Genomic DNA, 57,671 nt, shown 5'->3' on the forward strand with positions numbered 1-57,671 from the left:
AATCTTCGATTTGGTGCGAATTGCTTTCACAGAGTGCAAGCAGAGAGCCCAAAATCTCCGATTTGGTGCGAATCGCTTTCACAGAGTGCGATGGGAGTATTAGAGCGGGTAAGTCATCGGGTAAAGAACCTGTATCTAAAAGTAGATGCAGGTTTGTTTGAATTACAAAATAAGAAAAATTAGTCACAAAACATTAAACTAATTTATCAATATTTCCTGATTGAATGTATTTAATATTTGCTTGAATTTTTTCGTATGGCCAATCCCACCACTTAATTTTTAGCAATTTAAAAATTACATCATCACTAAACCTTTTCTTTATAACTTTTGCAGGTATGCCTCCAACAATAGTATAAGGTGGAACATCATTAGTAACTATTGCTCTGATTCCAACAATTGCACCATCACCAATTTTCACACCTGACATAATTATAGCGTCATAACCTATCCACACATCATTTCCAATTACAATATCTCCCTTATTATCCCAAGCATCTGTTATATGGCTGACGTCTAAACCCCATTCCTCATAAAATATTGGAAATGTATAAGTAGATAGTGATTTCATTGTGTGATTTCCACTGGTCATGAGAAACTTTGCTTTACATGCAATTGAACAAAACTTCCCAATTATTAATTTATCATTGTTTATAGGATACTGATATAGTACATTATTTTTTTCAAAATCTCTTGGGTCATTGTAAAAGTCATTATATATTGTATAATCTCCAACTTTTATATTATCTCTTGTAATTGCATCTTTAAGATATATAGTTTGGTAATCATTACTTCTTGGATATATTTTGTTTGAATTTGGAATAGTCATGTTTAACTCTCTCCTTTGTATTATGTTGTTTTTGTGACTATCCCATTATTACAATACATTTCTTCATAGAATCACTCCTTAAATAATCCTTATTTTTTAATTTATGATTTATTATTCTATTTTCAAGAGCATATTTCTATTTATGTTGTATTTTTTTATGAATGTAACTTTATGTATTAATATAATTATATAAATTCTTCTAGTATAAATAAAGGAATTTTATTATAGCAATAAATAGTCCTACACTCTTTTAATCAAGAGTGTAGGACTATTTATTGCTATAATAATATGAAATATACGCATCAACTCAACTACACATTATGTTCATTTTGTTTAGTAAGACAAATTGGAATTTGAAAAGTTATTTCTTATCCTTTAGCTGTTTTAAAAAATCGAATTCTAAAATTATTCGTTTTTTCAATTACTACACTAAATAAGAATAATGTTTCTTAATTATTATTGCTTTTTTATAACCGGTATCCATATTTCGCTTTTAAAAGTTGGTGAAGTTACATCTTTATTCTCGTTCCATAAGATTTCTGGTCCTTTTGTTTGTTCATAGTTTGAAGATGGAAACCATTCAGAGTAGATGCGTCCCCAAACATTTTGCAGAGTATCTGGAAACGGACCTACAGCTTCAAATACAGCCCATGTTGTAGGAGAAACTTCAAGTTGTGATATATTATCTGGACACTCCTTTGTTGTTGCTACACCTATATAATGGTCAAGTTCTCCTTTTTCCTCCATTCGTCCTTCTGAAAAGTTTACAGACGCACTTATTAGTCCCATTGGCTCTATATTAGATAGTTTTTTGAGTTTATTAATAGTTTCAAATGTTAAACTTTCCCACATTGCAGCAATTTCTGGATTTACTCCATTGAAAATTATAGGTACTCTTTTCTTAATGCCAATTATGCGAAATGCTTCTTTTTCTTCAATTCTATAGTTCATTTCATTTCCTCCTTTAATTGATAATTGAAAAGTCATTCGTGGATAGGCTTTTAATGATTTACTATTGCACCGAGCCTCTGATGGTGTTATCCCATGCAAACTTTGAAATGCTCTTGTAAAAGAATCTGGTGACTTGTATCCATACTTAACAGCTAAATCAATTATCCTTATATTACTATTATTAAGTTCAAAGGCTGCAATAGTAAGACGTCTGTGACGAATGTACTCGGACAGTGAAACACCTGCAAGGAAAGAAAACATTCTTTGAAAATGATATTCTGAGCAAAATGCCAACCTTGCTACTTCTTTAAAATCAATTTCACCATCAAGATTCTCTTCAATATAATTTATTGCATCATTCATTCTTTTCAGCGAATCCATTTTGTGTCCTCCTCTCTCATCAATAGAATATCAGAAATTATATTTGTCTATCCGACTATTCCTGCACAATTATGTAGGATTAATTCATTACCATACATATAACAAATAAAAAACCTATTTAATGCTCATTATCTAACAATCATGATTTAATCCTTATAAAAATCATACCATGATATCTATACATTTCCACAGTTTTATAGAAAACATAAGAATTTTTAACACCGCATTATTTAATTTTCAAAGAGCATCGTTCGTATTTTCAATTTCAATAATTATGTCGCATTGTTATCATAATATGTCTATTTTCTCTTTAACTATAATTCACGCAATAAAAAATCTAAAATCTTTGTATTCATCTCATGATGAAAATCCTCACGATTAAAACCAGATGGATCTTGAGAAGGAAGAAATTCCACCTTAGTCATAGATTTTGGAAACGGACTTAAAAATGAGAAATGTCCAGCATTTTTCACATTTCTGTATATAATCTTCTTGTTATCATGAACTCCATCCAAAATAATTTGAGCATGAAAATTGGGAGTATATTCATCTTTTTCCGCAGTTAACATTAATATAGGAATATTAACTCCGTTCAGCGCTCCTTTCTCCATAAACCAAACTGATGCTGGAGCCAACAAAACCAGTGCTTTAACTCTATTATCATGCATTACACTGATTTGCTGAGGTTGTCCTTCTGGCGACTCATGAGGGAATGAAGTTGGCAAGCCTCCTGCCACTGCTAACGCTGTATACCCACCCATAGAATGTCCTATTATAGAAACAGAATCAGGTTTTAATAACTCTCCAAATTTTTTGCTATCGAAAAACCAATCGATAGCAGTACAAAGATGACGTGGTCTATTAATTAAATTTTTTACAGTTCCCTCCAATGAGTTGTTGTTCCTATTATTAAATGGGTGTTCAGGCATGCCGACTATAAAGCCATTGCAAGCCAAATGATGAGCAAGCGTTCGATACAGCAAATGTCCCCCACCGCTACCGTGAGATATTAATATTAAGGGGAATACACCTTCTTTGGGCTCGGAATTTATTGAGACATTCATGCTGTAGGGCCCCAGTTTTTCTGTTTTTCCAGGAGTGCATGTCGGATACATGATAGCCATCGGAAATGCTACGCCCATGTAATCATCAATAAGTTCAACCTCACAGTAACCAACAAAAGTATCCATTTTTCCCTCCATCAAAGTTTTCATATTTATTTCTTTCCCTTCCAATTCACTTCTACTCTATACCTTTAAATGCATAATTTATTATATTTTTTATAAAAGCCTCGTCTACCACGTCCCCTGTTATTAATAATCTATAAAACAATGGACCAAAAATTAAATCCGTAACTAATTCTATATCCAAATCTTCCTTTAGTTCTCCTCTTGAAATTCCACGCTCTAAAATATGTCGTGAATCAAGTCTGCGAGGCTTAAAATATATTTCGCGATAGGTTTCGGCTAGCTTTTGATCAGATTGACCTTCTGCTATTATCTCATTAATTACCTTCCCCTCTCGACTAATTAAAAATTTTGCTAAATTATTTACTTGAATTATCATATCATTAATAGTTGATCCTGTATCAGGTATTGGAAGTCTCACAACAGCAGCATCAAAAAAAGCATCCATAACAACAGCAGCTTTGTTGGACCACCATTTGTAAATAGTAGCTTTACTAACTCCAGCTCTTTCAGCAATCTTTTCAATTGTAACAGCTCCAAAACCACTTTCAAGCAATAAATCATATGCAGCGGAAAGAATGGCCTGCTTTGTTTTTTCGCTACGTGGACGTCCCAATTTTTTCTCCATCATAATTACCTCCATTGTATTTAATCTATAACAATATAATTAATAAACTATACGTATATTATACTATATATTTTTTCATTTTAAAGACAAAAAACCATTTACAAAACTGAACGTTTAGTATATTATATATTTATAAACTAAACGTTCAGTTTATTAATTCACTTAATTAGTGAAAGCTTGAATTACCGAGATACCTAATTGGTACAAGAACTACCCCCAGTTAAATCAATATCTACTATATTAGTAAAGTGTGTAAATATTATTAAATATATGAGGAGGAAAAATTAATGAAAGTTATAGTTTTTAACGGAAGTCCTAATAAGGAGGGTAATACTTATCATGGAATAAAAATAGTTGTTGAGGAATTAAAAAGAGAAGAAAAGATCTTTGCTAATTTTATTCGATAAAATATATTATTAAAGTCTAAGGGAGTGATTTATAAATGTATCCTTCAAATAATGCTGTTATAAAGACAAATTCATCAATAAATAATCTTGAAGCTAAACCTATATTGACTAATTTATTAATTTTAGTTATGTCCATAGCTTGTGGGCTTACTGTAGCAAATTTATATTATATCCAGCCCCTCTTAGCTGATATTGCCAAAACCTTTCATGTCAACGAATTGAGCATAGGCTTTGCAGCTATGCTTACACAAATAGGCTATGCAATTGGAATGATATTTATATTACCTTTGGGAGATATAAAAGAAAAGAGAAAATTGATTGTAATAATGCTTTTATGTTCAATAATCTCACTTATGAGTATGTTCTTCTCTTCAAATATACATGTTCTTATAATTTCTTCCTTTGCTATTGGATTTACTTCTATTATTCCTCAGCTTATTATCCCTTTAGCAGCACAACTATCAAATCCACAGCAAAGAGGACAAACTATTGGTACAATAATGAGCGGCTTGTTAATTGGAATATTACTTTCTCGTACAATCAGCGGCATCTTAGGCGGCTACTTTGGCTGGAGAACAGTTTATCTTATTGCAGCAATTATAATGTTTGCTCTCATGCTTATTCTTAGGAAGTTGCTGCCCTTATGCGCACCTATATCTGACATTAAATATACCGAGCTGTTAAAATCAATGATATATTTAATAAAAACTGAACCAATTTTAAGAGAAGCCTCTATTAATGGTGCTTTAATGTTTTCAGCTTTTAGTGCCTTTTGGACAGCCCTCATATTTTTACTTGAAAGTTCTCATTACAATATGGGAGCTGAAGCAGCAGGTTTGCTTGGATTAGTTGGTATTAGCGGTGCTCTTGCTGCCCCAGTAGTTGGAAAAGTAGCTGACAAAAGAGGTTCAAGATTTGCTATTGGCATATGTATAATCGTAGTTATAATTGCTTATTTAATCTTCTTTCTATTTGGCTTTAAAATTTGGGGACTTATTTTAGGAATTATTCTTCTAGATTTAGGAGTGCAATCCTGTAATGTTTCTAATCAAGCAAGAGTACATTCCTTAAATGAAAAAACACGTAATAGACTTAATACTATCTATATGGTCAGCTTCTTTCTCGGAGGAGCGCTAGGTTCCTTTTTAGGTTCCTATAGCTATTCTCATTTTGGATGGTATGGAGTTTGCACTTTTGGAATGGCAACTCAAATCCTAGCAATTATTCTACACAAGGTTGGAAAAAAAGCATAAAGTATATTTTTTATGAACTTATAAAAATAAATAGAGATATACCAAAATTAAAATTGTTCACTTAATTATACAACATAATCAATACTGATTCATAGAATATAGTATTGCTATTTAATCAATAAAAAAGTGCTAACCTGACTTAATAATATTACTACATAATAATAAATTATTAGGAGATATACTATGAATAAATATAAAATTATGAGGTATAATCCTGTAGGACCAACTAATATGTATTCATATTTTGTTACAAGTAATCCTCCTACGTCTTTTAATCCTATTAGCACATATCCTACTATTGATAAAACTGCTTTTATCGGTCCTTTTTCCAGCATTATTGGAGATGTCCGAATAAACAAAGAAGTATTCATTGGATGTAATGTTACAATTAGAGCTGATGAGGGCACACCATTTCATATTGGAAATAAAACTAATATACAGGATGGAGTAATTTTACATGGTTTAAAAAATATGAGATTTACTGTGAATGACAAACAATATTCTATCTATATAGGAAATGAAGTTAGTGCTGCTCATGGAGCTTTAATTCATGGACCATGCATTGTTGGAAATAATACTTTTGTCGGATTTAATGCTATTGTTTTCAATTCCATTGTAGAAGACGGTTGTTATATTGATTTAGGAGCTATTGTAACAAATGGAGTACGAATTCCTGCTAAAAGTTATATTCCAGTTGGAGCTGTAATAGATACTCAAGAAAAAGCTAATGCTCTAAAAAATATATCGGAAGCTAATGAGAATTTTAGCGAAAATGTAGTTAAAGCGAATATCGAGCTTTCACAAGCCTATTCTCTAAAATTTGGTGATACCAGATGTAGTTGTGGTCTTTGTTGTGATAGTAGCACTTTTAAGAATTTAGGAAATTAATAATATCACAAAGCCCTAATAATACAGTTATGTACTATTGAGGCTTTGTTTTCATTTGTATCAATATTATAATATATTCAGCTTACTCTAAACCAAGCTTAATAGGTCATTATTGATTTAAAAAATCCAAAGCAAATTGTACATGTAATGCTGTTCCATACTTTAGGTAATCTTCATCAATCTTGAATTTCTCATGGTGTGGAAAGTATTCTCATGTAAATCCCTTCTGAAATTTATTACGTACTCTTCAATAGACTTAGCCTTTTCTAATATATTTGACATTTTAACAAACTCCTTTCTTTTTCATATATTGACACTCTTATATAACTAGAAAACATAGGGCTCTAAGCTTGAAAAATAATACTAGGCAGCCTTCTTTTCCATATTCCCTTTGTTTATCTTTCTCTTAGGTACTAACAACCGCAGCCATTAAAGCACCTATGGCCATTGGCAAACGTGCTCCTATCTTAAGCATCACTTTTTCGCCTACACGAATTGTTGACACTATAGCAACTAAATAACCAATTGTTAACAGTCCACTTTGGAATGAACTTAATCCACGTGCTGTTTGAACATAAGGCGTTAGTATAAATAGACATCCTGCGCACATATTAAGTAAGAAATTTGAAGTTACAGCTGCATTATAGCCTTTGCTGCTGAATAATGATAAATCAACTAATGGAGCAGTATTTCTACGCTCTATAAATAGGAATAAAGCAAATAGAACTACAAAAGCAGCTATTAATGAAAGAATAGTAGGACTTACCCATCCTAACTGCCTACCACGAGTAACAACTACAGTAAATTTCAGTTAAGTTTATTTTTCGACCCTTAAAAGTATTTGCAACTGTAATATTTAAGTCATCATCAATTACCTCTACATAAATCTCCACTCTCTTATCCTCATTTGCCAAAGCTTCTTCTAATGCATTTTCTAGTATTATTCCTATAACTCTAGAAAACTCCAATTCAGATATATGAGATTCTTTTACCTCTCCTATAACTATTAGGCTGACATCTATGTTCTTTTTAATACTTAACATAATATAACATGAGAGCATAGATTTTAGAGGAACATAATTTACATCCTTTAAATTTAAAAATGCATCATAGCTCTTATCCCCTACTACTTCTCTATTTAATTCATCATTTATAATATAAAAAATTATAATAAGGATTTTCTATTGTATCAAAATTATAGTTTATGTATGGTGGAGGCGAAGCACACCCTTTGAAATCCACTACTCTTTCTAAATATAAAAATGCACCAACATTTGCTGGTGCTAATAAAAATTTTAAGACATTTTTAAAACCGGTTATCCTACTTCTAATTCTGTATACGAGGCGTAAATCCAGTTATAATTAATGTTGACCATTCACTACCTTCATTATCAATCCACTGGCATTCCACATCTAAAAATTTAAGCCATGCATTAAGTCCATAACTTTTTTTACTTATGTTAGGAGATTTTCTACCATGCTGTTCTTTTATAACCTCTAGCAATTCAATTTGCTCATCCTTACCTAACTCTTTATTTACTAATTCTAGTATTGCTTCTAAACATTCTGTATACGCTTTTCCATCCCCAAGATAAATTTCATCTGAATAAATTTGTCTTTCCTTATTTAAAACATCAATAATTTCATTAATTTCTTCTTTATTGGATAAGTAATACTTTGCTCTTCTTAAAGCTTCAATGTCTCCATCTAATTTGTTTACCTTCTTCTCTAAACTTTCTTTTATCATAAACATACTCTCTTTTCATATTTTGATTAGTCTTTATTAAATACCTTAATAAAGACTAATTAATTATACCAGTAATAATATATTATTGCTATTTATATTTGTATTTAAATTTCATAAGAATATTTTATTAGTTTAATGTAAAAATTATGATTGTCTAAAAAATAATAAGTGGAGGTTATTATCATGAATACAATACGTGCAAAAGAAATTGCTTCATCAACAATTATGGCTGATGTAACACATAATGGAACACGAATTTACATCGAAAGTGTAAACGACAATGAAGGGACTGCTAAAATACATCCTCTAAACAACCCTAAAAGTGAACAAGAGGTGTCTTTAAGTGACCTAATGGAACATTAAATAACAAGGCAACTATTTTCATAAAAAATGGTTGCCTTTAGACTCTCTTTTTTCACGTATAGCTCAATTCCTAAAATAATTTTTTAACATTGTTGAAATAGAAACAAAAATTTAATATACTATTGTTAATGCATCAACGGTTGGGAGGACAGGCCATGAACAAAGAAGAACAGGTCATAATGGGTTTCAGGGACTTATACAACAAGATGGCTTGGCTTAATAAGCTTAAGATGGAAGACAGTCTTAAAGGTTATAAGTCTTCTGAAGTACATTGCATCGAATACATTGGAAAAAATGTAGATTCCAACGTGACAAAACTTGCGGAGTCCTTTTATATGACTACCGGTGCCATAACTAAATTAACTAAGAAGCTCATAAAAAAAGGCATTATCGAAAGCTACCAGAAGCCGAATAACAAGAAAGAAATCTATTTTCGCTTGACTTCGCAAGGGAAAATAATTTATAAAATCCATGAGGAACTGCACAAAGAGTTTCAAGAGCGGGATAAAGCCGTATTTGAGCAGGTAACCGAGGAACAATTTGACAGTATGCTTAGCTTCGTAGAAAAGTATAGTAGTCATTTGGATGCAGAAATAAAGAAACTGGGTGTAGATATTAAGTCGGAATAAATTTGAATAATGAAAATGAAACCACAGGCAGCCAACTCTATTGAGAACAGGCTGCATTTTTATTGTTATTATTTTGTTGACAAGGAAGCAAAATAATGATACGATGATTTTGCTTCCAAGGAAGCGAAATCATAACTTTTAAGAGGAGAATTTAAATGTTCATATTTAAATCACTCAATGAACAGAACACAGAACAAACCGTAGATAAACACGCTTTAATATTCGGTCTTATCTCCGTGTTTCTTTGCGGAATAGGCTTCAGTATCATAGCACCTGTTGTCCCATTCTTAGTACAGCCTTATACAAGCAATCCGGGAGAACAAGCTATAGTTGTTACGCTGCTGACCTCTGTTTATGCAGTCTGCGTGTTTTTTGCGGCCCCTGGACTTGGTGCTTTGAGCGACAAATATGGCCGTCGTCCAGTACTCTTAGTATGCCTTTTGGGTTCCTCAATCGGGTACTTAGTTTTTGGCATAGGAGGAGCTCTATGGGTACTATTTGCTGGACGCATAATAGATGGTATAACAGGCGGAACTATAAGCACTATCTTCGCATATTTTGCAGACATCATTCCTCCTAAGCAGCGAACCAAATACTTTGGATGGGTGAGTGCGGTTGTAGGTGTAGGCACCATCATTGGTCCAACTCTAGGCGGATTACTTGCCAAGTTTGGTTATTCTGTACCCATGTATTTTGGAGCAATAATAACTTTATTGAATGTTGTTTATGGAATCTTTTTTATGCCTGAGAGCCTTGCCAAGAATAATAGACTGAAAGAGATTACCTTTGTAAGACTGAATCCATTTACACAGCTTGCAAACGTACTTTCCATGAAAAACTTAAAAAGGTTACTTGTCTCAGCGTTCTTACTTTGGATACCAAACGGATCTTTACAGGCAGTTTTTTCACAATTTACAATGGATACTTTCAGTTGGAAACCTGCACTAATCGGACTTATGTTTTCAATTATGGGCTTCCAAGACATCATTTCACAAGGTTTCATAATGCCAAAGCTTTTGATAAAACTTAGTGATGCACAAATAGCAATTCTTGGAATGGTTTCGGAGATTTTAGGCTACAGTCTTATTGCAGCATCAGCTTTGTTCTCATTCTATCCTATTCTTATCGCTGGAATGTTTATATTTGGTTTTGGTGATTCGATTTTTGGGCCTTCATTCAATGGGATGCTCTCCAAGTCTGTCGATTCTAGTGAACAAGGAAGGATTCAAGGAGGTAGCCAATCTATTCAGGCTTTAGCAAGAATGATTGGGCCTATCATTGGAGGTCAAATCTATGTATCACTTGGACATGCTGCACCCGCTTTTATGGGTATGATCCTTATAGCAGCGGCAATACCAGTTTTGTATAAGGGTACGCATGTAAATATGTAAACTACCTACTTTCTTTAGGCAACTATTTTCATAAAAAATGGTTGCCTTGTATATCCTTTGAATCAAGTGCCCTTACTAAGACATCTATTGCTTTTTCGATTAATGATACCATTTCAAATCAAACAGCATATATTGAATTGAAAGCTCAATAGCTACAAAGTTACTAGAAGGTGATAATAAATGAAACCCAATCCACCCAAATTAATAACTAACCTACTATCATTAGTCCACTGCAATGTTCTCTTTAAAATAATCTATAGAAACAATTCACCGCTGCCCAAGCATCCTTTAAAGTTTGACACATCAGGAAAATTTAAAATTGTTCAGTTTGCTGATATTCAGGATGGTCCTGATACAGATCCACGAACTCTTGAGCTCATGAGCAGAATTTTGGACAAAGAAAAACCCAATCTTGTGGTTTTAACAGGAGATAACATCGATGGAAAGTGTAAAACAACAGCAGATGTTAAAAAGGCAATAACTAATATTGCAGGACCTATGGAAGCGAGAAATATTCCGTGGGCTATTGTCTTTGGAAATCACGATGATGAGCATTTAATGATGAGCAAAGAAGAGATGATGAATTTTTACATGACCTTTAATTATAACATCAGTCAAATTGGCTTTAAGACAGGAAGCAGAATAGGAAACTATAATTTACTTATACAAGGGGCATCCTCGCAGGCTCCAGAATTTAATATTTATTTGCTAGATTCAGGAAAATATTGCACCTTAGGCATCTATGACTATATAACCTGTTCGGAAATTTGCTGGTATAAAACTATAGCAAAGAAACTTAAAAAGCAGTATAAAAAAGTAATACCTGCTATAATGTTTTTTCATATACCGCTTCAGGAATTCCATACTGCATATAAAACGGGCTATGTCGATGGCCTACGACTTGAGCATGAAGGTGCCTCTTTAATCAATACCGGCATGTTCCATGCTATTGTCAACACAGGTGATGTCAAGGGCATTTTTGTTGGTCATGATCATAGTAACACCTACACGGCTATCCTTGATGGTGTATTGCTTGGTTATGCAGGAAATACAGGCTATGCAACTTATGGTAATCCTAAACTGCAAAGGGGTGCTCGTGTTTTTGAGATAAATGAAAGCAACCCTTCAGTTATTAATACTCACATGATATTCTCAGGTGACGTTGGTTTGAATTAACTTAACTTGTCCCTGGTTTATGAGGAAGCAGATTCAGTTTTTGAATTGCCCACTCCGCCATTTCTCTTACCTTTGCATTACTATCCTTACAGGCATAAAAAATATATTCCCTATACTGTTCCTTATAGTCATTCACCATTGCGTTGATAGCATTAGTCTTCCATCTCCAAACATTATGTTTTTCTATATACCAAAACTTAGGTTGCATTACATTCTCTAAAAATGTATAGTCCATTTTAAGGATTTTTTCTAGGGATATATGCTTACTTAATTCAGATAAACCAGGGAATTCTTCTGTAGCATTCCAAGCTCCTTTGTTCATAGGGCAAACATTTTGACAAACATCGCACCCAAAGACCCAACCACCCATCTCATCATTAAATTTTTCATGTGGCAAATCCCAACCTTCAAAGGTGGTAAGACAAGAGACACATGAGGAGCGGTTCATAGTATAAGGCTCAGATAAAGAAGATGTTGGACAGGATTTAATACACAGGTTACATTTTTCAGGACATTTCTTCAACTTTGGTATCTCAACAGATTCCAGCTCTTTATCTATGAGCCATGCCTCTAAATGCACCCATGAACCGGAGTCCGTATAGAAGAAATTATTTTTACGTACTATTCCAAGTCCAGCTTTTAATGCGGCCCATCGCAGCGCAGTAATTCCAAATTTTCTTTCGGTAGCGGTTTTAATCCCCAGTTCTTGCATATATGCTTCAAATTTCAAACTGTCTTGAAAATCTTCGGAGTTCTCATCTCTTCTGCTATCTACTAAATAATATTTAGCAATCAAACCTTCCAAGTGGTCAGGAATATGATATTTTCCGTATTGTCTTGCACAGATAACAATTGATTTTGCCCAAGGATATGTATCTTGCAAGTGGGCAAAAGGATAAAATCCTTCATAATATGGCTTAGTAGCTGGAATACGCTCAATTCTTTCATTTAGTTTTTCCTCATAGCCGGACATATCAGATATTTTAATAATGCCGCACTTTTCATATCCCATGCTAAGTGCTGTATTTTTTATTTGTTCTGCCAATAAATTCATTTCTTATACACCCCTTCCATAAACTTATACTATCAAACAACTATATATTTGTAAAATTGATATATTCGAATTGACAATTCATTTTTATCAATATATCATTTTAATATAGAGATTGGAGTGAAACAAATGGATATTAGACACTTTAAAACATTTAAAAGTATTATAGAAGAAGGTAATTTTTCAAATGCCGCAGTGAAACTGGGATACACTCAGTCTACTGTTACATCTCAAATTCAACAATTAGAACAGGAGCTCTCAATCAAACTATTTGAAAAAATCGGCCGTAATATGGTGTTAACGTCCTTAGGAAAAGAATTGATACCTTATGCAAATGAATTACTTGATATGGTAAAAAAAATAGAGAGTATTGGTAAGTATGGTGATAAGATTACTGGAGAATTGAAGATTGCAGTTCCAGAATCCTTGATGTCTTATAAATTACAGAAGGTGCTCGCCTTATTTAAAGAAAAAGCTCCTAATGTAAAACTTTCTATCATTACACTTAATTGTTTTGCTATAAGAAATATCTTATCAATGGGTGAAGTAGACATTGGCTTAATGTACAATGTGGTCACTCAAAATGATAATTTGACTACTATTCAATTGGCAGATTTCAATTTGGCTTTAGTATGTTCACCTTTGTTTCAGCAAGATAAATTAGATCTTTGCAAACCAAACCAAGAAATAAATACAAGTCTTATTATTAATGAAGTTGAATCTATTTATCGAAAAATACTTGAAAGTTACTTTCATGACAACAATATAAAATTAAATAACACAATTGAACTTTGGAGTATTGAAGCCATAAAAAAATGTGTTGCAAGTAATTTAGGAATCTCTTTCTTGCCACGTTTTACAGTAGAAGAAGAACTTGAAAGTGGTAAGTTGAAAGAACTTAAGGTAGGCTGCTCTGATAGCAAGATTACAGCAATATGCGCTTATCATAAGAATAAATGGATTAGTCCTGCAATGTCTTTGTTTATGGAGTTAGTGAGAGATAACTTTAATATTGTTGACAATTTTTAATACATAACATTTGGTTATAAAGCTATTGTTAGTCTCTGTAAATTCAATACAGCATATTATGGTTTTTTATAAACATAGTTTAAGGAGAGGCATTACTTTATCTCTCCTTTCATTCTTATTTTTTACACTTCCAATTCCGCCTCTAATTCATCAACCTTTTTTGAAATATAACTTAACATTTAATCACCTACTTTTTAATAATATGTAAGAAGCAAAATGTTATATTTTATGTAATTAGTATACCCACGGAAAACTTTTTTAGAGAAAAACCACTTTTTCAATGGTAATTAATCTGACTTCATATTGTACTAAATTTGTAATTTAAATCATATCATTATATAAACAAGCCTCTTTAAATGAATGTATTTTAAAATTATAGTGTTTTTCACTTTATAGGTGGTGCATTGAAAATGATAGATAAATTGGCCCTGCAGCTTACTTCCCTAATTTGTACCGAAGCCTACAACAATGCTAAAGACAGAGCAAGGATACAGTATGGCTTAAGTGTAATTTTAAGTGAAGGATTTAAAATTGTTTTTCTAATACTGTTTTTTAATATAATACATAGACAAAATTTTTTCTATTTTTCCTTACTCATACTGATATCAACTAGGGTGTTTGCTGGTGGAGTACACTTAAAGGGAACTTTGAATTGTTTACTTCTAACAACTCTGCTGCTTATCTTCACAAGTGTGCTGGCACCACTTATTCCTAGACTACCGACAGTATATTATTTACTTATTGGCATAGTTAGTTTTGTAATAGTTTTAGTTAGATCTCCGATATGCAGTGTAAGGAGGCCTATAAAAGATAATAAGAAAAAGCTACAGTATAAGATTGTAGCGGCTCTGTCTGTAGCTTTATGGACTATTATTTTATTATTTTTACAAAGCGCTCCATATGTAAACTGCGGCTTCAGCACTATATTAATACAAAGCGTACAGCTTGTGCTGACTAAAAAGCCGAAGCTATAAATTTTTTAATAAACTTATAAAATAAGGAGGTCACATTATGAAAAAATTAATTAAAAATCTAAAGGGAAAAGGCACTTTATGCTCACTTTGTCTAGCTGTAGCTTCAGTTGTATATACCTTTTACGGCTCCTTCCTTTTTCTTGGCGAGCCTGAAGTTCCAGAATGCATGAAAGGCGAATAGTTGCATAATCTATGACAATTTAATGCTGAAAATTGTATAGTTATTTTCAAAGGATAGTTGAATTCTAGCTCCATAGGATTCAACTATTTGTTTTACATTATACAGCCCATATCCGCGATTCTCCCCTTCTTTAGTAGTATATCCTGCATTAAAGATCTTGCCAATATCATTAAATTCTATTCTTTCCCCTGTATTTCCGATTTCTATAATACAATTCTCTTCCAGATAACCTATATTTAAGAACACTTTTTTCAAATCACTTTTTGAATTTAAAACAGCGTCAAAAGCATTATCCAAAAGATTATTTAAAGTCTCTGAAAGCTCATGATCCTTAAAAGGAAGCTTATAGTCTCCTTGAATAATATACTTAAACTCAATATTGTATTTTGCAGCCTCATTTATTTTATTATAGATAATGGCCGCTACCACTGTATTATCTATTTGAAGTAACTTCTCCATACTCTCCAAGGAAGTATTAAGAGAATTCATATATTGTGTCATGGTTTCCTTTAAATTCTTTTCGTCAGATACTAGAACAAGGCTGTAAACAGTATTCAAATGATTTTTAAAATCGTGCTGTCTCCTTCTTACATCCTCTAATAGCTTTGATATTACAGGAGAGTATTTCTGATAATTCTCCAGTGACTTCTTTATTTCAGTATCTTTCATCTCATATTCAAGCAAAAACAAATTTGCTAGGATGAATACTAAGGGAATGACAAGATACAGCGCAATCTCATCCAAAAACTCATGTCTTTTAAAATTCCATGTCCACTTTGCAATAACTATATACATGAGAAGATTCACGGAAAAAAAGTATATTTTAGAACTTTTCTGCCTAAAAAAAATTCTTAGTTTTTCATAAGATACATATTTATAGATACAAAAACTTAAAAGTATACAGATGAGGTTGCCAATAAGCAAATATATGAAATTATCCTTCACCATATAAGCTTGAATAGAGAATCTAAGCATAATTATTATAGCAAGTTGCATTATACCAAAAATAGCCATAAGCAAGCCGAATTCTAATAATAAATGCTTTATATCTTTTTTAAATGTCAACTTGATAGCTAGAAGCAAAAACAGATAATTAACAAAAAACTGCAAAGGTGGATAAATATTATTTGTAATTAGAACTACTACTGAAGTAAAAAGTATAATGAGAGCACTTTTATATAATCTATTTTCATATTTTTTATTAAACATGTTCCACAGCAACATAAAACTTCCTACTTCTAGAAATATTAAGATGAATATCTTATAATCCTTCATTTATCCCCTCCATCTACAGCATTATTAAACCTGCCTATTATACATTTCTTATAGTTGTTTCCGAGTAGTGCAGTTTTGTCAGTATTATAAAAATAAATCTTGTAAGAAGTTTTATTATTAGTTTTTTCAATTTTATTGATATATTTTATATTAACCAAATAGGATCTATGACACTGAAGGATATTCTTATCATTTATCATTGAATTTAATTTCTTAAGGGATAAATAATCTATGGTAAAGGAACCGTTTATAGTATGAATTATTGAAGTTCTAATAAAGACTTCCACGAAAATTATTTCATTAACAAATATTTTCACCTGGATATTCTTTATGGGAACAATTATGAATTTCTCCCCGATTTCTGCAGCAGCAACCTGTTCCCTGCTGTCTGATAGCAAAAGCTTTGTTATTCCTTGGATGTTTTCCTTATTATAAGGCTTTAATATATAATCATAACAGTGAACCTTCTTAAAGGCTGAAAGCATATATTCCTTGTAAATTGTCACAAATATTATCCAGTTTAGTCTATATCTTTCTATTTTTCTTATTTCAAGAGCAAATTTAAGACCTGATTCATTTTTTAAATTAATATCAACATAGAAAAGATCAATCATCTTTTGCTGGGCTATTTTAAAAGCCTCTGTAGCATTGGTGGTTTCATATACTTGATACATGTCGCCTGATTGTTTTATAATCTCTGATAGGGTTTTCAACTGAATACGATCGTCTTCTAAAACTAATATATTGTACATATATTCATCATACCCCTTTGTATTAATTTATTCTTAATTAAATATTCTATATCCGTTTGGAAATACCTTCCCTGGATTGAATAATTTATTTAATTGAGTTAAAAATTTACACAAATTAATAACAAAAATTGGAGCTTTTATGCAATGTTCAATATGTTCTAAAAGAATATGTGCTACAATTAAGCTATAAAGATATATTTTTTTCTAAATTCTATTCAAGAAGTGAGCGGATTGCACCTATCCATATATTTATAAAAGGAGTGTGGTCTTGTGAATCTAAATTTTATTATTACTATTCTATGTATTACAATGCTGGGAATTGTTGCTATGCTGCTTGGTTTTTGCTATAAACAGGAAATAATGAAAGCGTTGTTTCAATCAAAAACAACTTTAAAAAAAGACGAGCTTTCCTCTGAAGTCACATTAAGTATTGACAAAAAAGAATGCAATAAGTAGCTCTGCCAAGCTTCCTATTGCACCTAAACACAATTATTTCTAATGCCATAAGCAAATTGCACAGTTCCGCAATCCGCTCACTTAAACATTATATCACAAATTTTGGAAACAAATCAATAGATAATTGAAAATTATTTCCTCTTTGGGAAAACCGCCCTTACTTGTGGTGCGATTCACCGTAACGTGTATTACAGGGACTTTCCTTAATTAGTCCAAATGTATTTATTGGTTTGATGATTGTTTAATGGATAATTCTTTAAATAGTTGAACCAGTTCTGGATAAAAATCATTAAATGTAGGATATTTCTCTCGATTATTCTCATATTCTTTTAATTTTTCAGAAATTGCGTTAATATAAATAAATTTCCTGCCAGTGTCCATAGTTATATACTCTTCACTTTTTTCAGTCCCGTAGGTGTTACGTAAAACTCTGTAGCTTATTGATCGTACGATATGTTCATTTACGCAATATTCCCAACTTCCATATGCCTGCTTAGCCATAGTATCTTTTATAGGAGAAAACAAGTTACTGTACTTATTAATTTCATCTATATTTTTTTCAGTTAATGGGTTTACATAGGAGTGTCCAAATTCATGCACTACCATCTGAAAAAACTCTGCATCATCACTTGGTACAACCATAAAATCATATAAATCATACTTTCCGTCTTTTGTTGGTATCCTTACACCATAACCTCCTATTGATAAAGGTTGTATAATAAAGTTATAGCTGTTTTGCTTATACCCATAATAGTTTTGAATCTTGTCTATAATACCAGATTTGTCAATCCTATTTTTCACGTCTAAAACGCATTCATTGTAAAATTCATTATGGCTTATATAAAACTCGTCAAATTTAGAATTCTTCCTAAAATCGGCTAATAATTTAAAGAATTTTAGTAACTTTTCCTTTCCCCCTGCTTTGGTGATAATACTTTCATGTAAAGAGATATTATCTAAAAGCTTTAGATTATCATCAACATACAACATAGAATTAGGAGCTGCGTCATAGGTAAAACCCGTTTTCATCATTTCTTTATATAAAATAATTACCTCTTCATCCTTATACTTTGAAAAGTATTTAGAAATATCATCACTATACTTTTGGGTATCTACATATAAATCTTTCTTTAGAATAACCGGATCATCTGCAAGATACTGAACCACACCGAGCAGTTCAATTTTAGGTTCAATACTCACATTGCATGTACCACTTTTCTTAACTGAATTTGCTATCTTTTCACTGACTTCAATTGTTTTTGTACTATTACTATTTTTACATCCAATACAATTCAATAACATCATACATACTATACCCAAAACCACTATCTTCTTTTTCGTAATCATCATTTACCTCTTAATATGAAAGCTTAATTTATAAAATTACCTTTAATTTCCGAATTATATACAATATAATACCATAAAAGTATACATCATACAACGGATAAAACTCGAGTTTGTAACTAGGTAATAACATCATCGCTCCTTTCAGTTAACTCCTAGCATATCCTTGGCAGCATTTCTCCCTCTAACATATTCAATATTCTTTTACCACCAAGGAAAGTCTTCATATATACCATATTATAAGGCTCTTTAACAAAGCTTCCAATTATCTTTGCTTCCTCACATCCCTCTATTTTTATAATTTCTTCAAGTAAACTATCTGCTGCTTCCTTGCTTACTACTAATATTAACCTTCCCTCGCAAGCCATATATAAAGGATCCAATCCGAGAAGTTCATTTGCAGCTTTCACTTCTTTACGTAGAGGTACACATTCTTCATCTACGCACACTCCTAAGCCCGAAAGACTTGCTATCTCATTTAGAGCTGTGGCTAATCCTCCTCTAGTAGGATCTTTCATAATCTTTATAGAAGGATAGAACCTTTTTAGCTTCATCACAATTTTATTAAGAGGAGCACAATCACTTTCAAAATTCCCCTTAATCTTTATATCATATCTATCAAGTGCTATGGCTGTACCATGTTCCCCGATACCACCAGTTACAATAATCCTGTCTCCTTCTTCAATAGATCTTATACTAAAATCATCTTCTATAATTCCTACTCCAGAAGTATTTATAAAGATTCCATCGCCTCTTCCTTTTTCTACAACCTTAGTATCTCCTGTCACAACTTTAACTCCTGTTTGCATACAGGCATTCCCTATAGATACAACTATACGTTTAAGTGATTCCAAAGGGAATCCCTCTTCAATAATAAATGCCGTACTTAAATATAATGGTTTTGCACCTGACACCGCTAAATCATTTACAGTACCATATACCGCAAGTTTTCCAATGTCTCCTCCCTTAAAAAAAAGAGGCTTTACAACAAATGAGTCTGTAGTAAAAGCCATCCTACCCTGTTTCACAGTAAAGGTTGCTGCATCTATTCCATTAATCAATAAATCATTTCTAAAGTGTTTATAGAAAATACTTTCAATTAGCTCATGAGTATGTTTACCTCCATCACCATGTACTAACTTAATAATATCATTCATGCTCAATCCTCCTTTGATATTTATAGAATATAGCACAGGACCCCTCAGAGGATACCATGCAAGGTCCTAGTGGAGATTCAGGGTTACAGGAAGTTCCAAACAATCTACATAAACTAGGTAATTTTCGTCCTAATAGTATCTCACTACAAATACAGTTTTGATCATACATATTCTCTTTTATATCAATATCAAATTTTTTTAAGCTGTCAAAGTCCTCATATTTATCTTTAATGTGAAATGCAGAATTTTCTATATTACCTATGCTTCTCCACTCTGAATTATGTAATGAGAACACTTCCTCCATCAGCTTATTTGCAAATAAGTTTCCCTGTGGAGTCACACATCTTTTATATAAATTTTCAAAGCTTCTTTTTTTACTGTCATGTTGCTGTACTAGGAAATATATAGCTCCCAATATATCTAGTGCCTCAAAACCTGCAACCACCGCTGGAATATTATATTCTTCTGATATAAATCTAAAGTACTCAGCCCCTTTAACAACTGCAACATGTCCTGGACAAATTATTCCACCTATTTCATGATGTTTATTTTTTAGTATTCTATCCATGACTGGCTTCATAGATTTTAAGCTTGTAAGAAAAGAAACATTGCCGATATTATTCTTTTTAGCTGTTTCTATTGCTAGAGCGACTAAAGGTGTTGTGGTTTCGAAGCCCATAGCTAGAAATACTACTTCTGCATTTCTATTTTCTTTTGCGATTTGGAGAACTTCTAATGGTGAGTATACAATTTGAATCTTTTTTCCTTTTTCCCTCTGATTGATTAAATTTTCGCTGCTTCCCTTTACTCTCATCAGATCTCCAAAGGTTGTCAAAATAACATTTTCTTTATTTAAAAGCTCTATTGCTGCATCTATATATGAAGTGGGAGTAACACATACAGGACATCCTGGTCCGGATAATAAATTTATTTTAGGAGAAACCAATTCTCTTATACCTAGTTTTGATATGACCTGAGTATGGGTACCGCATACTTCCATAATGTTTAAATCCTCTACAGATGATGCTTGTATATCTTTAACTAACTTAGCCATTAAACTCTTATCCTTCATAACTATCCTCACTGTTGATTGCTTCTTTAAGTACCTCTTGTAGATAATTAAAATAATTTATATCAATTTTTTGTATACCACATCCTGCATGAACTAAAATATAGTCTCCTACGTTAACTTTTTCTATAAGCTGTATATTTACGCTGCTCTCTAGCCCCATGATATCTACAGCAGCATAGTCTCCATCAATGTTTATAATTTTAGCTGGTATGGCAAGACACATCTGCTCTCTCCTCTTTCTCAATAATAGCATCTGCAATAACTAACTGCCCAAAAGATATTCCACCATCGTTAGTTGGAATTTGCTCGTTATAAAAAATTTGAAACTGTTTTTCTTTTAACCTTTGATATATATTTTTAAGTAAATATTGATTTTCAAATACTCCCCCACTAAGCACTACCTTATTAAGGCTATAACATTTTCCTATTTTACAAACTAAATCCTCAGTAAAAGCTACTATGGTATTGTGAAATTTAGCTGATATTACACTAGCAATTTCACCATCTTTTAAATCCTTTAGTACTCCATCTATGATACTTTTGTAATCTATTTGATACATATTATTTTTCGCATATATATCATATTTATAATGCTCAGTAGTTGAGTTATCAGCGATGTTTTCTAACTCAATAGCAGCTTGAGCATCATAAGTAATGCATTTTCTAATTCCTATTAATGCAGCAACACAATCAAATAAACGTCCCATACTTGAAGACTTATAACAATTTAGGCCTAAACTTAAAGTCTGCTTAACTAGTTCTACTTTTTCCTTTTCTTCCTCATTAATAAAATTTAATTCATCATATCCTATGGAATATAGATAACTTAAGGCACATCTCCATGTTTCTCTAATAGCTTTGTCTCCACCTTGTATTGATACATATTTGAGATGAGCTACTCTTTTAAAGGAGTCTCTTGTGCCGATAAAAAATTCTCCACCCCATACAGCTCCATCTATACCTAGTCCAGTTCCATCATAAATAACTCCTATAACCGGTTCATAAATATCATGTTCGGCCATGCAGCTAACCATATGAGCATGATGATGCTGCACTGAAATTTTTCTTACCTGTTGTTTATTTGCATAATAAGTAGATAAATAGTCGGGATGCTTATCATGTGCAAATACTTCAAGCTGTATATCTAACAAATTAGTAAGATGCTTTATAATATACTGGTAATTTTTAAATACATCTAAATACCTTAAGTCTCCTAAGTATTGGCTCATATATACATAGCCATTTCGTGACACACAAAAGGTATTTTTTTGTTCTGCACCTAAGGCTCCAATATTCCTTTTTATCCGTAAATTTATTCCATAGGGACTATATCCTCTAGCTCTTCGAATTACAGCTTCCTTATCAAAAACTACCTTTACAACAGAATCATCAATTGGTACGTGTATTTCTCTATCGTGTATTAAAAAATAGTCTGCAACCTTCCTTAGGTGATCTATAGCTTCATTATTTTTATACCGAATAGGTTCTCCGCTTATATTTCCGCTGGTCATAACAATAACTTCTATATCCTCTTCAAATAACAAATAATGCAGCGGAGTATATGGAAGCATAATACCAAGTTTATTTTGCTTAGCTGCTATATTTTGCGGCAACTCACATAGTTCTTTTTTATTAACTAGCACAATAGGCCTTTTATTATTTGTTAAAACTTTTTCCTCAGCCTGCGATATTTCACAATACTTCCTTGCAGTCTCCAAATCTTTCATCATCAATGCTAATGGTTTATGAGGTCTTTTCTTTCTTCTTCGAAGCTCTTCTATAGCTTCTTCATCTTTACCGCTACAAACTAAATGGAAGCCTCCTATACCCTTTATGGCAATAATTTTACCCTGCTTTATTAATTTGCTAGTTTCTAAAACAGGATCATCACATTTTATAATCTCTTTTTTATTATTTATTAAAGTAAGAGTTGGTCCACACTTTTCACAGCAATTGGGCTGTGCATGAAAACGCCTACTCATTGGATTCTCATACTCTGCTTTACAACTTGAACACATTTCAAAAGACCTCATTGTGGTAGTCTTCCGGTCATAGGGTAAAGCTTTAATAATAGAATATCTAGGTCCACATTCTGTACAATTAGTAAAGGCATATCTATACCTGTCCGTTTTCTTTTTCATTATATCTTCAATGCACTTAGGGCATGTTCCAACATCTGGTGAAACGAATTTTATCTTGCTTAACTTTTCTGTGCTTTCCTTAATGCTAAAGTCTTCATAAGGTGAACCTTCAAGAGAAATGCATTCCACTTTTTCTATTTTTGCTAAAGATGGCGGCTCCTTAATAAGACTTAGTATAAAGCTTTTAAGGTTATCTTTTATTCCGCTGCAATCTATAACAACTGTGCCACCAGCATTGTTCACCCAACCATTTATCAGATATTCTTTAGCTTTTTTATATACAAAAGGCCGGAATCCTACTCCTTGTACAATGCCATATATTTTTAATAAATACCTTTTTTTATCATTAAATGATTTACTATTTTTCAGATATATCACCTTCAATACTTCGAATAACTTCTACCTAGCTATCTTCTTCTTAGAAGTTTGATATTTTATCTAATAATCTTGTATCAAGCATTTTTAATTTCTCATTTCTTTAAGGTTCCTACTTTAGGAAGATTGCTTAAAACTATTGATACACCTAAATGACAACTTGAAAACTGTTTTGTTAAATCTTTTCCAGCATATAAACCAAAATGAGTTCCGCCAGCCCAAGTTATATTCATACTAACATCATATACCACTCCGTTAACAGCAACATAGGCTAGCATTCCACCTTCTCCATTGTATTTTGCCAGTTCTTCTATAGTAAATTCTCTTTGCTTTTCTAAACTTTCCCGATTACTAGTGCATCTTTCCTTAATATCTTCTAAAGTTTTTATCTCTCTTTGCAATAAATTTAGATAATAATTTCTTTGGTATGGATATAAGCTAAAGATTGTTAATTGTCTGTAGTAATATATTTTAGCTCGAATACAATAGAGCTTTTGTGATAACTCACATTTTTTATTCATTGTTTTACTCCCTATTTTTCAAAATACTCCTTACAATATTTATAGTTTTTTCAGAAATCATATGGATGTTATTTGCTAAAACTTCACTTAAGCCTAAATTAAAATCCACATCACTTATTTCAATTCCAACAATATATCCTTCCACATCTTTATAATTCAGGTTTATTAAATCCAACAACCCAAAATTATGCTGACTATATTCTTTTTTAAAGGATTTATATTCTCTAATAGGGCAAAGGGTTATTTCTCCTGGCTTTTTACCATAATAGGCTCCATCTAAAATAAATATATAATCCCCTTCCTCTATCATAGAAATACAATAATTAAAATCAGTTTCTCCTATTATAACTTCTATGTTGTCTTCTTCTAGTTCATGCTTTATTTTTTCTGCAACAGCAATACCTATACCGTCATCACCCATTAAAATATTGCCTATAGCTATAACTTTAACCTTCATACCAAAATCTCAATTCTTATTGGTTCTTGATTATTCCCTGCTATGTGTGTGGCACAAGATACGCATGGGTCAAAGGACCTAGCTATTCTTCCTACCTCTATTGGTTGATTTGTATCATTTATTTTAGAGCCTATTAATGCTTTTTCCAGAGCTCCAGGTATGCCTTTATTGTCCTTAGGCGATAAATTCCACATTGTAGGCGTAATAACATCATAATATTTTATAACCTTATTCTCTATTTGTACCCAATGACCCAAAGTACCCCTAATGGTGTCAATTAAACCCACTCCCAAGGCTTTATCTGGAATTTTATATGCCTTTTGATTATTTCTTTTTAATTGAATTCTTTCCGTTAGCTTCTCCATTATTTGGACTATTTTCTTTGCTTCTATTACTCTAGCTATATTTCTATCCATGCAGGAGTTTCCTCTGATATACTCTCCTGTAAGCATAAGCCTTGCTAAAGGTCCTACCTCCATAGGCATACCATCATAACGAGGTGCTTTTATAAAAGTATAGGCACCTGCTTTTGCTATATCTACTTCTTCAGCATTACCTTCTCCTGGTATTTCTACATCTTTGTCATTTACATACCATGCATGTTTAATACTTTCTGTAATTTTGCTAGGATCAAGAGGATGTTTTTTCCCAGCTATCATAACTGATGGAGCTACGTAACTTATTTCAGGATCTGAATATCTATCAAAAATTCCATAGCTCATAAAGTTTGGATAAGATATTCCTTTTTCAAAATAATCGGGATAATACTGAGAAATAATGTTTATATCATTTATCATAGAATTATTAATAAACTGCTTAAGTTCCGATATAATTGACTTAATTTTTATTAATTTAGATGAATCAATATTGACAGTAACCCCTCCAGCAAAAATACCATGGCTATGTGGTGCTTTTCCACCTAATACAGCTAATCCTTCATGTGCTAATCTGCTATATTTAATGTTTTCCATATAATTTTCTATAATTTTTTTACTTAATGCCTCAGGAATCCTAAAATCAACATATCCCTGAGGAGATATTGGCTTAATATCAGGCATTTTAACAAAACTAGGTACTGTAAAATAATAAAACTGCCTCATATGATTGTGTAGAAATTCAAAGCCGTGAATTAAATCACGAATATAAGAATCATTTATATCTACCTCTAGTTTTAAAACATCCTCTAGAGCTAGTGATGAAGCCATAGCGTGGGAGGTGGAACATATACCGCATATTCTTTCCGTAAAGTATATAGCATCTAAAGGCGATCTACCTTTAAGCATTTTTTCAAAGCCTCTATATAGCAAACCACTAGTCTCTGCATTTACTATAATATTTTTATCTACTTCTACTTTTATTTCTAAAAAACCACTTATTCTAGTTACAGGATCAATTTTAATAGTTCTACTCATAGCTTCCTCCTAATATCTTACAAAGGGTTCCATGCCATCAGGAAAATATGCCTGTGAACACCCAATGCAATTAGTATTGACCCCTATAGGCCAATTAACGTGGCCGTTCCATTGTCTTCTTGGGCAATCTGTCTTGGTAACAGGACCTCTACAGCCTAGTTTAAACATGCATCCTTCATCCCCAAATTTTTCTGAAAATATTCCTTTATCGAAGAATCCTCTTCTCGTACAATTATCATGAATAGTCACCCCATAAAATAAAAGAGGTCTTCCTTCATTATCTACCTCTGGCATACCATAACCTACTAAATGAGCTATAGTTCCAACTACCCAATCAGGATGACAGGGACAACCTGGCAGTCTTATCACATCTCTATTTATAACTTCCTGCACACTTTTACATCCCGAGGGATTAGGCTTTGCAGCAGAGATTCCACCATGAGAGGCACATGTGCCAACTGCAAGCACATATTTCGCCTTTTCTCCTGCAGTTTTTATTGCCTCCAAAGCTGTGATTGATTTGCCTTTATAATTAGCGATAATGTTATAATAGCCATTTTCCTTAGTTGAAACTGCACCATCAACTAAAAGTATAAATTCAGTATTTAATGTTTCTAGGAATTGTTCAAAAGCAAACTCGCCTTCCGCTCCCATAAGTGTGTTATTGTAAGTTAAATTCACCAATTGAGTTAGTATATAAGTTAGATCTGGGTTTTCACTATTAAGAAAAGATATGATATTTCCAGAACAGCCTGTAACTTCAAGCCACATTGCATTTAGTCTAAGAGCTCTATTGCTATTAATTAGTTCTATTGCCTCTTGAGTAAGTCTCCTTGATGTAGTATTCTTTACTTCTATTAAAGGACATTGTAGTTTTTGCAATACCCCAATCCCTCCGATTTATTACTGATTATTTGATAAATTCCATGGCAACATAATTATCTTCATAATATGCTAGAAAATTTATTTACCTTTAAAAATTATATAAATAGAATTTTTAATATATGCATTAAGATTTATAATTCCTTACTTCATTTATTTCATAGCAAAAGCAAACAATAAAAACGTTTTATTTGAACAAATGATAAAATAAAGACTTCTATATTTTTAATTCTGCTGTTCACGTGTTCACCCATAATCTCCTTTGTCAACTGCTATTATATAATTTATTAAGTTAAAAAAGGCCAGCACAAGCTGACCTTATTAATATTTACTTTAATTATTCAATTTCTGTATTCTTTTTATAGTTAAAATATTTTCTTCCCCAAGCCAAAGCTACATTAACAAGAGCTATCATTACCGGCACCTCAATAAGTGGACCTATAACTACAGTAAAGGCCTCTTTTGATTCGATTCCAAATTATGAATTTTTAGTATACCACTCAGTTCAATTTTGTAGTGAATTTATTTTTTAATTAATCAAATCTGATAATCTTTCACCTTTTACTTCTTCTGGTTTCCATTCAATAACTGCAAAGTTACCCTCAGAAATCTCATTTACTTTATTTATCCAAGTTATCTCATTACTTGCTTTAGCCTTAAGAATTATATTGCTGGTATTCGTTGCGAGCAGACTAGAATTTATAACCCACCATTTACTATTGATTCCTGCCCTATTTAAATCCTCTTCTAATCTCATAGCTTCATATACAGGTGTAGTTTCAGCTAAGGTTACAATAATGGTCTCTGTTTCATTAGAATTCCTAAGTCTAGGTAAAAGCATTTTAACTGATTCAGGTATATCCCCCTGTGAACGCTGTATCTCTTTGTGATAACTTTGAGTAGAGTCAAGAAGTAAAAGTGTATGGCCTGTTGGTGCTGTGTCTATGACAACTACTTCATTTTTTGATCTCTCAACTATTTCCGCAAAAGCTCTAAACACTGCAATTTCTTGAGTACAAGGAGATCTTAAATCTTCTTCTAAATAAGCTATATCTTCCTCACCCATGTTTTCGTCAACTTTACTTAAAACTTCTTTCTTATACTTTTCTAATTCTATTAACTTATTTTTTTATTTCTTTAAATGCTATAAATAATTAAACTTAACTATTCAAATCAATTTCATTATTTTTAATTCTTCTTGCTAAATCTTTCACTTTTTCTTCAATAGCCTTTGCTGTCATTATAAATTCTTCATCGCTTTTGTCTGAAGGATCATCCAATCCCCAATCTTCTACATGTTTTGCAGGTAAAAAGGGACAAACTACATTACAGCCCATCTTTACAACTATATCTATCTTTGGTATATCTTCAAGTAATTTAGACTTTTGAGTTTCATTCATATCCACTTTATATAAATTCTTAATTATTCTTACTGCATCCTGATTTATTTGAGGTCTTAGCTCCGTTCCTGCCGAATAAGATTCAAAAACATCAGATGCAAATAGTTTTCCTAGTGCCTCTGCCATTTGAGACCTACAAGAATTGTGAACACATATAAATGCTACTTTAGGCTTCATGAAATTATCCTCCGTAATATATTTATTTTAAATTAATATCAAGGCAAACTCTGCCTTCTTTTATATCTTCACACCCTAGATTACTGCTTTTATATTTTTTTAATCTCTCGTAATCTTTACTACATTGTTCTAATTTAATAGCCTGTTCCTCTATTATCTCTTTTAAAAAAGGAAATTCCTTAACTGTATCTTCATTTATTTTGTAATATACGTATTTAGCAACCTTATAGTACTCAAGTATACTTGCACTAGTTAACTTATTTAAGTGCCTTGATGCATTTGACTGGTTGATATCAAGCAACAGCTCTATCTCACAAACACATAACCCTCCGTCCTTTAGTATATTTAGGATTCTTATACGTGTTTCATCTGCTAGTGCCTTCATCACTTGTATTAAATCCAAAATGTTCACCCCTTCATATTATCATATTCGATTATAATCATATGATACACAATAATATTATATTCTACAACCTATTTTCTGTAACTTAGCATAAATTTAACATTAGGCTTTGTTTCGGAATGATGTTAAATATCCATGATATGATAATTAAGACGCATTTGTAAAATATTACGGCATAAAAATACTACAAAATTTAAAATCGAAAATTTATATGAATAAATCAAAAAAAATAAAGTAAAACAAACCAAAATTATATAAATATGGATTATAATAAAAATAAACTATATTATATTATCATTTTAGAGGTGTAAGATGAACATTAATTTATCCAAAATTCTTATTGGCAAGAGTTTAAGAACAGATGAACTTAAAGATGAAAAGTTCAATGTATTTTGGGGACTACCAATTTTATCTAGTGATGCTATATCTTCTGTAGCTTATGCTGGTGAAGAAATTTTATGGGTTTTAGTTCCTATAATAGGGCTTCTGTCTTATAAATATATGTTTTATGCAGCTCTATGCATAGTATTTTTAATGTTCTTACTAGTATTTTCTTATAGACAAACTATAGATAGCTATCCAGATGGCGGTGGATCTTATATAGTTGCTAAAGATAATTTAGGGACAATACCAGGATTAGTTGCAGGATCAGCTTTATCAATTGACTATGTGTTAACAGTGGCTGTTAGTACCTGTGCAGGAACAGCAGCTATAACCTCTGCAATACCCTCATTACTTGTGCATAAAGTATTCATAACAGTTGCACTTATTATAATTATGACTTTGGGAAATTTAAGAGGTATTAGAGAGTCTTCAAAGATTTTTGGAATTCCAACATATCTTTTTATGATTTCTGTAATAGGAATGATTGTGTTTGGAATTATAAAGGTTCACATATTGGGGTATACTCCTAAACCTAGTTATACAATACCAAATGTTTCAGGAGATATAACTTTATTTCTATTTTTAAGAGCCTTTGCTTCAGGATGTACAGCATTAACTGGTGTAGAAGCAGTTAGTAATGGTATTCCAAGTTTTAAAGAACCATCGCAGAAAAATGCTAAGATAGTTTTAGAATTATTGGCATTAGTAATATTGATGATATTTGGAGGAATCTCTTATTTAGCAACTTTGTATCATGCAGTACCTAATTTAGAGGTTACTGTGGTTGCGCAGATTGCTTATCAGGTATTTGGAACAAGCATATTCTTCTATGTAATTCAAATAACTACAGCAGTCATACTTATAATGGCAGCTAACACTGCTTTTGCAGGATTACCTTTACTTTTAGCTCTTATGGCTAAAGATAAATTTATGCCAAGACAATTTAATAAAAGAGGAAAAAGATTAGGATTCTCAAATGGAATCATAACATTATCATTATTTGCATGCTTGCTTGTTATTGCCTTTAGAGCAGATACTCACCTGCTTATGCCATTATATGCTGTAGGAGTGTTTATATCTTTCACTTTATCTCAGGCTGGTATGTTTACTAGATGGGTTAAAAGTAAAAAACGCGGATGGAGGCACAAAGCTTTTATAAATGGTCTTGGATGCTTAGTAAGTTTTGTAACTGTAATTATAATAGGAGTTACAAAATTCTTACATGGTGCGTGGATAGTATGTATACTTGTTCCTTTAATAGTTAGAATTATGCTTAAAATAAATAAACACTATAGTATAGTAGCAGAACAATTGAGGCTTAGTATATATGAAAAACCAAAGCATATAGATTTAGCAGAACAAAAAAGATATGTTATAGTTCCAATTGATACTTTAAATAAATCATTCTTAAAGGCATTAAATTATGCGAGAACTATATCTAACAATATAATACTTTTTCATGTATCCGTTGATGATGTGGCTACCGCAAAACTTCTAAAAAAATGGGATGAATATGGTGTAGGTATTCCTATAGTTGTAAAAAAATCACCTTATAGAAATATAGTAACTCCTCTTGTTAAATTTATAGAATCAGAGGAATATGCAGCAGGACCTATGGATACAGTTACTGTTGTAATGCCTCAATTTGTAGTAGAGAACTGGTGGGGGAATATACTTCATAACCAAACTTCTCTTTTCACAAGAACTATGCTTTTAAAAGAAAGAAATATTGCTATAGTGACAGTTCCATATATAATAGAAGAATAAGAAAACTACAAACATCTAAATACGTATTATGCCAGATAATATAATGCATACTATTACTAAAGATTCAAATGGAGTGATTATATGATATTAAATATTATAGCTGGATTTATAATTCCTTGGTTAACTGGTATAATACTATATTCTAAAGACAAAAGATTATTATTAATTACTGCTCCATTCCAAAGTTCAATGGCATTTGCTATTAATGTTATCGGTTATAACAAAAACTATTGGAATCTATACCCTTTTGAATTAGAACATATATCTGCTATACCATTCGATACAGGTTTATACCCTATCCTTGGTGTATGGATGTTATATTTAATCAAGACTTCAAAGCTAAATGCTTATTTCATTATTTTATTTTTCACAATCGCTACTACTTTTTTAGAATTTTTAGGTATTGTTACTGGTAGAGTATTTTATGCTCATGGTTGGAATATATTCTATACCTTTTTATCATATCTATTACCCTATGTTCTAGCTTACTTGTACTATTTATGCCTTAAAAACAATAATGTTTTTAATTAAAATTAAATTATGAATCAAAGGGAGCTCTTGGCTTCCTTTACCATATGTTCTAAAACCACTAACATTCTTGATTAGAACCTAACATTAAAATAAGCTATTAAAGGACATAAACTTTATTTCTCCTTTAATAGCTTAATTAACTTATAAAAGTTTTTCCATTATAGTAATATTAACAAACTTACCGTCAAGTATCCCCTGATTCATGTAAGTCCCAACTTCCCTAAAACCAGCAGATTTATATAACTTTTTTCCTATATCATTGGACTCAAAAGTGCTTAAAACTAACTTATTAAAATTTTGTTTTTTAGCAACTTCAATTAAATAATTCAGTATTTGTTTACCTAATCCTTTTCCTCTCATATTTCTTTCCACATAGATTGAAAGATCACCAACACCGCTGTAGCAGCATCTTGAATTAAACACATTTATAGAAGCCCATCCTCTAACTGTACCTTCACAATCTTCAATTACTATAACCTTATATCTGTCGCCTCTTGTATTAAGCCACTCTTTCATTTCTTCCGTGTCTCTTAACCTAGTTTCTAGTGTAGCAATCCTATCTTCAATACCTTGGTTATAAATATTAGTTATAGATACTATATCCTCAATTCTTGCTTCCCTCATAATATAACTCATTTATATGTCTCCCTATTTATTTACCTTAACATGTGCTCCTGTATAAGCACCGTCAAGTAATTTAGTATCAATTTGTCTATATACTTTCTTTAACAACATTTATTTTTCTTTGCTACATCTATAATCAACTATAGGCTCTCAAGCACTTGATCTCTTTCATTTTCAAGTATTCCAAGGTTTCTAACAAGAACTCTAATCAGTTCCCCATATCAAAAGTACTAAGCCGCAATTCATAAAAATATTGTACAATTGGGTGCTTCAACTTCATTTTCTCGGCCATGTTTAAAAGTCGCTTTTTTCCCACTCGTCTGTCCACCAAGGCCAGAATATTCAATAAGATATCATTACTCTCTAGACTTTCTTCTATAGACATAGTTAAAAATCTATTTGCTACAACATTAAAATTTGATTTGCTTAATGCTGACTGTGCGGATAGCATTTCCTTTGCATATTCTGATATTTTTCTATTTCTTGCAATTACTTTTAACCGATCCACTGGGACTGCCCCATTTGTACCTTTTCTGACCATTTCAATTTCCTCACTATTGATAGGAATTTGAATATCCGAATCATTCTTTATTTCCTGCTCTGTCTGATACCATCTGATTAAGGTACTTGTATCACTCATATTGAATATCTTCTTTTTATCTACTTTAATATAGCATTGCCCCGCTTTATCAGATAAATATCGGTAGCTAGTGGCAGTATATTCTACTCTGCCATATAATGCAGGGCAAAGAAAACTCTCTAGACTTTGCTTCATTTTGTTCCAAGCCATGAATCCCTCCTATGAATTAACATTCTAAATTAATATATCTAAGGGGCTGCCATACTAATGATTTAAAAATTATTAGTATGGACAGCTCCTTTTCTATCTTCAAAAATTTCAAGCTATTTTCGTATTTTCAAAAAGTCTTCTTCATTTAAAAACTTTATATTCTGTCCTTTTGTATTTAAGTCTGTTGCTTTTTTAAGCTTATTACTCATTTCTTCTCTACGTAAATCTTTTATATCCTTTACATTAGTCACTAAAATTGTTGTGTTTCTTGTAACAGAACTTCCTGTGCTTCCACCAAGTCTTCTAACTAACCTCATTGCTTCATCTCTGGACATAGAATTTAACTTCCCAGTAAATACCACAACTTCATTTTTAAATGCATCATATTCTAATGTTTCAAATTTATTTTCTTTTTTAGGATTATTAATTCTATTAGATATTTTGAGAACTCTGCCTTTAGTTGACGATGGTTTATATCCATTACTAGCCACAGTTCCAATAGTTACACCTATTAATCTAGATATTTCGCTAATATCCTTACACTTTAATTCTTCTGATATATTAAGCAATACATTGCTACAGGCAAGCGCATCATATAGCGCATCATGGTGTTTAAACTCATATCCTAAAAAATCATTTACTGTATTCAATTTTGCATTTTCAAGGCCTTTATAAAAATTTCTAGCAAGTTTCATTGTACAAATATATTCAAAACTAGGCAGTTCTATTTCATAAAGCTCTGCACTCTTTCTTAAAACTGATATATCAAAGGAAGCATTGTGTGCTATTACTAAATTTTCATTAAAATGATGCTTAATCTTCTCCCATACTTTATCAAATTCTGGTTCATTCTCAACCATAGCTGGTCTTATTCCATGGATTCCAATATTAATTGGCATAAATCTCATTTCCTTAGGTCTTATTAAATGATGTATTTTTTCTATAACATGTCCATTTTTCACAACCACAATACCAATTGAGCATGGACTATTTCTTTTTTCATTTGCAGTTTCAAAATCTATAGCTATATAATTCATTTCTTTTCTCCCTAATATTATAATAAATAAAGTTATATTCTAGCATATAATTTTATTTATTATAATGAGCATTAACTTAATGATATTTAATAGTCCAGCCCCTTTTATAATTTCCTGCTCCGTAAATAAGCTTAAGACAGCTTCATTTAAAATTATGCTTTTAGTTCATCATAAAAACTATCCCATAAGCTTATTAAAGTCTTGCCTATATCCTCACTGTTTCCACTAAAGATGCTCTGCATCTCAACACCGCTGGAAGAGCTTATGAACATGTTTGCTATTTGTTCATCACTCATAGGAGAACTAATTTCGCCTTTTTCTCTTGCAGTGTGAATAATATTCTTCCAACTACTTAGTTGAACATCTTTAGACTTTTGCAATCTCTCCTGAAAATCCGGAAAAAGTTTTATAGCATCAAAAATTAGAGAAATATAATTAAAACTTGGTACACTGCCTTCCTCGTTTTGTTGCTTCAAATTTTCTGCATAATAATTAATATAATCAATGTAAAAATGATAAAGGGAGTCTTTACTAAATTGGTCATAGGGAACGTCTAAAACAGAAGAAAACACATCATTGACCAATTCGAGAAAAAGTTGCTCTTTACTTGTAAAATAGTGATAAAAAGCACCTTTGGACAGCCCTGTCTTTTCTACTATCTCTTTAAGAGTAACTTCTTTGAAACTCTTTTGTAGAAAAAGTTTAAAAGTAACATCCAAAATATGTTTTCTTGTATTTTTCACACTGTCCCACCTTTCCTCTGAATTTTTTCAATTTGGTAAGGGGAATTATCTTAATCAACTAGCACTTGATGAATTTGTATGAGGTTACCACAAGTATCATTAAATACAGCAATAATAGCTCCTACTGATTTTGTTGGCTTTATAGTAAACTCAACGCCCAGTTTCACCAACCTTTCATACTCCTTCTCAACATCTTCCACGGCAAAGGATGTTGCTGGTATGCCCTGAGCAAAAATGCCTTTTTGATATGTCTCAGAAACAGGGTTATCATTTGGTTCAAGAAGCAGTTGTGTACCTTCCGGTTCGTCAGATGATGTAACTGTTACCCAATTTACTTCAGGTATATGTACTTTCTTCACAAACCCCAATACCTCAGTGTAGAACTTAAGAGCCTTATTGGTGTCATCTACAAACACACTAGCTAATTCAATTTTCATATCATCTTCCTCCTTAATATATTGGTATTCTTTTTAAATCGTATTTAACAAAAAAGTAATTATTATGAAGCTACTTTAAATACCGACCATTCGGTATGTTCAAATAGTAACATTGTGATTTACTGTTGTCAAGGATATTATTTCTTGTTTGAAATACATTATGATACACGAAGACATTGCCGTAGCGGAAATCAGCAAAGATGGCACCGCCGAGTTTTCTAATCTCAGAAGGTGTTTTCAACCAGCTCGACGTCTTCATATCAAAATTCCCAAGTTTTGCAGCTCGCGATATTGTTCTTCCGTTAGAAGTTCAATGCCCATGGCATCTGCCATATCAATAGCGCTATTTTCCGGATAAAAAATATAATATTATGTAATCTTTGTATTGGTTTGATAAATAAGCAGTCAATTTACATAAAAACTATAAACTGACTGCAAAAAAACCTTAATTCACTTTTAAGTCTATATATTTCACTTTATTTTAGTTCTACACTATTTCTTAAATCTACCGTAAAAGCTTCACCTTTTTCCATTATAATATGACCCGAAGCATATGGTTCACCTTCTACAGTTAGATAGACTTTATTTACACCATAATATCTTCCAAGAGTATTAGTAATACTTTGCAAAATCATACTTTCATAATCATAGCCTGCATTCATTTCACTAACAAATTCCTTTGTAAAATCTACATAAACCATATTATCCTGGTTTAAATATAGACTTTTTATTTTTGCATTAGGGCTAAGAACTTTGTTTACATTCCCATTTGGTAAATCTTTATAAGCTGCTTCTATTTTTATTCTTGTTATATCATTAGTTTTAAAATTTAGTTGCTTGTATACAAAATTAAGCTTACCATCATTTACATTAGGATAATAAAATTCTAATGATTTAGTAGCTAAAACATTATCCTCTATTTTGCTCAATGAGGATGAAATCTGACTAATATTCGATATAAAAACTGTTTTGACTAAACCAACATTTGGTGCATAATAGTCTAGAGTATAACCGTCCTTACTCTCTGTAGTAACCTCAATTGTTTTATATTTACTTAAAGGTGTGATTACTTCAACATCAATATTTGAGATACGTCGTTTTCTATTATCCGCTAGAGTCCAGGTAGTTCCTTTTATTATTGGCTCTTTTAACAAAATTTCTGGATTACTATTAAGACTTTGGGTTAAATTCTCTCTATAATAACATCTATCTCTAGATAGTAGCATAGTCAAATTGTCATCTTTATTTTCTAGCACCTTAACCATTTCTGTACCACCGTTATTAATTCTTAGTTGAACACGATTTTCAGTTAAATAATCTACTAAAACGTTGTAAGAAGCATACCCTTCTCCATTACCCTCATAAACATATTTTGTATTTTCTTTATAAGAAAAATACTCCTTAATAGTAGGTGGTGATTTAAGTGCGTTATAAATAGCATTCCAAGTGTTATCCCCCACGATTCCATCCACGACTAATCCTTTATCTTTTTGAAATAATCTAACAGCTGTTTCGGTTTTAGAGCCGAATATTCCATCTATTGGTCCTGGGTTATAGCCAATGTTAGTTAATGATTGTTGAAGGTACCTTACATTGTCACCTGTACTTCCCATTTTTAAAATAGATCGTACCATTTTATCTTCCTCCTATTGTATAACTCATTTGTAGAAAATAATTAATGCTATTATAGTCAAGGCTACTTGGCAATTATGAAATCAAAAATATACTTGATATTTATATTAGTATAGTATGCATTTTACGGTAATTGGTGAAAGCTTGTCTATTTTATAAAATAAATATACATCTCAGAATACTATTAACCTAAATTGCTTTTTCAGTCTGAGAAAGCGACCCTTATTGAGCCGCCTTCCTAGCTTTCATCTATTATTTTAATTTCTAAGGAGAAGGCAACATCTTCCCCATTATAGGATTTCTACATACCCTTCTGTTCCATGCACGCGAATTCGCTGCCTGTCTTTTATCAGTTTGGTAGCATTTTCTACTCCCACAACCGCCGGTAAGCCATATTCACGTGCGATAACTGCTCCATGAGTCATCAGTCCACCAACTTCTGTGACTAGGCCTTTTATGGATACAAATAACGGTGTCCAGCTAGGGTCAGTAAAGGAGGTGACTAATATATCTCCTTCTTCTAGATCAGCATCTTCCATGTTTAAGATGACACGTGCTCTTCCCTCTATAACTCCAGAAGAAACAGCTAGACCTGCAATAGCGCCCGATGGGAGATTTTCTCGTTTGTACTCACCGGAGGGTGTTTCACCATCAGAGGTGATAACACGTGGTGGAGTTAGTTTTTCATATAATTTGTACTCTTCTTTTCTTTTACCAATGATAGCATAATCCAGTTTATTTGTGCCTACCACTTCGCGAAGTTCTTCAAAAGTGAGGTAATATATATCTTCTTTTTCACGAATAACGCCAGCCTTTACCAGTTGCTCCGCTTCTTTCAGTAAAGCCTGCTTATAAACAAAGTAGCGGCTAACCATGCCGTATTTTGGATATTCGCGATAGCCGATGAAATTCCGGATTAGGTCAATCATTCCTTTTGTTTCTTTGGCCTTTTGTTCACCATCCGGTAATTGCTTCAATCGATCTAATAACTCATGTTCCTTTTTCAAAGCTTTCTGTCGCCCTTGCTCAAATTTTCGATTGCTTTCATTAGGCTCAAAGCTTTTGATGTTACTGAGAATCATAGGGATAAGTGTAGTTGGTTTTTCGCTGAAGCGGGGTCTAGTAATATCAATTTCTCCGCTGCATCTCATTCCGTATTTATCAAGATAAGACAAGATTGCGTCCCTAGTCTCCTGTCCACCATTAAATTTAACTATTTTCTCCAAGAAGTTATTATCTTTTACATGCTCTAAATAATCAATTACTTCTGGATAAGGACGAATCACATCTGCAACATCCAATAGCGCCAGGCCCATTTCCGAAGTAATATTGTTTGGTACAGATTGAGAAAGGGTGTCTGCTGCGTTTTTTTCACCTAACCACTCCATCATTTTTTCATTGATCCAGTGTGAAGCATTTATAGCAGCCATAAATACAGCTGAACTTTGCGGGTCAAATAAGATCCTCTTTAACTCCTGGATATCTTCTAGTATAAAATCTATTAAATCTGTTCCTGATTTCCCTTGGATGTTTTGTTTTAACTCCTCTATGGATCTTTGACTCTTCTTAATTAAATCAGAAACAATTGACGGATTGCTTTCGATTTGTGCTCGAGAATCCGCAGGTGGCTTAAGTTTATTGCTATTACCGTCACTCTGCTCTTTCTTATCATTTGGTAAACACTTTATGAAATCTCGCTCTATTATGGTCATAAGTGCGTCTTTCATGAGGGGATCGTGTTGCCCCATGTTATTTAATAACATTTTTCTGCTGTCAGGTGAAGCCAGCATTTGTGTGACATCAACAAACAACCTTCCACCAGCTTTAAACCTGTGTCCAAAAGATATTAACTCCATTAAAGACATTCCTAGTGGTTTCAAGGGGTCTGTCATCATTTGTTGATGACCCACAGATAAATAGACGTGGTTTTCTTCATCCTTAGCTTTAGGGATGGGGTATAAAGTAGTGATTGGCCGACTCTGTACAATATAAAATGTATCTTGAGCCAAACACCATTCGATGTCTTGAGGGCAGCCGAAATGTTCTTCAATCTTTCTGCCCATTTGCTCAAGCTGAAAAATCTGCTCAGACCTCAGCGCTTGCCTATTCTGCATCTCAGGCTCAATCTCCTGTTCTTTCGTACCACCATCTTTTAAGGCATAAATAGCCAGCTTTTTGGTGGATATCTTCTTATCCATAACCTTGCCGCTTAGCACTTTATAATTGTCAGCATTCACAAGGCCGGAGACCAAGGCCTCTCCAAGTCCAAAGCTGGCATCAATGGATAACACCTTTCTATTAGAAGTTACAGGATCGGCAGTAAACAAAATTCCTGACACCTCTGGGAAGACCATCTTTTGAACAACCACAGAGAGGTATATTTTACGGTGGTCGAAGCCGTTTTGAAGGCGGTAAATTACCGCTCTCTCGGTAAATAGCGATGCCCAGCACTTACTAATATGCTTTAGGATTGCCTCCTTTCCGATAATGTTCAAATAGGTATCCTGCTGTCCGGCAAAGGAGGCTGTCGGTAAATCCTCTGCAGTTGCACTGGAACGCACGGCATAGGCATCTTTTTCACCAAACTTTGTGAGATAACCGGCGATCTCTTCTGCTATATCCTTAGAAATAGATATTCTTTCGATAGCCATACGAACTTTCTTGCTAACCTCACTAACTTTTTCTCTATCTTCTACCCTAAGATGCAATAATTCATCTAATAAACCGTTAAGTTCCTCATTATTTCCAGTTATCATTTTATATGCTTCTGTAGTTACACAAAAACCTTCTGGTACTAAAATTCCCTTAAGCCTAGATAGTTCTCCTAGGTTGGCACCTTTACCCCCGACCATGGAAAGCTTTGTTTTGTCAATTTCCTGAAAGCTAAGCACATATGAATTCATATATATTCTCCCTCCTTCTTTTAGTCGGAACTGGTCGTAGTTTAACCTACTCTCTCCCACTCGCAAACTACTGGTTAAAGGTCATTTAGACCTTTAACCCCTTTTCTAGGTATAGGTGAAGCAATTCTCTATGAAGTAATATCTGTTCCTATAATACACACAATAAGCACAAATTATAAGCCTGTTATTTAAAAATTTCATATGATATAATAATAGTGGGAGAGTAGTTGATCTTTTGTAAGAATTAATTTTATCGTTAAAGCTTTAATGAACTCCTCGTCTAACCTGTGGTTTTCTTAAATAAAAAAGAACCCTGATTTCTCAAGGTTCTAAAATTATTTTTTCTAGCTTTTCTAAGGAAAAACAAAATGACAAATCACCCTAAAACTCTATCACTTCTGGTTTATAGCCGTCAGGTAATTCTTCTTCACTTAAAAATTGGAAATTGTCATCATTCAGTATTGGGAAAAATATCTCGAATGGAATCCCAGAAAACTCACAGGCATAATTACTAGCTCCAAACCACTTGCCCTCTTTGCTACTCAAATTTAAATCTCTAGCAAATTTTGTATAGTTTGAGCAATCATGAACTGCTAAATCCCAGTTTTCTTCATCAGCTATTTTCATGAATTTCAGAGTTAATTCCCTACTCCAAATCGGAGATATATAGCCCTGTCTCGAAATATACATGTTTTCCCCATAATAATTGTCTATGTTATTCTCATTTAAATGTAATTCAGCACAATTGATAAAATCGAGTTTTGTCTCGAAAATTGCTTGCTTTTTCTTAGAAAAAGCTTCAAAAAACTCAGGAGTCATTGGAGTTTCAATACCTACATTTTTAATATATTTTTTCGCTATTCCAATATTTTTAATAACTTTGTCTGAACAGTTAGAAGCACCTAGGTTGAAACGTATCTCATTAAGACCGGCTTCACCTAATGCTTTCAATGTCTCTTCCGTAGCTAAAATGCCATTTGTATATAGATGTTGATAAATTTGAGCATCACTAAATTTCTTTATTACCGAATAGTACTTTTCAATTTCCATGAATGGCTCTAAATAAACGTAGGCAACACCAGTGGGTTTCTTGTGGATGGAAAGAAGTAAATCAATATCCTTCTCATAAAACTTTGTGCCTCCAATTTCCCACATACCTTCGCCAACTGGTGGGATATCTTCTAGATGTCCATAATTATAACAGAACTTACACTCTATGTTACATTTGTTCGTTTTCCTAATTGCACCCAAACCAGTGCCCAACAGACAAGAGCGACATCCTTTTGAGAATTTACTTTCATTTCCCACAAAAAAAGTTCTATTCTCTAAAGTTTTCAAACCTCTAATTTTCGACATTAATGTATCATTTCTATGTTCGATCGCTGCCTCAATTTGTGCAAAGGTAGAGTAAATGATTTCTTCATGTTTTGGACTAATTTCCTCATCTTCAGGCATTTGCGAAAAAAAATCAAACCATATCAACGCATCTTTCTTTGAAATTTTCATAATGTATCCTCCTCTAATTAGCCTTCCTAAAGATTCAATTCAAATCTTTTTGCTATGTTTTTTCACATATTCTTCTTCAAAAGACATACTTGCTCCACTATTATATCACTTTCATTGTTTCCTTACTATGTCTTTGAGAACATATAACTTTTTGCATTAAAAAAGAACCCTAATTTCTCAAGGTTCTAACTGTGTTTTCTTTGCAGCTTTACCACTGTATTTCTTGAAGACCTGGATACTGATTATGTAATTACAATTTATTTTTCTAGTAAATACACACTATCTGGAGTAATTTGATAACTATCTTACCAACATTTTATGTCTAATGGTATAATATACGTAATGAAAAGCATGCCTATTAAAACAAATAAAATCACTTCTGTCTCTATCATATAAAATACATGTAAACTAGTAATAATTTATTAAGAGGGGGAAAAGTTAAAATGGTAATATGTAAAAATCTCTATGAAAATAAAAATATAGAAATAGTAGAAGCTAAAGGCGATGTTAAAGTTCTTGAATATAAGAAAGATTTAAGTGTAGATGCTACAAATGCAATGGCTGCATACTTTGCTTCAGAAATGAACGTTAGAAAAAAACAGGTTTTGATTGAACTAAAAGGTAATGCTTATACAATTAGTGCTGGAGCAATGCAGTGGACTTCAGGAGCTGTTAATATGGCAGCAGATGTTAAAGGACTTGGTGATTTATTTGGTAAAGCTTTATCTTCTAAGGTAACAAAAGAATCTACAATAAAGCCAAAATATCAAGGAACTGGTTTATTAATGTTAGAACCTACATATAGACACATTTTACTTGAGGAGGTTTCAGAATGGGGTGGAATTGTACTAGATGATGGACTTTTTCTTGCCTGTGAATCAAAAGTCCAACAAAAAGTAGTAGCTAGAACTAATCTTTCTTCAGCAGTACTGGGAAAAGAAGGTTTATTCAACTTATGTCTTAAAGGTGCAGGAATTGCTGTTCTAGAGAGCCCTGTTCCAAGAGATGAACTCATAGAATTTGTACTTGAAAATGATGAAGTTAGAATTGATGGAAACTATGCTATTGCATGGTCTGATTCACTAGATTTTAGAGTTGAAAAATCCAGCAAAAGCCTAATTGGTTCTGCGGTTTCAGGCGAAGGGTTAGTTAATGTGTATCGTGGAACAGGAAGAATACTTATGGCACCTATTGAATAAGCTATATATGTAGTTTCCCTAGATGCAAAGATATTAGTTAACAAGGATACTAATTATCTTCCGTATCTAGGGATATGACATTCTTGCATCTACTCTTAACAACATCAAAATTCATTTTCATATCTTTTGAAAAATTCATAATATGTACGAACATTTTCTAATTCTGTCCACTTCTTCACATCAACTGGATTTTCATCAAGATCATATATTTTTGCTCCACGAATGGAAAGCAAAAATGGAGAATGTGTTGATATAATAAACTGACAGCCTAAAAATCGTGCTGAGTCCTCAATAAATCTCACTAATTCCACCTGACGTTTTGGAGAAAGACTATTTTCAGGCTCATCCAATATATATAATCCATTTTCACCTATCTTTTCAATAAAGTATCGGAAAGCACTTTCCCCATTTGAATATTCTCTTACATTATCCATCAATTTATTTCTCACAAACCGTGACTGGGTTTTACTTCTAGCCATATTTACTTTTTTTAACTGCTCATAATCTGCTATAGATTTCATTTGGAAATGAGAATATTTCGCATCCAAATACTCTTCAAAAAGTTTTTCCCGTTTTTGGTCAATTCCTTCATTAAGATTGCGAATATTCAACATATAATCAAATACATCATCACTTGTTATAATTCTACTATTTTCAGGAATGTCATCATCTTCAAGCTGCATATCACACATATTGACATAGTCTGAATAGAAATTAGATTTGTTATAGATAGAATCTCTACTTATTCCTGTTTTTTCTGCTATCACATTTAATGCCGTTGATTTTCCTGAACCGTTTCCACCATATAAAATCGTAATTGGCGCAAAATCAATTCTTTCAAAACCATGTCTTGATAATATTTTAAATGGATAAAAGGAGTCATAGCACGTTCTTTTTTCCTCTATTAAAAAGTCAAACTCCATATCGTCATTTGGAAATGTAAAGACATTTAAATAAACCATTATCATCTTCCTTATCATATTTAACTTTACCTATATACCTTGCTGTACTAGAGACTATTAACGTTATGCTTAATGTTATCTGAAACATCATAAACAATCAATTTTTATATCTATTAGTATATATTTGCCAAGATAATTATAATATGTAAGGTCAATATCTGTAAATGCCATAATACCAAAACTTCTATTTACATTATCTAACTGCACAAACATCTTTAGTCTTGCATAAAAGTTCACCCATCTTAACCCAAAAGTCCCTCAAACCTAAAGTCTGAGGGACATACAACACACTCCACATGCCTTGAGTGGTCAAAAAAGATGTCGTACCCCTCTGGTATCCCCTTGGCGGGAAGGTATGTTTCAGAAACAGCCGTCGGTATAGAGCTTTTTTTGTCGATTTGTCACCTGATTTTTCTTTACAATTTACTTGAATTGTAAGCAATAAAACCTCCAAAAGCGTGTTGTGGTTTAAGAGAGCTTTAAGTTTTTTAAGCTTTGTTTTATTTGGATAAGGTAAACTGGTCTATGGTTTTTCCTTCATAAGAAATGGCATGAACCATAATAAGATTATCCTCAACGTCTACAACTACAAAGTGGTATTCAGGAATCGGAGGGACAATAACCCCTTTTTTACTGGAATATGCGTCTCTTAACGGTGCTCCTCCTCCGCCGGTTACAACTTGATAAATTCCTCTGTTATATTGATATCTTCTGGTACTAAAAGAACTATCAATTAGACGTCGGGAATAGTTGTGCTCATGCCCTGGAAAAACTATATCAATATAATTGTCGTCCACCACCTTCCAGAAGCGATCTCTTTCTTCAGGATAACGATCAAGGGAAGAGCCAATATGGGCACCGGTAGGATAAGCTGGGCCATGAACAAAAACAAATTTGTGTTTTCCAGGGTCTTTAGATACATCGTAAAACCATTCCAGTTGTCTTCCTGTAATTCGAAAACTTTCTTGGTAATGGTACGAATTGAGAAGAATTAACCTGATGGGACCCAAATCTACATAATACACTGTTCTATTGTAATTAAGTAATTGTCCATCCGGGGTGTATTCTGAAAACACTTCAGCAAATACTTTTTCCCTTTCAAGATTCACAGGGACACTTCCCACTTCATGGTTTCCTATTGTGGGGAGAAACATTTCTATTGGAAAATATGAAGTAAAGACACTCTTGAATTTTTCTAATTGAGACCTTAATATTTCCGGCCTTCGGCTGCCTGAGACTAGATCCCCCGGGTAAACAATGTATTCTGGCAATGGGTCCAGTTTTAAAATTTGTTTCAATAGGCCTCTTAAAATTCTTTCGTTAATACCATTATCCCTTCCCCGTGAGTCAGCCATAACAACAAAACGATAGCGTTTTTTCCGGAAATCTGTATTATTGCTGCTTGACCCAGTAGGAAAATGCTTTGTGGGATAAGCACGTAATTCCATAATAATCCTCCTAGATATTTTTTACATATAATATACAATATTCTTTGGGGGTGCTTATGGTTCTTAATGGCCAATCTTTTATTGATGGTTTTATAAATAAAAATAGCCCTAAAATTAAGGGGACGGGTCTAATGCTTGGCAAGCACCTCGTGTCCATGGAGGCACGCTGAGGGATAGCGATGGAGAATTGATAAACGTTTCATTAAGATGTTGAGAAAAATTAAGCTTAACTTATTTTCTTAACAACACCAGTACTGCCGTTAACAATTATAAAATCGCCTGTTTTAAGTTCCGTCGTTGCAATTCCACATCCTACAACTGCTGGAATACCCAGCTCACGTGCCACAATAGCGGCATGGGATAATGGTGCCCCAAGATCCGTAATAATCGCAGCTGCTTTAGGGAACAAAGGTGTCCAGCCAATGTTTGTCATAGTTGTTACAAGGATTTCTCCCTTTTGAAAATCTTCTGCTTCCTCAAAGCTGTGCAAAATACGAACTCTTCCTTCAACTGTGCCTGGGGCACCTGCAAAACCTTTAATTACATTTTCATCCTTTACTGGTGTCGCAGCATTAGGATCATAATAGTCCTGTCTTCTATCCTTGGAATTGACCCATTCCTTTGGATTAAACCTGCCTCTAATTAACTGTGGAAAAACTGGCAGCTTTTGATATTCTTCAAAATTTTTGCGCCTTATTGGCAGCTTAACAAGCATTTCAGTGTCTCCCTGCAGGAATTTTGGAACTTCAAAGCAGTACATCATAAATATATCCTCGCCAATTCCTGTAACTGACCCGATTTTCAAAAGCAAATGCCTCATGACTCTAAATACCTTAACAAACTCATTTCTCAATGATTCACGGGTATGTGCATCCTTAGAGACCTTTTCAAGCTTTTTCTCAAGCCACTCCTGCTTACCAGGGAATTTTTGCAGAAAAAGCTCTTTGCCCTTCACAAATTCACTTTGCTGCTTTTTCATTAGCTCCGTGGCACTTAAGTTTGCATTCTTAAATTCTTTAATTTGCTTTTCAATAAAAGAAGGAGCATCTGCAGGATATTCATAATAAACCTCAAACTCATGAGGACTTCTATGGCCGTAAAGCTCCAGATATTTTTCAGGAGTTAAGCTGCCACTCATAACTTGCTCTATTGCCAGCAGCGGCTTCATGCTTACAAGGCTTTGTTCACCGCTGAAATTAGAACATAACAGATTAGCCAATTCTTCTCCTGCCATCTTAGCAAGCTTTTTTCTGAGGGTTGCGAGTGTAGCACTTCCTGCTCCGCCAAACCATATACTCCATAATGCAGATAAAAAAGGTCTTACATCAGATGTCCAGAGCCTTAATAACTCCTCCCTGGTGTTTGCAGCTTCTATCCTTTCAAGAGTTTCCACATACCACACAGGTGTATTCTCCAAGTAGTAAGCCTTTTGTTTTTTTGAATCCCGCATCCTTTTTATACTTTTTTTGGATCTCTGAAACATCTCCTTGATTAAATAAGCCGTTCCAAAGGGATAAATAGGCACTTCAATGTTCTCAGGAATATTGCCAAACACGTCACTTATAAGCTCCTTAGCCTTTTCTACATTATATCCAAGTACTCTTAATGAAGAAATCATAACACTGATATTTGAATAGGTTCTGCCACAAATATTACCAAACATGAAATACCCTGGCACCTTCTGACACTCCAAATCCATCTCATGCAGCAAGCTCCAAGTAAACGGACTCATTACATCGGGTACAGCCTCTCCTACATTATTACTGCTCCATAATGCATCTGTATCAAGACTTTGATTTATCTCATAGGTATCATAATCAATGGTTTGAAGAGTTGTAATTGGGCGTGCCTGCACTATATAAAGCTTTCCAACATCCACAACCCATTCAATATCAAGCATGCAGCCAAAAATCTCCTCTGCTTTCAATGCTGCTTTATACAAAGCCTTTGCATAGGATGCCAAGTCCTTATCACCATTATACTTTCCACCAATTCTTGAAATGGTAAAAGGATAAGCGTTTTTCTCCCCTGAAACAAGCTGCTCCCCTGCACCAAAAACAAAGTTTCCTACCATATTTACATGACTTCCGGTAATTGGGTCTGCAGAAAAAAACACCCCTGCCATCTTTGCATTTATCATGCTTTGAACTACAACTGCAATTTTGTGTTCATCATCAATACCATGAATCTTGCTATATTCGCTCACACGTTCTGACTTTGCAGAAGCTGCAACCTTTTCTATTGCAGAAAACACATCAACTCTTGCCACATCCAGTACCGATTCAAACTCCCCTGCAAATGAGGTTTTTGCACTGTCCTCTGAAAGAGCAGAGGAACGTACTGCAAAAGTGCCCTCAGGCAGCATTTCAAGACACTTTTCAATGTCTAAGTGTGCCTCTTTCTTCAATTCATTATTTTCGAAAGCCTCAGCCAAAATAACAAATCCATTCGGTACAGCAATTCCTGCATTGTACATTCTACAAAGGGAGCTTCCCTTTCCCCCTGCATAGCCAAGAGCTTCATTAGTAATGCCACTAAAATTATAAGCAAATTTCATACTATTATTCCTCCTTCATTGCATTCGTCGGAAACACGGGGCAACCTACCGCGCCAGTTCTCACTGGCTAGGTTGCCCGTTAAAGCCCATTTAGGGCTTTAACCTCCTTCATTACATTCGTCAGAACACGGGCAACCTAACATGTCAGTCCCACTGGCTAGGTTGCCCGTTAAAGTCCATTTAGATCTTTGACCTACTTATAAAATGCAGTACGCAGCACAGTTATATATTCATCTATTTCTCTTATATATCGTTCATGTTCCTTATTGTAATCTTCAATGAGTTTTCCCTGTGAAGCCTGAGTCTCACTGTATCCCCTAAGGGTATATATAATAATGTCGATTATCTTTTGAATATCATTATTTTCTTTAAAAAGAGATAAATCAATGTCTTTAAGTATCTCCTTCTGTGCATCAAAAAACATTTCAGTTGAGTACTTATTAATTTTTTCAGACACAATAGGGTCTTTTTCAAAATAAGCTGATGACACAAAATCGAAAATAGCAGGATATTTATTAGTTAACTCTAATTTTAATAAAAACATTTTACGCAATCTCTTTAAAACATCCCTTTCCTTCATGTCAATCTGGGCATAGAAATCCTGCATTATAGTGGTGCTCGCATATTCAAACAAGAAAGTATACAAACCCTTTTTTGTCCCGAAATAATGAAAAAGTAAGCCCTTTGATATCTCGGCTTCTGAAATTATCTCATCTGTAGTTGTTTTCTTGTAGCCATTCTTTGCAAACTTGCGCATAGCCACAGTAAGCAAGGTGTTCCGCTTCGCATCTTCCATTGTAAATATCTTGTGTTTTGTTAATTTTTCCACTTAAACCTCTCCCTACAATAGCATTGACTGATTTAGTCAATATTATAGACTCATTGACCATGCTAGTCAATAGATTCTGTGAAATATTTTAAGCACCTACTGCATTCACTAATCCAGCACATTTACCTAGTGCCTTCTAGTGTTTGAAATTCAAAAAAGGAGTTCTTCATAGCACTCCTTTATGTATATCATTTAAATCACCTAATTTCTTATTTTTTTGCTTTATTTTAATTATTGTATTATATGCATTACCAAAATCCTCTACATCCTCCGATTTGTGTGCATCACTTCCCAATGAAAATTTAACGCCCATATTCTTCAACTTTTTTATTGTTTCAATATCCATATTCCTATGACTTCTGTTAATTTCTAAAGCAGTATTTCTTAGATCAGCAATCTTTCCAATTTCGATAATATCTGGATTTACATGCTCTAATGGATGATTTAATATTGTAATTTCATATTTTTTAATAGTATTAATTAGAGGAATATGACCCTTAGCAATATTAGTATGAGTATGATAGTCTGCAATAATCTTAAAACCCATTTTATTCCTTCCATAGCTTAATATCTTTTAAATAACTGCTTCATTATCAAATTGAAAAGCTTCTTGTATCCACCTATGAAATTTCCTATTACATGCTTATCCGATGACTTACCCGCTCTAATACTCCCATCGCACTCTATGAAAGCGATTCGCACCAAATCAAAGATTTGGGCTCTCTGCTTTTCTTCAAGTGTACGTCACGAGCGGCTATGTCCCTGGATAACGACTTCTAAGCTTCAGATGGAGGTTAAATGCCTAAATGGCATTTAACGGGCAGAATTGCCCAGTGGTCGCAGACAAACTCCACCTGAATCCAAGAATTCTGTTTATCATCCAGTTTTATTTTACCCATATTACTGTATAATACTTACTTCCAACGATTCGGAGAAAAGAACGTAACGATTTTGATTGCGTTCAAAAGGGCTCTAGCACCAACTGCTAAAGCCCTTGTTTACGCATTTCTTCAACTGTTCCTTGAATATCATTATTTACATCGATCGAGTTTATTGTAGCATCATTTAAGTTATATTTTTGTTTTAACTTAAGTATCCTGTATACGCTCTCGTTTATCCTTTCCATAGAAATTGGGCCATTTCTTGCTGCATTTATTAAAGCATTAATTACTTTTTCTTCATAATCATAACCATGGGCCACTAAAACTATATCGCTTCCTGCATTAGCGTTGCCCAACCGAAAGATAATTGGGATTGATTCCCGGATTTGCTGCCAGGATACTTGCAAGGCTCACATAATGTGATAGAGCAATTTTATACAACGTATCTCCTGGTCTAATAATATGCGAGGGAGAATTCCTGAACTTGCTCTAAAATATAAAAAACCGTACTGTGTTTTGGTATGCTCCTTCGATTTTCTCTCTTTATTTAATATGAACTAAGTTATCTGCAAAACAAATAAAAACTCACATTAATTTTATCTATTTTTTATTCTATAGTTATATCTCCAAATTTGATTAGTGAATTTGAATCTTTCAAAGCCATTTCAAGTTTCATAATCTGGTCACCATTTAGATTTGATGTCATTCGTAGATTTGATACAATACTAAATTCTTTAACGTTTGTTAAATCTTCATTTATTATTATTGGCTTCTCTCCAGCTTTTAAAGTATAACTTTTTATAAACTTTTCATCACCATAAATATCTAGATGCACAGTTTTTATGCTACTTAATTTATCAATGTATAAAGTACCTGTCATTTTTCTGTGATTGCCGTCTAAGTTAACTCCCCATTTATTATGCAGTTTATTTTTATCGAAAAATGGTTTTTGGTCTTCAGTATTACCAGAATTTTTATCAGTGTTACTACTTATGCTTTGCTGGTATGCAGCATCTAAGGGTTTAGAATCAATATATATAGTCTTAGTATTTTCATCCCATGATGCTTTCTTGTCTAATGTCTGTTCAACTGCACAAACTGGCAGGTATATATTCCCGTTATATCTAAAAGGTTCCACTATGTTACCACTTGAATCTTTAGGTGTAATTTGCTTTCCATCTACAACAATTTTGATATTGTCAAAGATGGCTGTAACTTGCTTCTTCAAGGGCTGAGCAAATACTTGTGTGGAAGTAAAAAGAATGCTAGAAGCAGCAAATCCGATGATAAAATCCTTAGCTCTTAATTTATTAAATGCCATATATATCCTCCTCTATAAAAAATTCTTTTTTAAAATCTAATTTATCCGATGACTACCCGCTCTAATACTCCCCCGCACTCTGTGAAAGCGATTCACACAAAATCATAGATTTTGGTTCTCTGCTTTTCTCAAAGTGGGAGTAAAGAGCGGCTACGTTCCTGGATTCGTTCAGCTAAGAATCAGTTGGGGTTAAACCCCCATCTGATTCAAGTTTCACTTTATTATAGAAATTCTCCGACTGCAAATTAATATATTGAAATTCAGTAGAACATATTCTGTGAAAGAAACTAACCTTAAGCTATAAAACATTTTGTCAAATTGTTCAAGAAAGAAAACCTACATATTTAGTTTATCATAACATAAAAGGTAATTGTTAGAAATTTATTATTTTTATTTCAATTTTCGAAATTATCAAATCTATTGTCTTATATTTTGAAGTTCTTCTATTTTATTCTTGACTAAGTATCTTTCTTCATTTTTTAAATAAAAAACACAGGTTGATTACCTGTGCATTGAGTAAAAGAAAGGTAAAAAAGACTTGTTATAATCTCGTTTCACCTTAATTTATATTTTATTTTTTCTATTATTATAACACCCCTGGGGTACTTGCGAGGGAGAATTCCTGAGCTTGCTATACACGTGTGTCACAAGATAAGAATATTTTGTATTATTGATATGATATATTAAAATCCACATTCTTCATTAACTATAAACAACTTAATTCTATTACTATCTGATTGTCCTTCAATTATTGAAAGGCTATTACAAACTCTTTCCTTCGATACACAATCTACGCACTTATTTAATGTTACACATGGAGGATTAAATCCTGCTCGTTTTGCATTTAAAGGACATGCCACATTTTTTACTCTTCTTATTGCTTCATCTACTGTATCTACAACCTTATTCTTTCCGACTACAATTATTACCTTATCTGGTCCAAAAGTAATTGCCGCTACTCTATTACCACTATGGTCTACATTAACAATTTGTCCATCAATCGATATGGCATTTGAGCCAGTAATATACCAATCTGTAATAAGTGCCTTCTTCTTTAAGTCTTTACATTCCTCTCTATTTTTGGCAAGTTCTTTATCGTATACAATATTTCCTCTTTCTAATAAAGCATTTGTAATATCTAGCTTTTGGAGTGTAACTGAATGTCCGATTCCAATGGTACATTTAATGGGTATAATATTTAATATGAATGATTTAACATTTTCTAAAGTTTCAAAATACTGTACTTCTATATTTCTCAGTTTAAAGTTTTTCTTTAATCTTATAAACTTTTCTTCATTCATTCCAATTCCTCCATAGTTTATTTCATATGCAGATAATTGCATTTACAACAATTCTTAACTAAAACTATTCTTAATTTTCAAGTTTCCCTTGTAAAAAAACTTAATATTTAGCTAACTCTCCAACTTCGTATTATTTGTATTTGTACCTGATACACTGGATTAGCGTGAAATTTACATAGTTGAGAACATTTCTTGCCTCACCTGCACTGTACTTGCAAATTTTACACCCCTGGGGTACTTGCGAGGGAGAATTCCTGAGCTAATATTAAATTTGAATTATCTTTTTAATTTTCCTAAGAGATAGCCTATAAACTAAGTACATAAAAAAGCCAGTTACAATCATGATTAGAAAGTTAATTCTAAGTCCGGCATATTCTCCAGGGCTGATGCTGCCGCTGTTCCCATATACTATAAAAAAGAACAATAGATAAATTGAAGTACTTCCAACTACAGTAGGAATAGTGAATATTTTTTTTAATTGCACTTTTATACATTTTTCGATATATTTATTATTTGCTCCAAGATTCTTTAAATCATTAAATAAAGTTTTGTTATTAATTGCAATGGTAATGCTTCTAGTATATGCAATAATAGCTACTGCTGTAAAGCAAATAATTGCAATATAAATAAACAGCATAAGGAATACAGACATATTTTTTATAATATCTTGACGATCTAATACGTTAAATGAAGGGTAGTATTTCCAATCTTGAAATAATAGGTTGTTATCTGAAGATAAATTAATACTTTCATAATAATATTTTTCACCTTTTTCTAAGGCTAGTTTTTTTTCATAGTCGTCATAAAACTTAGAGACCGCTACAGCTTTGGAGCTTCTTTTTATAATTTCATTTTTTAGGTCATTTGCAAATGCATAGGTTTTATCAGGATTTTTTACATTAAAAAGTACAAAATTTTCAAAGTTTTCTATAGGTAAGTTTTTTGCATATTTTTTATAATCTTCATCAGAAATTACATATTTTGTTGTTCCTTGCTTTACAAAGGGCTGAAAGGTTATTGTACCTGCATAGTTTATTTTTTGCGAAACATTTGTGACAGGATTAGTGATTTTATTTAAGTCATTGAATCTTTCATGGATGCTTTCTAGACTTTCAGGTGTAATTATGGTTAGATATTCACCAGGTTTAACATCAACATTTTGTTTTGAAATTTTATTAAAATCACTTTCACTAAAAAATTCACTATACCCTATTTTATCAATATGAGTATAAGTTATTTTACCGTTATCCATAAAATTAGCATTAATGCCATTAACTATAAGTGAAATAGATGGAACTTCATAATAGGAAGTAATATTTACATTATGTTTTTGTGCAAGCAAATATATTTCATTCTTTTTAATCTGATTTTCACTTTCTTTATAATGAAAGGAATAATCAACTGGATTGTTATCAAGGGAATAAAAAAGGTTTGAAACATTTAAAGGAGTATAAAAGGCTGCAAACAAAGCTCCAGAAATTAAAAATGATATAGTACACATATTTTTAACAGTTTGTTTACCCATAAACTTCATCATACTTTTTGGTATAATATTTTTATAGTATTTTTTTAAATTTTTACCCTTTTTATTGTAAACAATGATATAGGTTATTAACATATACATACCAATTGCAGATAGTAAAAATGTTATATTCCAAATAGCAGGCATTCTAAAATTAAGATATCTTATAGATATTTGAGGAATAGCGTATCCTAAAAGCATACCTACAATAATTAAAATGCTTCCAACTACTCCATACCATGATTTTATATCTTTTACTATTTCGCATTTTCTATGTTCATTTAAAATGTCTATAATATTGGTACGATTAATAAATTTTAATCCCATAATAAATATACTTATTATTATAAGTATGCAAAAAATTATCCCGTATATCAGGCCTGGCCATCCTATTTTATATACCATTTCTTTTATATCAATAATAAAAATTTGGAATAATTTCCATATACCAAAAGACACAGGAATACTTAATGTTAAACCAATTAAGGAACTAACAAATCCAATAAGTGAAAGTTCAATGAAAAGAACCTTTTTGATTTGAGATTTTTTTGCACCTAATGACAAGAGTATTCCTGTTTCTCTGTTTTTGTATTTGAAAAATATTGAGGATGCGTATGTGGTAAAAAGAGCACAGCCTACTATTGCAATTCCAAAAATTAAATAGGCTTGTTTCATACTGTCTCCACCTATTGGAAGTATTTCTTGTACTGTGGAACTAAAAAACATTACAGCATAAGAGGCAACAAGTACAATTGATAATATTATACAAAATATAAGCATATAATAATTTTTTATATTTTTTGAGCGAAGTTTTGAATATATATTATTCATTGTCATTGTTGTCACCTCCCAATTCCTTTAAAGTTTTAAGTAATAAGTCTAAAAATTCAGATCTAGTACTATTTTTATTTAGTTCTTTATAGATTTTCCCGTCTTTTAATACAATGACTTTATCACAGAAACTTGCCGAAAAACTATCATGGGTAACCATAAATATTGTAGCTGAAAGTTTATTTTTAGCACGAATAAATGCATCGATTACTGCTCTGCTAGACTTACTATCTAAATTTCCAGTTGGTTCATCAGCCAATATTAAAAGTGGATTGTTAATTAGTGCTCTTGCAACTGCAGTACGTTGTTTTTCTCCTCCAGAAATTTCAGCAGGATATTTGTCTTTAATATGAGAAATGCCAAAAATTTCACACAATTTATTTGCAGAAGCTTCCATGGAAGCAACATTTTTAGAAGAAATAATTTGAGGAAGACAAATATTTTCAAATATTGTAAGTCCATCTAGAAGCATAAAATCCTGAAATACAAATCCTAACTTTTTATTTCTAATGTTAGCAATTTCTTTTTCTTTTAAATTAACAATATTACTTTCATTTAGTAAAATTTCACCTTTATCGAAGGGAATAAAGCCAGATATACTGTTCAATAATGTGGTTTTTCCACTACCGGAGGATCCCATAACTGCAACAAAGTCACCTTTGTTTATTTTAAATGACACATTTTTTAAAACATCATATTGAATATCCTTTGTTCTATAAGACTTATACAAATTTTTAACTTGTAACATAACTATTACCACCTTAATATTATTTATTGATATATATCATATATAGAATAACGTGATTTTTATTTTAATTTAATAAAGGTAAATGTAATATATTGTGTAAATTTTGTAATATTTAGCATTAAAATAAATATTAAGGTAAAGATGTAATAATCCTGTGATATAATCTTTCTAGGGGTGATCTTTATGCTTCGTATTTGTATATGTGATGATGAAAAGATACAAAGAAATGAACTTAAATTTATAATAAGTACAGAGCTTCAACTTAGAGGTATAGATTTTTATATACATGAGTATGAAGATGGAGAAGCTTTAATAGCATCATTTTCTAAGGATAAAAATTATTTTGATATTATTTTTCTTGATATAGAGATGGATGGAATAAATGGTGTTGAAACAGCAAGAAAAATCAGAAATTTAAATGATAAAGTAGTGATTATTTTTGTAACTGGATTTGTAGACTATGTATTTGATGGTTATGAGGTGAGAGCACTAAATTATATACTAAAACCATACAAGAAAGAAAAGATTATTAGTGTTTTATCTGAAGCATTAAAGCAAATTGATACTATAAGCAATAGATTTTTTATAGTACAGTTTAACAGCAATTCATATAAACTTTGTATTGATGATATTATTTATTTTATAAGTGACAAACGTAAGGTAAAGGTTATAACAAAAGAAGATTCTTATGAATTTTATGAAAAGCTTGATCATATCGAAAAAGAGTTACCTAGCTTTTTTGTAAGAATACATCAAAGGTATTTAGTAAATTTAAAATTTGTATTATCCATTGAAAATAATTATGTTTATATTAATAGCGAAAAATTTCCAGTTAGTAGGAATAGATATCAAGATGTTATGATTGCCTTTGCCAAAACTATGCTTGGATAGGAGATAATATATAATGAATTTTTTATCTTGGTCTTATTATCATATTTTAATATCTTTTGTTTATACTTTTGTCTGTATTTCTGTTTATATTTTTATAGGAATAAGCCTTTACAAAATTACTGACTGCTTTGTTGATGTAAAAGAAAATAAAATATTAAAATTAATTGCTTTTATAGGATTATCTGTAATTGCAAGTGTTGTTATATATGTTAGCGATATTGTAAATGTAGTATATAATTTAATTGCATATATAGTTATAATGTTAATTTGTTATAAAGGAAGCATTATAAAAAGGATATCTCCTATTATGGTGCTTTATCCTATTATAGTTTCCTTCAATTTTTTAGGACATGTATTGGTACAAACCATCTTTTTGAGACGGATTTTAGCATTAGCTTTGTTTTGGTATGTTATTTATAATGTTATGAAAGATAAAATTTTATATGCTAAACAATATATAAATGACAAAGCCTGGATATTAATAGATATAATATGTGCTGCTCCTCTTATTTCTATAGTTTCAACAATTATTTTTACAGGATATGATGAAAAATATAAAGCCTATATAATAGCAATAGTATGTATTTTTTCTAATATTGGAGTTATGTTTCTTATACAGTATATAGTTGATAGTGTTAAAGTAAGGCTTGATAACAAAAATTATAGACTACAATATGATTATTATAAATCATTAGAAGAAAAACAACTTGAAGTAAGAAAAATATATCATGATATGAGCAATCATCTACAGGTAATTAGCAGCTGTATAAAAAATAATGGTACACAAGAAGCAAAAGTATATTTTCAAAATCTTGAGCAAAAAGTTACTTTGTATAAAAATAGAGTATTTTGTAAAAAAAATATAGTTAATGCGATTATAAATAACAAGTATAATCTAATGGTTGAGAATCATATTGATTGCAGTATAAATATTTCAATAGATGATATAATTTCAATAGATGATATGGATTTATGCTCAATATTTGCAAATACACTTGATAATGCTATAGAGGCTTCATTGAAAATAAAAGAGCCATCAAATCGTAAAATTACTGTAAAGGCCAGAATAAATAAAGGGTATTTTAGTTACGCTATAACTAATAGGAAAGATCAGGATATTTTAACTTACAAAGAAACTATTATATCCAGCAAATCAGATAAAAAACACCATGGATTTGGATTACAGAATCTAAAAGATATTGTAGATAAATATAAGGGAAATATAGATATTAGCTATAATGATATAGAGTTTTCTGTGGTAGTGATTATACGAGATAAATAAAAATAGGAAGTAGAAATACTTTCTGTTTTTTTCGCACAAAATCCATTCTATTGTTGAATAACAAGTCATATTTTGTTATAACGAGTATGTTTTTGCAATATTCGAATACTAAGTATAAATCAACAGTAGGATCAAGAAGAGAATTAATTTTTTATCGAAGGCTTTTAATGATCTCAAGATACCACATAAACTTCAATGCAAATAAATCTAAGTACACAAACATCTTTAGTCTTGCATAAAAGTTCACCCATCTTAACCAAAAAGTCCCTCAAATCTAAAATCTGAGGGACATACAACACTCTTCAATATTTAATTAAAAATCTTCAAGATCTTTAAAATGAGACTATTTCTTTACTCAAATGGATATTTTTGAACTAACATCATAATTCATTTTCATAACACAACTGTCCGCAAGCAGCATTAATTTCAGAACCAAATTGTGCTCTAACAGTTACACTAATACCAGCTTTCTTTAGTGTACTGCAAAATTGCTTGATAGCACTTGAAGGTTGAAATTTAAAAGTTGAAAAGTCAATAAAGAGTGAATCAAGAAAATCTATTTCTTCTCTATCTTCACAACACACTCTACATGGCTCGAGAGGACAGAATGAATGTCATTTGAGTGTGTCCGTTCTCGGAAACATATCCACGGTGTTTTT

The 57,671-nt window shown here is 32.2% G+C and carries 54 protein-coding genes and 5 pseudogenes; 16 read left to right on the forward strand and 43 right to left on the reverse strand.

Features of this window, described 5'->3' with window-relative positions:
- Positions 1 to 193: 193 nt before the first annotated feature.
- The 4 genes from I6U51_RS11090 to I6U51_RS11105 all read right to left on the reverse strand — a co-directional run bounded on the left by I6U51_RS11090 (position 194) and on the right by I6U51_RS11105 (position 3,973).
- On the reverse strand, positions 194 to 826 hold the full coding sequence (locus I6U51_RS11090) for a CatB-related O-acetyltransferase (RefSeq protein WP_211142717.1): 633 nt from the start codon (positions 824 to 826) through the stop codon (positions 194 to 196).
- Between the two features lie 456 nt (positions 827 to 1,282).
- Entirely contained in the window at positions 1,283 to 2,158 is an 876-nt protein-coding gene (locus I6U51_RS11095) for an AraC family transcriptional regulator (protein WP_211142718.1), read from the reverse strand.
- 314 nt (positions 2,159 to 2,472) lie between these two features.
- Positions 2,473 to 3,348, reverse strand: a complete 876-nt coding sequence (locus I6U51_RS11100) for an alpha/beta hydrolase family protein (protein ID WP_246517269.1) — start codon at positions 3,346 to 3,348, stop codon at positions 2,473 to 2,475.
- 52 nt (positions 3,349 to 3,400) lie between these two features.
- Positions 3,401 to 3,973, reverse strand: a complete 573-nt coding sequence (locus tag I6U51_RS11105) for a TetR/AcrR family transcriptional regulator (RefSeq protein WP_211142719.1) — start codon at positions 3,971 to 3,973, stop codon at positions 3,401 to 3,403.
- A 287-nt stretch (positions 3,974 to 4,260) separates the two neighbouring features.
- On the opposite strand from I6U51_RS11105, the pseudogene I6U51_RS11110 reads away from it, so the two are divergent.
- The 3 genes and pseudogenes from I6U51_RS11110 to I6U51_RS11120 form a co-directional block, all read left to right on the forward strand.
- Positions 4,261 to 4,350: pseudogene (locus tag I6U51_RS11110) on the forward strand (flavodoxin family protein); the annotation flags it as partial.
- A 65-nt stretch (positions 4,351 to 4,415) separates the two neighbouring features.
- Positions 4,416 to 5,633 (forward strand): MFS transporter, encoded by a 1,218-nt coding sequence (locus I6U51_RS11115; RefSeq protein ID WP_211142720.1) that lies wholly within the window; start codon positions 4,416 to 4,418, stop codon positions 5,631 to 5,633.
- A gap of 183 nt (positions 5,634 to 5,816) precedes the next feature.
- Positions 5,817 to 6,521, forward strand: a complete 705-nt coding sequence (locus tag I6U51_RS11120; RefSeq protein ID WP_211142721.1) for an LbetaH domain-containing protein — start codon at positions 5,817 to 5,819, stop codon at positions 6,519 to 6,521.
- 406 nt (positions 6,522 to 6,927) lie between these two features.
- Here I6U51_RS11120 and I6U51_RS24740 read toward each other — a convergent pair whose 3' ends face one another.
- From I6U51_RS24740 to I6U51_RS11135, 3 genes are all read right to left on the reverse strand, one after another.
- Positions 6,928 to 7,131, reverse strand: a complete 204-nt coding sequence (locus I6U51_RS24740; RefSeq protein WP_246517270.1) for a hypothetical protein — start codon at positions 7,129 to 7,131, stop codon at positions 6,928 to 6,930.
- Between the two features lie 169 nt (positions 7,132 to 7,300).
- A complete protein-coding gene (locus tag I6U51_RS11130) occupies positions 7,301 to 7,564 on the reverse strand; it encodes a GHKL domain-containing protein (protein ID WP_246517272.1) in 264 nt (87 codons plus the stop codon).
- 284 nt (positions 7,565 to 7,848) lie between these two features.
- Entirely contained in the window at positions 7,849 to 8,268 is a 420-nt protein-coding gene (locus I6U51_RS11135) for a hypothetical protein (protein ID WP_211142722.1), read from the reverse strand.
- Positions 8,269 to 8,451: 183 nt separating this feature from the next.
- On the opposite strand from I6U51_RS11135, the gene I6U51_RS11140 reads away from it, so the two are divergent.
- The 4 genes from I6U51_RS11140 (at position 8,452) to I6U51_RS11155 (ending at position 11,827) form a co-directional block, all read left to right on the forward strand.
- On the forward strand, positions 8,452 to 8,631 hold the full coding sequence (locus tag I6U51_RS11140) for an H-type small acid-soluble spore protein (RefSeq protein WP_211142723.1): 180 nt from the start codon (positions 8,452 to 8,454) through the stop codon (positions 8,629 to 8,631).
- A gap of 155 nt (positions 8,632 to 8,786) precedes the next feature.
- On the forward strand, positions 8,787 to 9,260 hold the full coding sequence (locus tag I6U51_RS11145) for a MarR family transcriptional regulator (protein ID WP_211142724.1): 474 nt from the start codon (positions 8,787 to 8,789) through the stop codon (positions 9,258 to 9,260).
- Positions 9,261 to 9,415: 155 nt separating this feature from the next.
- A complete protein-coding gene (locus tag I6U51_RS11150) occupies positions 9,416 to 10,651 on the forward strand; it encodes an MFS transporter (protein WP_211142725.1) in 1,236 nt (411 codons plus the stop codon).
- A 180-nt stretch (positions 10,652 to 10,831) separates the two neighbouring features.
- Positions 10,832 to 11,827, forward strand: coding sequence for a metallophosphoesterase family protein (locus I6U51_RS11155; protein WP_211142726.1), 996 nt, complete (start codon positions 10,832 to 10,834; stop codon positions 11,825 to 11,827).
- A 1-nt stretch (position 11,828) separates the two neighbouring features.
- Here I6U51_RS11155 and I6U51_RS11160 read toward each other — a convergent pair whose 3' ends face one another.
- Positions 11,829 to 12,881 carry an epoxyqueuosine reductase gene (locus I6U51_RS11160; RefSeq protein WP_211142727.1) on the reverse strand — a complete coding sequence of 351 codons (1,053 nt, stop codon included), beginning with the start codon at positions 12,879 to 12,881 and terminating at the stop codon, positions 11,829 to 11,831.
- A 126-nt stretch (positions 12,882 to 13,007) separates the two neighbouring features.
- Here I6U51_RS11160 and I6U51_RS11165 point away from each other — a divergent pair, with 126 nt between their 5' ends.
- The 3 genes from I6U51_RS11165 to I6U51_RS11175 all read left to right on the forward strand — a co-directional run bounded on the left by I6U51_RS11165 (position 13,008) and on the right by I6U51_RS11175 (position 15,062).
- Entirely contained in the window at positions 13,008 to 13,907 is a 900-nt protein-coding gene (locus I6U51_RS11165) for a LysR family transcriptional regulator (RefSeq protein WP_211142728.1), read from the forward strand.
- A gap of 410 nt (positions 13,908 to 14,317) precedes the next feature.
- Positions 14,318 to 14,881, forward strand: a complete 564-nt coding sequence (locus tag I6U51_RS11170) for an accessory gene regulator B family protein (protein ID WP_211142729.1) — start codon at positions 14,318 to 14,320, stop codon at positions 14,879 to 14,881.
- 37 nt (positions 14,882 to 14,918) lie between these two features.
- A complete protein-coding gene (locus I6U51_RS11175) occupies positions 14,919 to 15,062 on the forward strand; it encodes a cyclic lactone autoinducer peptide (protein WP_211142730.1) in 144 nt (47 codons plus the stop codon).
- A 9-nt stretch (positions 15,063 to 15,071) separates the two neighbouring features.
- On the opposite strand, the gene I6U51_RS11180 is transcribed toward I6U51_RS11175, so the two are convergent.
- Positions 15,072 to 16,337, reverse strand: coding sequence for a sensor histidine kinase (locus I6U51_RS11180; protein WP_211142731.1), 1,266 nt, complete (start codon positions 16,335 to 16,337; stop codon positions 15,072 to 15,074).
- Positions 16,334 to 17,089 (reverse strand): LytR/AlgR family response regulator transcription factor, encoded by a 756-nt coding sequence (locus tag I6U51_RS11185; RefSeq protein WP_211142732.1) that lies wholly within the window; start codon positions 17,087 to 17,089, stop codon positions 16,334 to 16,336. The genes I6U51_RS11180 and I6U51_RS11185 overlap by 4 nt, the downstream gene beginning before the upstream one ends.
- Positions 17,090 to 17,359: 270 nt before the next feature.
- Here I6U51_RS11185 and I6U51_RS11190 point away from each other — a divergent pair, with 270 nt between their 5' ends.
- Positions 17,360 to 17,545 (forward strand): hypothetical protein, encoded by a 186-nt coding sequence (locus I6U51_RS11190; RefSeq protein ID WP_211142733.1) that lies wholly within the window; start codon positions 17,360 to 17,362, stop codon positions 17,543 to 17,545.
- Positions 17,546 to 17,767: 222 nt separating this feature from the next.
- On the opposite strand, the gene I6U51_RS11195 is transcribed toward I6U51_RS11190, so the two are convergent.
- The 13 genes and pseudogenes from I6U51_RS11195 to I6U51_RS11255 all read right to left on the reverse strand — a co-directional run bounded on the left by I6U51_RS11195 (position 17,768) and on the right by I6U51_RS11255 (position 28,895).
- On the reverse strand, positions 17,768 to 18,895 hold the full coding sequence (locus I6U51_RS11195) for a DUF4932 domain-containing protein (RefSeq protein ID WP_211142734.1): 1,128 nt from the start codon (positions 18,893 to 18,895) through the stop codon (positions 17,768 to 17,770).
- A gap of 149 nt (positions 18,896 to 19,044) precedes the next feature.
- A complete protein-coding gene (hypE, locus tag I6U51_RS11200) occupies positions 19,045 to 20,046 on the reverse strand; it encodes a hydrogenase expression/formation protein HypE (protein ID WP_211142735.1) in 1,002 nt (333 codons plus the stop codon).
- A complete protein-coding gene (gene hypD / locus I6U51_RS11205; RefSeq protein WP_211142736.1) occupies positions 20,039 to 21,118 on the reverse strand; it encodes a hydrogenase formation protein HypD in 1,080 nt (359 codons plus the stop codon). Before hypD ends, hypE begins: the two co-directional genes overlap by 8 nt.
- A complete protein-coding gene (locus I6U51_RS11210; protein WP_211142919.1) occupies positions 21,108 to 21,341 on the reverse strand; it encodes a HypC/HybG/HupF family hydrogenase formation chaperone in 234 nt (77 codons plus the stop codon). Before I6U51_RS11210 ends, hypD begins: the two co-directional genes overlap by 11 nt.
- A complete protein-coding gene (gene hypF, locus I6U51_RS11215) occupies positions 21,319 to 23,637 on the reverse strand; it encodes a carbamoyltransferase HypF (protein WP_343069640.1) in 2,319 nt (772 codons plus the stop codon). The genes I6U51_RS11210 and hypF overlap by 23 nt, the downstream gene beginning before the upstream one ends.
- A gap of 92 nt (positions 23,638 to 23,729) precedes the next feature.
- A complete protein-coding gene (locus tag I6U51_RS11220; RefSeq protein ID WP_211142737.1) occupies positions 23,730 to 24,155 on the reverse strand; it encodes a cytochrome b5 domain-containing protein in 426 nt (141 codons plus the stop codon).
- A 4-nt stretch (positions 24,156 to 24,159) separates the two neighbouring features.
- Entirely contained in the window at positions 24,160 to 24,612 is a 453-nt protein-coding gene (locus I6U51_RS11225; protein WP_211142738.1) for a hydrogenase maturation protease, read from the reverse strand.
- Positions 24,609 to 26,024, reverse strand: coding sequence for a nickel-dependent hydrogenase large subunit (locus I6U51_RS11230; RefSeq protein WP_211142739.1), 1,416 nt, complete (start codon positions 26,022 to 26,024; stop codon positions 24,609 to 24,611). Before I6U51_RS11230 ends, I6U51_RS11225 begins: the two co-directional genes overlap by 4 nt.
- Before the next feature lie 9 nt (positions 26,025 to 26,033).
- The gene (locus I6U51_RS11235) at positions 26,034 to 26,906 is read right to left on the reverse strand and encodes a hydrogenase small subunit (RefSeq protein ID WP_211142740.1); all 873 of its coding nucleotides are present in this window, start codon (positions 26,904 to 26,906) and stop codon (positions 26,034 to 26,036) included.
- Between the two features lie 337 nt (positions 26,907 to 27,243).
- Positions 27,244 to 27,384, reverse strand: a pseudogene (locus I6U51_RS11240) (arsenical-resistance protein); the annotation flags it as partial.
- A 51-nt stretch (positions 27,385 to 27,435) separates the two neighbouring features.
- Positions 27,436 to 28,020, reverse strand: a pseudogene (locus I6U51_RS11245) (ArsA-related P-loop ATPase); the annotation flags it as partial.
- A gap of 46 nt (positions 28,021 to 28,066) precedes the next feature.
- Positions 28,067 to 28,483 (reverse strand): arsenate reductase ArsC, encoded by a 417-nt coding sequence (locus I6U51_RS11250; RefSeq protein WP_211142741.1) that lies wholly within the window; start codon positions 28,481 to 28,483, stop codon positions 28,067 to 28,069.
- A 22-nt stretch (positions 28,484 to 28,505) separates the two neighbouring features.
- The gene (locus I6U51_RS11255) at positions 28,506 to 28,895 is read right to left on the reverse strand and encodes an ArsR/SmtB family transcription factor (protein WP_343069628.1); all 390 of its coding nucleotides are present in this window, start codon (positions 28,893 to 28,895) and stop codon (positions 28,506 to 28,508) included.
- Positions 28,896 to 29,198: 303 nt separating this feature from the next.
- Between I6U51_RS11255 and I6U51_RS11260 the strand changes: the two genes are divergently transcribed.
- On the forward strand, positions 29,199 to 31,037 hold the full coding sequence (locus I6U51_RS11260; protein ID WP_211142743.1) for an APC family permease: 1,839 nt from the start codon (positions 29,199 to 29,201) through the stop codon (positions 31,035 to 31,037).
- Positions 31,038 to 31,118: 81 nt separating this feature from the next.
- Positions 31,119 to 31,568: a CBO0543 family protein gene (locus tag I6U51_RS11265; RefSeq protein ID WP_211142744.1), complete on the forward strand. Its 450-nt coding sequence runs from the start codon at positions 31,119 to 31,121 to the stop codon at positions 31,566 to 31,568.
- Positions 31,569 to 31,709: 141 nt separating this feature from the next.
- Here I6U51_RS11265 and I6U51_RS11270 read toward each other — a convergent pair whose 3' ends face one another.
- The 9 genes and pseudogenes from I6U51_RS11270 to I6U51_RS11310 all read right to left on the reverse strand — a co-directional run bounded on the left by I6U51_RS11270 (position 31,710) and on the right by I6U51_RS11310 (position 41,240).
- On the reverse strand, positions 31,710 to 32,204 hold the full coding sequence (locus I6U51_RS11270; protein WP_211142745.1) for an arsinothricin resistance N-acetyltransferase ArsN1 family A: 495 nt from the start codon (positions 32,202 to 32,204) through the stop codon (positions 31,710 to 31,712).
- A 196-nt stretch (positions 32,205 to 32,400) separates the two neighbouring features.
- The gene (locus I6U51_RS11275; RefSeq protein ID WP_211142746.1) at positions 32,401 to 32,982 is read right to left on the reverse strand and encodes an SF0329 family protein; all 582 of its coding nucleotides are present in this window, start codon (positions 32,980 to 32,982) and stop codon (positions 32,401 to 32,403) included.
- A gap of 113 nt (positions 32,983 to 33,095) precedes the next feature.
- Entirely contained in the window at positions 33,096 to 34,019 is a 924-nt protein-coding gene (locus I6U51_RS11280) for an exonuclease domain-containing protein (RefSeq protein ID WP_211142747.1), read from the reverse strand.
- Between the two features lie 152 nt (positions 34,020 to 34,171).
- Positions 34,172 to 34,762 (reverse strand): TetR family transcriptional regulator, encoded by a 591-nt coding sequence (locus I6U51_RS11285; RefSeq protein ID WP_211142748.1) that lies wholly within the window; start codon positions 34,760 to 34,762, stop codon positions 34,172 to 34,174.
- Between the two features lie 50 nt (positions 34,763 to 34,812).
- Positions 34,813 to 35,199, reverse strand: a complete 387-nt coding sequence (locus tag I6U51_RS11290; protein ID WP_211142749.1) for a VOC family protein — start codon at positions 35,197 to 35,199, stop codon at positions 34,813 to 34,815.
- Positions 35,200 to 35,269: 70 nt separating this feature from the next.
- Positions 35,270 to 35,553: pseudogene (locus tag I6U51_RS11295) on the reverse strand (DUF4256 domain-containing protein); the annotation flags it as partial.
- A 122-nt stretch (positions 35,554 to 35,675) separates the two neighbouring features.
- Positions 35,676 to 36,833, reverse strand: coding sequence for a peptidoglycan-binding protein (locus tag I6U51_RS11300; RefSeq protein ID WP_246517280.1), 1,158 nt, complete (start codon positions 36,831 to 36,833; stop codon positions 35,676 to 35,678).
- A gap of 288 nt (positions 36,834 to 37,121) precedes the next feature.
- On the reverse strand, positions 37,122 to 39,734 hold the full coding sequence (gene ppsA / locus I6U51_RS11305) for a phosphoenolpyruvate synthase (protein WP_211142750.1): 2,613 nt from the start codon (positions 39,732 to 39,734) through the stop codon (positions 37,122 to 37,124).
- 381 nt (positions 39,735 to 40,115) lie between these two features.
- The gene (locus I6U51_RS11310; protein WP_211142751.1) at positions 40,116 to 41,240 is read right to left on the reverse strand and encodes a radical SAM protein; all 1,125 of its coding nucleotides are present in this window, start codon (positions 41,238 to 41,240) and stop codon (positions 40,116 to 40,118) included.
- Positions 41,241 to 41,683: 443 nt separating this feature from the next.
- Between I6U51_RS11310 and I6U51_RS11315 the strand changes: the two genes are divergently transcribed.
- Positions 41,684 to 42,439: an AIM24 family protein gene (locus tag I6U51_RS11315; RefSeq protein WP_211142752.1), complete on the forward strand. Its 756-nt coding sequence runs from the start codon at positions 41,684 to 41,686 to the stop codon at positions 42,437 to 42,439.
- A 104-nt stretch (positions 42,440 to 42,543) separates the two neighbouring features.
- Here I6U51_RS11315 and I6U51_RS11320 read toward each other — a convergent pair whose 3' ends face one another.
- The 10 genes from I6U51_RS11320 to I6U51_RS11370 all read right to left on the reverse strand — a co-directional run bounded on the left by I6U51_RS11320 (position 42,544) and on the right by I6U51_RS11370 (position 54,839).
- Positions 42,544 to 43,401 (reverse strand): AAA family ATPase, encoded by an 858-nt coding sequence (locus tag I6U51_RS11320; protein ID WP_211142922.1) that lies wholly within the window; start codon positions 43,399 to 43,401, stop codon positions 42,544 to 42,546.
- 500 nt (positions 43,402 to 43,901) lie between these two features.
- Positions 43,902 to 44,849: a metallophosphoesterase family protein gene (locus tag I6U51_RS11325; protein WP_211142753.1), complete on the reverse strand. Its 948-nt coding sequence runs from the start codon at positions 44,847 to 44,849 to the stop codon at positions 43,902 to 43,904.
- Positions 44,850 to 45,075: 226 nt separating this feature from the next.
- Positions 45,076 to 47,406 (reverse strand): PEP/pyruvate-binding domain-containing protein, encoded by a 2,331-nt coding sequence (locus I6U51_RS11330; protein WP_211142754.1) that lies wholly within the window; start codon positions 47,404 to 47,406, stop codon positions 45,076 to 45,078.
- 193 nt (positions 47,407 to 47,599) lie between these two features.
- A complete protein-coding gene (locus tag I6U51_RS11335) occupies positions 47,600 to 48,235 on the reverse strand; it encodes a TetR family transcriptional regulator (RefSeq protein WP_211142755.1) in 636 nt (211 codons plus the stop codon).
- Positions 48,236 to 48,401: 166 nt separating this feature from the next.
- Complete coding sequence (locus tag I6U51_RS11340) at positions 48,402 to 48,782, reverse strand: hypothetical protein (protein ID WP_211142756.1); 381 nt, start codon at positions 48,780 to 48,782, stop codon at positions 48,402 to 48,404.
- A gap of 438 nt (positions 48,783 to 49,220) precedes the next feature.
- Positions 49,221 to 49,472 carry a hypothetical protein gene (locus tag I6U51_RS11345; protein ID WP_211142757.1) on the reverse strand — a complete coding sequence of 84 codons (252 nt, stop codon included), beginning with the start codon at positions 49,470 to 49,472 and terminating at the stop codon, positions 49,221 to 49,223.
- A gap of 251 nt (positions 49,473 to 49,723) precedes the next feature.
- Positions 49,724 to 50,437 (reverse strand): stalk domain-containing protein, encoded by a 714-nt coding sequence (locus I6U51_RS11355; protein WP_211142758.1) that lies wholly within the window; start codon positions 50,435 to 50,437, stop codon positions 49,724 to 49,726.
- A gap of 683 nt (positions 50,438 to 51,120) precedes the next feature.
- A complete protein-coding gene (locus I6U51_RS11360) occupies positions 51,121 to 51,738 on the reverse strand; it encodes a lactate utilization protein (protein ID WP_211142759.1) in 618 nt (205 codons plus the stop codon).
- Positions 51,739 to 52,003: 265 nt separating this feature from the next.
- Positions 52,004 to 54,097 carry an FtsX-like permease family protein gene (locus I6U51_RS11365; RefSeq protein ID WP_211142760.1) on the reverse strand — a complete coding sequence of 698 codons (2,094 nt, stop codon included), beginning with the start codon at positions 54,095 to 54,097 and terminating at the stop codon, positions 52,004 to 52,006.
- Positions 54,084 to 54,839, reverse strand: coding sequence for an ABC transporter ATP-binding protein (locus I6U51_RS11370; RefSeq protein WP_211142761.1), 756 nt, complete (start codon positions 54,837 to 54,839; stop codon positions 54,084 to 54,086). Before I6U51_RS11370 ends, I6U51_RS11365 begins: the two co-directional genes overlap by 14 nt.
- 183 nt (positions 54,840 to 55,022) lie before the next feature.
- On the opposite strand from I6U51_RS11370, the gene I6U51_RS11375 reads away from it, so the two are divergent.
- Together I6U51_RS11375 and I6U51_RS11380 are read left to right on the forward strand one after the other, a co-directional pair.
- Positions 55,023 to 55,730, forward strand: a complete 708-nt coding sequence (locus I6U51_RS11375; protein WP_211142762.1) for a LytR/AlgR family response regulator transcription factor — start codon at positions 55,023 to 55,025, stop codon at positions 55,728 to 55,730.
- A 13-nt stretch (positions 55,731 to 55,743) separates the two neighbouring features.
- On the forward strand, positions 55,744 to 57,012 hold the full coding sequence (locus I6U51_RS11380) for a sensor histidine kinase (RefSeq protein WP_211142763.1): 1,269 nt from the start codon (positions 55,744 to 55,746) through the stop codon (positions 57,010 to 57,012).
- Positions 57,013 to 57,392: 380 nt separating this feature from the next.
- Here I6U51_RS11380 and I6U51_RS11385 read toward each other — a convergent pair.
- A pseudogene (locus I6U51_RS11385) lies at positions 57,393 to 57,545 on the reverse strand (23S rRNA (adenine(2503)-C(8))-methyltransferase ClbB); the annotation flags it as partial.
- Positions 57,546 to 57,671: the final 126 nt, after the last annotated feature.

Origin of the sequence: Clostridium aciditolerans (genome assembly GCF_016316925.1) — a bacterium.
GTDB classification, from domain to species: Bacteria; Bacillota; Clostridia; order Clostridiales; family Clostridiaceae; genus Clostridium_AM; species Clostridium_AM aciditolerans.

Bases quoted from the DNA above. Each gene is read 5' to 3' on its own strand.
- I6U51_RS11090 (WP_211142717.1), bottom strand. From the start codon at position 826: ATGACTATTCCAAATTCAAACAAAATATATCCAAGAAGTAATGATTAC.
- I6U51_RS11095 (WP_211142718.1), bottom strand. From the start codon at position 2,158: ATGGATTCGCTGAAAAGAATGAATGATGCAATAAATTATATTGAAGAG.
- I6U51_RS11100 (WP_246517269.1), bottom strand. From the start codon at position 3,348: ATGGATACTTTTGTTGGTTACTGTGAGGTTGAACTTATTGATGATTAC.
- I6U51_RS11105 (WP_211142719.1), bottom strand. From the start codon at position 3,973: ATGGAGAAAAAATTGGGACGTCCACGTAGCGAAAAAACAAAGCAGGCC.
- I6U51_RS11115 (WP_211142720.1), top strand. From the start codon at position 4,416: ATGTATCCTTCAAATAATGCTGTTATAAAGACAAATTCATCAATAAAT.
- I6U51_RS11120 (WP_211142721.1), top strand. From the start codon at position 5,817: ATGAATAAATATAAAATTATGAGGTATAATCCTGTAGGACCAACTAAT.
- I6U51_RS24740 (WP_246517270.1), bottom strand. From the start codon at position 7,131: ATGTGCGCAGGATGTCTATTTATACTAACGCCTTATGTTCAAACAGCA.
- I6U51_RS11130 (WP_246517272.1), bottom strand. From the start codon at position 7,564: ATGTTAAGTATTAAAAAGAACATAGATGTCAGCCTAATAGTTATAGGA.
- I6U51_RS11135 (WP_211142722.1), bottom strand. From the start codon at position 8,268: ATGATAAAAGAAAGTTTAGAGAAGAAGGTAAACAAATTAGATGGAGAC.
- I6U51_RS11140 (WP_211142723.1), top strand. From the start codon at position 8,452: ATGAATACAATACGTGCAAAAGAAATTGCTTCATCAACAATTATGGCT.
- I6U51_RS11145 (WP_211142724.1), top strand. From the start codon at position 8,787: ATGAACAAAGAAGAACAGGTCATAATGGGTTTCAGGGACTTATACAAC.
- I6U51_RS11150 (WP_211142725.1), top strand. From the start codon at position 9,416: ATGTTCATATTTAAATCACTCAATGAACAGAACACAGAACAAACCGTA.
- I6U51_RS11155 (WP_211142726.1), top strand. From the start codon at position 10,832: ATGAAACCCAATCCACCCAAATTAATAACTAACCTACTATCATTAGTC.
- I6U51_RS11160 (WP_211142727.1), bottom strand. From the start codon at position 12,881: ATGAATTTATTGGCAGAACAAATAAAAAATACAGCACTTAGCATGGGA.
- I6U51_RS11165 (WP_211142728.1), top strand. From the start codon at position 13,008: ATGGATATTAGACACTTTAAAACATTTAAAAGTATTATAGAAGAAGGT.
- I6U51_RS11170 (WP_211142729.1), top strand. From the start codon at position 14,318: ATGATAGATAAATTGGCCCTGCAGCTTACTTCCCTAATTTGTACCGAA.
- I6U51_RS11175 (WP_211142730.1), top strand. From the start codon at position 14,919: ATGAAAAAATTAATTAAAAATCTAAAGGGAAAAGGCACTTTATGCTCA.
- I6U51_RS11180 (WP_211142731.1), bottom strand. From the start codon at position 16,337: ATGAAGGATTATAAGATATTCATCTTAATATTTCTAGAAGTAGGAAGT.
- I6U51_RS11185 (WP_211142732.1), bottom strand. From the start codon at position 17,089: ATGTACAATATATTAGTTTTAGAAGACGATCGTATTCAGTTGAAAACC.
- I6U51_RS11195 (WP_211142734.1), bottom strand. From the start codon at position 18,895: ATGATGATTACGAAAAAGAAGATAGTGGTTTTGGGTATAGTATGTATG.
- hypE (WP_211142735.1), bottom strand. From the start codon at position 20,046: ATGAATGATATTATTAAGTTAGTACATGGTGATGGAGGTAAACATACT.
- hypD (WP_211142736.1), bottom strand. From the start codon at position 21,118: ATGAAGGATAAGAGTTTAATGGCTAAGTTAGTTAAAGATATACAAGCA.
- I6U51_RS11210 (WP_211142919.1), bottom strand. From the start codon at position 21,341: ATGTGTCTTGCCATACCAGCTAAAATTATAAACATTGATGGAGACTAT.
- I6U51_RS11220 (WP_211142737.1), bottom strand. From the start codon at position 24,155: ATGAATAAAAAATGTGAGTTATCACAAAAGCTCTATTGTATTCGAGCT.
- I6U51_RS11225 (WP_211142738.1), bottom strand. From the start codon at position 24,612: ATGAAGGTTAAAGTTATAGCTATAGGCAATATTTTAATGGGTGATGAC.
- I6U51_RS11230 (WP_211142739.1), bottom strand. From the start codon at position 26,024: ATGAGTAGAACTATTAAAATTGATCCTGTAACTAGAATAAGTGGTTTT.
- I6U51_RS11250 (WP_211142741.1), bottom strand. From the start codon at position 28,483: ATGAAGCCTAAAGTAGCATTTATATGTGTTCACAATTCTTGTAGGTCT.
- I6U51_RS11260 (WP_211142743.1), top strand. From the start codon at position 29,199: ATGAACATTAATTTATCCAAAATTCTTATTGGCAAGAGTTTAAGAACA.
- I6U51_RS11265 (WP_211142744.1), top strand. From the start codon at position 31,119: ATGATATTAAATATTATAGCTGGATTTATAATTCCTTGGTTAACTGGT.
- I6U51_RS11270 (WP_211142745.1), bottom strand. From the start codon at position 32,204: ATGAGTTATATTATGAGGGAAGCAAGAATTGAGGATATAGTATCTATA.
- I6U51_RS11275 (WP_211142746.1), bottom strand. From the start codon at position 32,982: ATGGCTTGGAACAAAATGAAGCAAAGTCTAGAGAGTTTTCTTTGCCCT.
- I6U51_RS11280 (WP_211142747.1), bottom strand. From the start codon at position 34,019: ATGAATTATATAGCTATAGATTTTGAAACTGCAAATGAAAAAAGAAAT.
- I6U51_RS11290 (WP_211142749.1), bottom strand. From the start codon at position 35,199: ATGAAAATTGAATTAGCTAGTGTGTTTGTAGATGACACCAATAAGGCT.
- I6U51_RS11300 (WP_246517280.1), bottom strand. From the start codon at position 36,833: ATGGTACGATCTATTTTAAAAATGGGAAGTACAGGTGACAATGTAAGG.
- ppsA (WP_211142750.1), bottom strand. From the start codon at position 39,734: ATGAATTCATATGTGCTTAGCTTTCAGGAAATTGACAAAACAAAGCTT.
- I6U51_RS11310 (WP_211142751.1), bottom strand. From the start codon at position 41,240: ATGAAAATTTCAAAGAAAGATGCGTTGATATGGTTTGATTTTTTTTCG.
- I6U51_RS11315 (WP_211142752.1), top strand. From the start codon at position 41,684: ATGGTAATATGTAAAAATCTCTATGAAAATAAAAATATAGAAATAGTA.
- I6U51_RS11320 (WP_211142922.1), bottom strand. From the start codon at position 43,401: ATGGTTTATTTAAATGTCTTTACATTTCCAAATGACGATATGGAGTTT.
- I6U51_RS11325 (WP_211142753.1), bottom strand. From the start codon at position 44,849: ATGGAATTACGTGCTTATCCCACAAAGCATTTTCCTACTGGGTCAAGC.
- I6U51_RS11330 (WP_211142754.1), bottom strand. From the start codon at position 47,406: ATGAAATTTGCTTATAATTTTAGTGGCATTACTAATGAAGCTCTTGGC.
- I6U51_RS11340 (WP_211142756.1), bottom strand. From the start codon at position 48,782: ATGGGTTTTAAGATTATTGCAGACTATCATACTCATACTAATATTGCT.
- I6U51_RS11355 (WP_211142758.1), bottom strand. From the start codon at position 50,437: ATGGCATTTAATAAATTAAGAGCTAAGGATTTTATCATCGGATTTGCT.
- I6U51_RS11360 (WP_211142759.1), bottom strand. From the start codon at position 51,738: ATGAATGAAGAAAAGTTTATAAGATTAAAGAAAAACTTTAAACTGAGA.
- I6U51_RS11365 (WP_211142760.1), bottom strand. From the start codon at position 54,097: ATGACAATGAATAATATATATTCAAAACTTCGCTCAAAAAATATAAAA.
- I6U51_RS11370 (WP_211142761.1), bottom strand. From the start codon at position 54,839: ATGTTACAAGTTAAAAATTTGTATAAGTCTTATAGAACAAAGGATATT.
- I6U51_RS11375 (WP_211142762.1), top strand. From the start codon at position 55,023: ATGCTTCGTATTTGTATATGTGATGATGAAAAGATACAAAGAAATGAA.
- I6U51_RS11380 (WP_211142763.1), top strand. From the start codon at position 55,744: ATGAATTTTTTATCTTGGTCTTATTATCATATTTTAATATCTTTTGTT.